The 57671-nt window shown below is 49.3% G+C and carries 39 protein-coding genes, 2 tRNA genes and 1 other RNA gene (1 of these 42 running past the window's edge); 22 read left to right on the plus strand and 20 right to left on the minus strand.

The window, feature by feature from the left end:
* Nucleotides 1–934 (minus strand): hypothetical protein (locus tag HZA49_04170; GenBank protein ID MBI5778636.1); only part of this gene is annotated, 934 nt, incomplete at its 3' end.
* Between the two features lie 219 nt (nucleotides 935–1153).
* A complete protein-coding gene (locus HZA49_04175; GenBank protein MBI5778637.1) occupies nucleotides 1154–2629 on the minus strand; it encodes a hypothetical protein in 1476 nt (491 codons plus the stop codon).
* Between the two features lie 202 nt (nucleotides 2630–2831).
* Here HZA49_04175 and HZA49_04180 point away from each other — a divergent pair, with 202 nt between their 5' ends.
* The 12 genes from HZA49_04180 to HZA49_04235 all read left to right on the plus strand — a co-directional run bounded on the left by HZA49_04180 (nucleotide 2832) and on the right by HZA49_04235 (nucleotide 17359).
* Entirely contained in the window at nucleotides 2832–4100 is a 1269-nt protein-coding gene (locus HZA49_04180) for a GAF domain-containing protein (GenBank protein ID MBI5778638.1), read from the plus strand.
* A gap of 99 nt (nucleotides 4101–4199) precedes the next feature.
* The gene (locus HZA49_04185) at nucleotides 4200–4418 is read left to right on the plus strand and encodes a DUF167 domain-containing protein (GenBank protein MBI5778639.1); all 219 of its coding nucleotides are present in this window, start codon (nucleotides 4200–4202) and stop codon (nucleotides 4416–4418) included.
* A 17-nt stretch (nucleotides 4419–4435) separates the two neighbouring features.
* Nucleotides 4436–5764 carry a thiolase domain-containing protein gene (locus HZA49_04190; protein ID MBI5778640.1) on the plus strand — a complete coding sequence of 443 codons (1329 nt, stop codon included), beginning with the start codon at nucleotides 4436–4438 and terminating at the stop codon, nucleotides 5762–5764.
* A gap of 122 nt (nucleotides 5765–5886) precedes the next feature.
* Nucleotides 5887–6513: a Zn-ribbon domain-containing OB-fold protein gene (locus HZA49_04195; protein MBI5778641.1), complete on the plus strand. Its 627-nt coding sequence runs from the start codon at nucleotides 5887–5889 to the stop codon at nucleotides 6511–6513.
* Nucleotides 6514–6644: 131 nt separating this feature from the next.
* A complete protein-coding gene (locus HZA49_04200) occupies nucleotides 6645–7664 on the plus strand; it encodes an RHS repeat protein (protein MBI5778642.1) in 1020 nt (339 codons plus the stop codon).
* 110 nt (nucleotides 7665–7774) lie between these two features.
* Nucleotides 7775–9541, plus strand: coding sequence for a glutaconyl-CoA decarboxylase subunit alpha (locus tag HZA49_04205; protein MBI5778643.1), 1767 nt, complete (start codon nucleotides 7775–7777; stop codon nucleotides 9539–9541).
* Between the two features lie 136 nt (nucleotides 9542–9677).
* Nucleotides 9678–11057 carry an N-6 DNA methylase gene (locus HZA49_04210; protein MBI5778644.1) on the plus strand — a complete coding sequence of 460 codons (1380 nt, stop codon included), beginning with the start codon at nucleotides 9678–9680 and terminating at the stop codon, nucleotides 11055–11057.
* On the plus strand, nucleotides 11048–11734 hold the full coding sequence (locus HZA49_04215) for a hypothetical protein (protein MBI5778645.1): 687 nt from the start codon (nucleotides 11048–11050) through the stop codon (nucleotides 11732–11734). Before HZA49_04210 ends, HZA49_04215 begins: the two co-directional genes overlap by 10 nt.
* Nucleotides 11735–12732: 998 nt before the next feature.
* Nucleotides 12733–12990: a hypothetical protein gene (locus HZA49_04220; protein MBI5778646.1), complete on the plus strand. Its 258-nt coding sequence runs from the start codon at nucleotides 12733–12735 to the stop codon at nucleotides 12988–12990.
* Between the two features lie 503 nt (nucleotides 12991–13493).
* On the plus strand, nucleotides 13494–13883 hold the full coding sequence (locus tag HZA49_04225; protein MBI5778647.1) for a hypothetical protein: 390 nt from the start codon (nucleotides 13494–13496) through the stop codon (nucleotides 13881–13883).
* A gap of 453 nt (nucleotides 13884–14336) precedes the next feature.
* A complete protein-coding gene (locus tag HZA49_04230; protein MBI5778648.1) occupies nucleotides 14337–15905 on the plus strand; it encodes a radical SAM protein in 1569 nt (522 codons plus the stop codon).
* The gene (locus HZA49_04235) at nucleotides 15902–17359 is read left to right on the plus strand and encodes a hypothetical protein (GenBank protein MBI5778649.1); all 1458 of its coding nucleotides are present in this window, start codon (nucleotides 15902–15904) and stop codon (nucleotides 17357–17359) included. Before HZA49_04230 ends, HZA49_04235 begins: the two co-directional genes overlap by 4 nt.
* Before the next feature lie 86 nt (nucleotides 17360–17445).
* Here HZA49_04235 and HZA49_04240 read toward each other — a convergent pair whose 3' ends face one another.
* From HZA49_04240 to HZA49_04265, 6 genes are all read right to left on the minus strand, one after another.
* The gene (locus tag HZA49_04240) at nucleotides 17446–18171 is read right to left on the minus strand and encodes a 4Fe-4S binding protein (protein MBI5778650.1); all 726 of its coding nucleotides are present in this window, start codon (nucleotides 18169–18171) and stop codon (nucleotides 17446–17448) included.
* Between the two features lie 9 nt (nucleotides 18172–18180).
* A complete protein-coding gene (locus tag HZA49_04245) occupies nucleotides 18181–19347 on the minus strand; it encodes an acyl-CoA dehydrogenase family protein (GenBank protein MBI5778651.1) in 1167 nt (388 codons plus the stop codon).
* 152 nt (nucleotides 19348–19499) lie between these two features.
* A tRNA-Pro gene (locus HZA49_04250) sits at nucleotides 19500–19574 on the minus strand.
* A gap of 55 nt (nucleotides 19575–19629) precedes the next feature.
* Entirely contained in the window at nucleotides 19630–19896 is a 267-nt protein-coding gene (locus HZA49_04255) for a GIY-YIG nuclease family protein (GenBank protein MBI5778652.1), read from the minus strand.
* 94 nt (nucleotides 19897–19990) lie between these two features.
* Nucleotides 19991–20263: a GIY-YIG nuclease family protein gene (locus HZA49_04260; GenBank protein ID MBI5778653.1), complete on the minus strand. Its 273-nt coding sequence runs from the start codon at nucleotides 20261–20263 to the stop codon at nucleotides 19991–19993.
* 69 nt (nucleotides 20264–20332) lie between these two features.
* Nucleotides 20333–20404: transfer RNA gene (locus tag HZA49_04265), tRNA-Gly, on the minus strand.
* A gap of 227 nt (nucleotides 20405–20631) precedes the next feature.
* Here HZA49_04265 and rpsB point away from each other — a divergent pair.
* From rpsB to HZA49_04305, 8 genes are all read left to right on the plus strand, one after another.
* Complete coding sequence (gene rpsB / locus HZA49_04270; GenBank protein MBI5778654.1) at nucleotides 20632–21453, plus strand: 30S ribosomal protein S2; 822 nt, start codon at nucleotides 20632–20634, stop codon at nucleotides 21451–21453.
* 91 nt (nucleotides 21454–21544) lie between these two features.
* Nucleotides 21545–22138: a translation elongation factor Ts gene (gene tsf / locus HZA49_04275; protein MBI5778655.1), complete on the plus strand. Its 594-nt coding sequence runs from the start codon at nucleotides 21545–21547 to the stop codon at nucleotides 22136–22138.
* The gene (locus HZA49_04280) at nucleotides 22135–22845 is read left to right on the plus strand and encodes a UMP kinase (protein MBI5778656.1); all 711 of its coding nucleotides are present in this window, start codon (nucleotides 22135–22137) and stop codon (nucleotides 22843–22845) included. The genes tsf and HZA49_04280 overlap by 4 nt, the downstream gene beginning before the upstream one ends.
* A 92-nt stretch (nucleotides 22846–22937) precedes the next feature.
* Nucleotides 22938–23495 (plus strand): ribosome recycling factor, encoded by a 558-nt coding sequence (frr, locus tag HZA49_04285; GenBank protein ID MBI5778657.1) that lies wholly within the window; start codon nucleotides 22938–22940, stop codon nucleotides 23493–23495.
* Between the two features lie 19 nt (nucleotides 23496–23514).
* Nucleotides 23515–23871, plus strand: coding sequence for a GIY-YIG nuclease family protein (locus HZA49_04290; GenBank protein MBI5778658.1), 357 nt, complete (start codon nucleotides 23515–23517; stop codon nucleotides 23869–23871).
* Nucleotides 23786–25096, plus strand: a complete 1311-nt coding sequence (thiC, locus tag HZA49_04295; GenBank protein ID MBI5778659.1) for a phosphomethylpyrimidine synthase ThiC — start codon at nucleotides 23786–23788, stop codon at nucleotides 25094–25096. Before HZA49_04290 ends, thiC begins: the two co-directional genes overlap by 86 nt.
* Nucleotides 25097–25102: 6 nt before the next feature.
* On the plus strand, nucleotides 25103–26377 hold the full coding sequence (locus HZA49_04300; protein MBI5778660.1) for an adenylosuccinate synthase: 1275 nt from the start codon (nucleotides 25103–25105) through the stop codon (nucleotides 26375–26377).
* A 32-nt stretch (nucleotides 26378–26409) separates the two neighbouring features.
* Nucleotides 26410–27120, plus strand: a complete 711-nt coding sequence (locus HZA49_04305) for an isoprenyl transferase (GenBank protein MBI5778661.1) — start codon at nucleotides 26410–26412, stop codon at nucleotides 27118–27120.
* Nucleotides 27121–28020: 900 nt separating this feature from the next.
* Here the strand turns inward: HZA49_04305 and HZA49_04310 are convergent.
* The 12 genes from HZA49_04310 to HZA49_04365 all read right to left on the minus strand — a co-directional run bounded on the left by HZA49_04310 (nucleotide 28021) and on the right by HZA49_04365 (nucleotide 42157).
* The gene (locus HZA49_04310) at nucleotides 28021–29616 is read right to left on the minus strand and encodes a putative Ig domain-containing protein (GenBank protein ID MBI5778662.1); all 1596 of its coding nucleotides are present in this window, start codon (nucleotides 29614–29616) and stop codon (nucleotides 28021–28023) included.
* 236 nt (nucleotides 29617–29852) lie between these two features.
* Nucleotides 29853–31583 (minus strand): hypothetical protein, encoded by a 1731-nt coding sequence (locus HZA49_04315; protein ID MBI5778663.1) that lies wholly within the window; start codon nucleotides 31581–31583, stop codon nucleotides 29853–29855.
* A 425-nt stretch (nucleotides 31584–32008) separates the two neighbouring features.
* A complete protein-coding gene (recJ, locus tag HZA49_04320) occupies nucleotides 32009–33742 on the minus strand; it encodes a single-stranded-DNA-specific exonuclease RecJ (protein ID MBI5778664.1) in 1734 nt (577 codons plus the stop codon).
* A gap of 86 nt (nucleotides 33743–33828) precedes the next feature.
* A complete protein-coding gene (locus tag HZA49_04325; GenBank protein ID MBI5778665.1) occupies nucleotides 33829–34398 on the minus strand; it encodes a CinA family protein in 570 nt (189 codons plus the stop codon).
* A 55-nt stretch (nucleotides 34399–34453) separates the two neighbouring features.
* Nucleotides 34454–35515, minus strand: coding sequence for an argininosuccinate synthase (locus HZA49_04330; GenBank protein ID MBI5778666.1), 1062 nt, complete (start codon nucleotides 35513–35515; stop codon nucleotides 34454–34456).
* Between the two features lie 18 nt (nucleotides 35516–35533).
* Nucleotides 35534–36598 (minus strand): redox-regulated ATPase YchF, encoded by a 1065-nt coding sequence (gene ychF, locus HZA49_04335; GenBank protein MBI5778667.1) that lies wholly within the window; start codon nucleotides 36596–36598, stop codon nucleotides 35534–35536.
* Between the two features lie 2 nt (nucleotides 36599–36600).
* On the minus strand, nucleotides 36601–37341 hold the full coding sequence (tatC, locus tag HZA49_04340) for a twin-arginine translocase subunit TatC (protein ID MBI5778668.1): 741 nt from the start codon (nucleotides 37339–37341) through the stop codon (nucleotides 36601–36603).
* 92 nt (nucleotides 37342–37433) lie between these two features.
* A complete protein-coding gene (locus HZA49_04345; protein MBI5778669.1) occupies nucleotides 37434–38750 on the minus strand; it encodes a hypothetical protein in 1317 nt (438 codons plus the stop codon).
* A gap of 8 nt (nucleotides 38751–38758) precedes the next feature.
* Nucleotides 38759–39985 carry a hypothetical protein gene (locus tag HZA49_04350; protein MBI5778670.1) on the minus strand — a complete coding sequence of 409 codons (1227 nt, stop codon included), beginning with the start codon at nucleotides 39983–39985 and terminating at the stop codon, nucleotides 38759–38761.
* 167 nt (nucleotides 39986–40152) lie between these two features.
* The gene (gap, locus tag HZA49_04355) at nucleotides 40153–41157 is read right to left on the minus strand and encodes a type I glyceraldehyde-3-phosphate dehydrogenase (protein MBI5778671.1); all 1005 of its coding nucleotides are present in this window, start codon (nucleotides 41155–41157) and stop codon (nucleotides 40153–40155) included.
* Nucleotides 41158–41202: 45 nt separating this feature from the next.
* An RNA gene (gene rnpB / locus HZA49_04360) (RNase P RNA component class A) lies at nucleotides 41203–41596 on the minus strand.
* 132 nt (nucleotides 41597–41728) lie between these two features.
* Complete coding sequence (locus HZA49_04365) at nucleotides 41729–42157, minus strand: ribonuclease HI family protein (protein MBI5778672.1); 429 nt, start codon at nucleotides 42155–42157, stop codon at nucleotides 41729–41731.
* Nucleotides 42158–42234: 77 nt separating this feature from the next.
* Between HZA49_04365 and mtnA the strand changes: the two genes are divergently transcribed.
* Nucleotides 42235–43389 carry an S-methyl-5-thioribose-1-phosphate isomerase gene (gene mtnA / locus HZA49_04370; GenBank protein MBI5778673.1) on the plus strand — a complete coding sequence of 385 codons (1155 nt, stop codon included), beginning with the start codon at nucleotides 42235–42237 and terminating at the stop codon, nucleotides 43387–43389.
* Nucleotides 43390–44325: 936 nt separating this feature from the next.
* Nucleotides 44326–57671, plus strand: the 5' end (the start) of a protein-coding gene (locus HZA49_04375) for a hypothetical protein (protein MBI5778674.1). It continues 13369 nt past the right edge of the window; only the first 13346 of its 26715 coding nucleotides appear in the window; its start codon is at nucleotides 44326–44328; the stop codon falls past the right edge of the window.

Below are 57671 nucleotides of genomic sequence, written 5' to 3' on the forward strand. Positions count from 1 at the left end.
ACCTGAAACCCAGCCGTAAAGGCGATGTTCCATTTCCGCCGGCATAAGTGGATGTATAAAGCCGGATGGCTCCGAATTTATCCACATCAGCGAGCGGTATTCCAACACGCTCAGCCAGAGCTAGTTTATTAGACAATGTCTTCCCGTAGGTCGGGTCTATTGTTCCGACAGAACCCGCATTACCGTCTCCATACCAGCTAACCCATTGTTGCGCCCAGTCAGAACCCAGGCCGAAGATAGCGGTGTTTTTAATCTGGTCATAATAGTAATAGTTCCCGCCACCGCTATATACCGGGTTCCCGGTAGCGTCTGTCCACCAGGCCCAAAAGCCATAATAGTTATTCGGGTCTTCCTCTATGCTGACCGATTCTAATTTAGAGGTGTCATACAAGACGATAATATTTCCCCAGACATAGTCAGGCGCAGTAGCGTCAAGTTCAAAATATACCACGTCGCCAATATTGGCTTGGACAGAATCGCTGTTGTTAGGGCCTGTAACCTTGTAATACCAGATGGTCGGCGGCTGCGGTGTTACTACATTAACGGTAATAGACGCCTCGGTATATGGCGGGAATCCGTGCGCGCCGGCAATGCCCCTGAATCTAAACAGATAGGTATAAGAGCCAACCGGCTTATTAATCCTAAGGGTTTGATTAAGTTGAGTGCCGAAGGTAAAGCCGCTGCCTGCAATAGTGGCCCCATTTTCAGACAAAGACCACTGGTAAATTGACACATCGGTTGAGGCAATAAGAATAATATCGTAATCCGTATCGGGCAGGGCTGTAAAAGGCCCGGCGATGGTAACCGTAGAACCATATCCCGTGTTGGTCTGGGTATTGTCTTGGGCCCAGGTTAAAGAACTGAATAATAATAGGAAGATGACAAGGATTGAGGTTAATCCGATTCGGCCTATGCTATAGTTTTTTGTCTCCATCTTATTGCTCCTTTCAGGTTATGAATTATTTGATGCATTATTACATATATTATAATCGTTTTATATATTTTGTCAAGCAGAAGCTGAAAAATATTTGGTATTTTACCTCCAAATACACTGTAGCACCCTTGGGCTGGCTTCCCGTTGGGTCCAGCTTCGGCGGGATGTCGCTCCGCCCCGCATAAGTGCGGGACTCCGCTGCGGCTTCGCAGGCAAGGATTACATTACCAGTTTGAGTATCTGCCAGACGAAGAAGCCCAGGGTGGCCAGCGTGAAGATTAATATGCAGACCAGAAAGATGACCTTGAATATGTGGGTTGAGTCGCCCGGCTGGGCGTTCTTTTTAGGTTGGGGGACGCTTGAGAATGGCATGGTGGTCAGATTCGCTCTACTCACTACAGGCGGGATGACGTCGCCGTAGAGTTCCCGGCGGCGGTGGGTTTCGTCCAGTAATATTTTCGTGGTTTCCTTGGTTTTGTCTATCAGTTCGGTGTATTGGTTTACGCCGGCCTCGACCTGGCCGGTCCATTGGTCTATCTTGGCGCGTTCTTGTTTATTCTTGGCAATCAGTTCCTCCAATTGCGAAAGGTTCTGGGCTAATTCCCGGCGGTTAATCTCCGCGGCCTGGTATTCCTTCTTGAGGTAGTCCTCTTTCTTTTCCAACTCTTTTAGTTTCTGGAGTTCCAGTGGTATCTCACTGGTCAGCCGGTTGAGCGGTTCCTGTTTCTGGCTGATTTCGGCCTGGAGTTGCCTGATGCGTTCCCGGGTTTCCCTGATGCGGGCGTCTTCCTGCGGGATTCCGCTTGATTCCAGGTGTTTTATCTTGTCCAGGATGCGCTGTTTTTCCTGCTGTTTGCCCACCAGCAGGGTATCCAGCGAGACGCTTTCCTTGGGCAGCCCGTCCTGGATGGCCAGTTGTTCCTGGTAGCGGTTGGTCAGGGCCTGGAGTTCCATCTGGGTCTCTTCCAGTTTCTTGTTGACGACCGCGATTTCCTCGTTCATCCGGGTCAGGGATTCCTGGCGCTGGCGCAGTTTGGGCTGGGACGACTCCATCTGGGTCTTTATCCCGTTTAATTTCGCCTCTTCTCTGGGTATGTCATTGGACTGGAGGTTCTTTATCGTCTCCAGTGTTTTCTGCTTTTCAGCGGTCTTGGCGCGGGTGCGCTCTTCCAGGGAATTGATTTCCTCAAATACCTCTTTATAGACCGTTTCGTATTCCGGGATACTTTTTCTGAGGGTCTGGAGTTTGCCGTTCAATTCATTCAGCCGTTCGGTTTCCCCGACGGCTTCCTGGTTTATCTTGTCCAGGGCATGGAGTTTCTGGCGGAGTTTGGGCTGGAGCAGTTCCATCTGGGCCTTGAGTTCGTTCAGGCGCTCCTCCTGGCGCGGGATTTCCACGGCCTGGAGTTTTTTTATCTCCTCCAGGAGCATCTGCTTTTCCTCTTGCTTGGCGTGGATGGAGGCGTCCAGTGAATTGACGGCCTCGTTGATCTTGTCCTTGTCGTCGTTTTGGGCCATGCCCTTGACCAGCAGGGGGATTTCCCGGCCGAGTTCGTCAAGCCGTTTGTGGTGGCTGGCGACCTCCTGGCCGGCCTGGTCCACCAGGTTTCGTTGCTGGGCCAGATGGAACTGGATTTTGCCGGTTTCTTCTATTATTTTTTCCAGTCTGCCTGGGTGTATGCTTTCAGGTTCCATAGGGGTAATCTGACAAATAATTCCTGCCAGGTCAAATAATTTATGAATTATTCTGGTGATATTATTGACATTTGTATGTTGGTTTGGTATAGAGCCAATATAATATTAGATGAGTGTAGTAAGTTCTTGTAACCCTTCGCTTTGCTCAGGATAAGAGTCAGTAATTCGCTAAGCTCAAACTGACTCTAAGGAGTTTATATTTATGAAAGACACCAATGAGAATCCGGAATCGGGTGCGGTAAAAAGGGATATCCCCTGGTGGCTGCTGGGCGTGGTGGCGCTGGTGCTTTACGTGGCCAATCTGGTCGTGCTGGCCTATTTCACCATCTCGAGCCTGGATGCCAACCCGAATATGCTGATTGTTTTCCTGGTCGGCCTGGCCACCACGACACTCCTGACCGGCCTGGTTTGTTACGCCATGATATCCATGTATAAGGGCATCCAGTCCGCCAAGGGCGAGGTGGTCAAAAAGGGCGAGCAGACCACCGATGTTCAGACCTATCTCAAGATACTTTCCTCGCTCCTGAGGGTTTCCACCCTGCACAGCCAGCATATGGAGATATCAAAACTCCTGGCCAATATCGTAAAAATCGTCCGGGAGAGTTTGAATGCGGACCAGGTCTCGCTGATGCTGCTGGATGACAAGGACAGCCGTTTATACACCAAGGCGGTGGACGGTGAATACGGGCCGGAACTGGAGCATATCTGGAAATCGGCTTTGGAAACCAGCCAGGCCATTGCCGGCTGGGTGATTGGAAAGAGCGAGCCGCTCCTGCTTGATGAGCGGACCGATTTCGCGAAGTTCAAGGGGTATGTGGAAAAACTGGCCCCGATTTCATCGGCCATGTCCATTCCGCTGCACTTCGGCACCAAGATAACCGGCGTGATAAATATCAACCGCCTGAAGCCGAGCAATAAGAATAATTTCGACCAGCAGGATTTAATGCTCCTGTCCATCTTCGGAGAGGACATTGCCATGACCATAGAAAACGCCACCCTGACCCGGGAATTGAAGAAGGCCAAGACCTTCTCCGATTTGGGGCTCAAGGAAGACAACCAGATTACGGTCACCCCGGTGCCGCGGATGAGCGATACCAGAACGATGGCCGCCCTGCGCCAGTCGTCCCAGAATATCGCCACCCAGAAGATAAAGGATAATGTCATGGCTATCTCGGTCAAGGGGACCATGGATTACCTTATCGGCGAGGAATTGGAAAAGACCATCCAGGGTTTTATTGACCGCGGCGTCTACAAATTCGTGGTGGATTTGGCCGATGTGGACCGCATCAGTAGCGAAGGCATCGGCATCTTCACCAGTTTTATCAGCACCATCCAGAAAAAGCAGGGCAGTATGGTATTAATCCAGCCAAATCATCAGGTCAAGACGGCCCTGAATCTTTTCGGCCTGCAGGAATTCTTCCCCATCGCGGATGATTTGTCATCCGGGCTCAAGGCGCTGGGGAGCAGATAAAGCTATGGCCAAGGCAAGTCATTATTTATCACTATATTATTTGCTTGTTACCATTCATTTTGTAATATAAATCACAAATTTGGTATTCTAATGTGATTTATGCTGATAAATGTCAAGGCCATAACCGGCGCCCGTAAGAACGATGTCAAATCCGCTCCTGATGGCCTCAAGGTCTATGTCACCGCTCCGGCCGTGGATGGTAAGGCCAATCAGGCAATTATCAAACTATTAGCCGAGTATTTCCATGCAAGAAAATCCACTATTAATATTACAAAGGGTGAGAAATCCAGCCGAAAGATAATTGAGATTTTAACATAGAAAGAGAGGATGTTGTTATGGGGATTAAAAACACCAGGGATGTTTACTTCGTATCCGGCGGCATCAGCAAATTCGCCAAGGCCAGGCCTGACGTGACCTTCCAGCCGATGGTCAAGGAAGCGTATGATTACGCGCTAAAGGACATCGGCATGGAAAACAAGCAGGCCCAGGAGGTCTTTGACGGCAGCGTGGCTTCATATTTCTCAGACCATTTCACGCGCCAGTTGATGGCCGGTATTATGATTCAGGATTATCTGGGGCTTTGTCCTCTGCCCAGCCACCGGGCTGAAGGCGGCGGCGCCACCGGCGGCATCTGTTTCCAGGAGGCATACAAAAATATCGCCTCGGGCGTGATGGATGTTTGTGTGGCTTACGGGTTTGAAACCATGTCGCATGTCAATACCTGGAAGGGCAATGAATTCATCGCCCTGGCCTCGGATGTCAGTTTTGATTATCCGGTGGGCGGATTTTATTCCGGCTATTACGCCATGATGGTGGTGCGTCATATGAAGGAATTCGGCACTACCGTGGAACAGCTGGCCAGCGTCTCGGTTAAGAATCATAATAACGCATTCCATAATAAATACGCCCAGAAACGCCGCAAGCTGACCATCAAGGATGTCCGCAATTCAGGTATGGTGGCCTGGCCCCTGACATTACTGGATATCTGTGTGATGAGCGACGGCGCGGCCTGCGGAATCCTGGCCAGCGAAGAAGGCGTGGAGCGAATCAGGAAAGCCACCGGCAAGACCCCGAAGATGGTTAAGGTCACCGGCATCGGCCGGGGCACTGACGCCATGCGTATGGCGGACCGGCCTCACAAGGAAGTGATTCTCCTGCCGCATGAAAAGGCGTCTGATTATAAAGGCCTCAAATATCCCGGTATCCATTCATTCCGGGCCGGCCGGACCGCTTCCAAACTGGCTTACGAACACGCTGGCATTACCAATCCGTTAAAGGAAATAGATTTTGTGGAACTGCACGACGCCTATACCTCATCAGAAATCCAGACCTACGAGGATATGGGCCTGTGTAAATACGGCGAAGGCGGCAAGTTCGTGGAATCCGGCGCGCCGTTCCTGCCTAACCTGGATTACGGTTTGGGCAAGATGCCCCGGCAGGGCGAGATACCGGTTAATCCGTCCGGCGGCCTGATTGCTTGCGGACACCCGGTCGGCGCTACCGGCCTGATGCAGGCCGTTTTTGCTCTCTGGCAACTCCAGGGTTCAATGAAGAAACACCTGGGCGACGATACCATCCAGGTCAAGGATGCTAAGCGCGGCGCGATTCACAGCCACGCCGGTACCGGCACCTATGTAACTGTTTCGATATTGGAAAAAGCGTAAGAAAGAAGTCAGAAATAGTCAATGATTGTCAAGGGTAGTCAAGATGTTGTAAAACGATTCTTGACAACACCTGACGAATTTAAACAATATTTGATGCATTTAACAGTAAGGAGTAAAAAAATATGAAGACAGCATTACAAGCCCGAGGGCAGTCCCGCTTAGAGGGAAAAGAACCCAAGAAGTCACGCTTAGCGGAGCAGTCCGAAAAGGTTTACCCTGAGCAGAGCGAACGGGTCAAACTGCCGGAGACCGATGACGGGACGATTCTGTTCCGCGTGCCGTTCCCGGACGACCTGAAGGAACTCCACAATATGTCGCCTATCGTTGTCAAGCAGCCGTATCACATTGATTATATCCACAGTTACGGCCAGGACTCGCCGTTCTTCGCCGGATTGTCTAACGGCAAACTGCTGGGCACCAAATGCCCGGATTGCGGGTATGCCTATGCTACGCCCAAGGGCCATTGCGGTGAATGCGGCGCCCGGTGTGATTGGGTGGAATTACCCAAGGTCGGCCGGATTCACACCTTTACGGTTTGTCAATTTGGCAGTGAAGAGTTCTTGAAGGAAACGCCTTATATGCTGATACTGGTGGAATTTGAAAAGTTTAATACCCTGTTCCTGAGCCGGCTGATTGGGTTTGACCCGAAGAAAGCCAGTCTGGATTTGGTTGGAATGAAGGTCAGGCCGCAGTTTAAGCGGAATGCCAAATTTAAACCAACTGATGTCTATTTTGTGCCGGCGGAATAGAAAAGAGAACACGAATAGGACGAATCCGACGAATGACACGAATAGACCGCTCAAAAGGTGTCATTTCTGCTCCGCTTGTCATTCCTGCGAAAGCAGGAATCCAGTGAGGATGGATAAACGAGGAAAACAATATGAAACGGAAAATGGTAATCTGTTTAGCCCTCGTGGGTTTATTCTTCATCCTCGTCGGTCTTAAACCTGACTTTATCAAAGAGAAAAAGGAAAAGATACCCAAAGGGCTTAAGGCGAAAACTGAGATTGGGTATGAAATTGAAGAAAAATCCGGCAAAACGGCGAAAATTGAGGCTGGCAAGACGATTACTAAGTATAATGACAAGGGCAATCAGGTTGAGTTCGCTGAATATGAGAAGGGTAAGTTGGTTCGTCTTTATAAGTATGATGATAATGCCAACTGTGTTGAGGATGTTTCTTATGACGCTGATGGCAATCCTGCTCTTAAGATTGTTTACAGGTACAATGACAAGGGCAAGAAGATTGAAAGGGGCGACTATAACGTTGAGGGTAAGTTAAGAGATAAATGGATTTATAAATACGATGATAATGGCAATCAGGTCGAAGAGATTTGGTATGACGCTGATGGTAATCCTACTGCTAAGATTCTTTATAAGAACGACAACAAGGGCAATCAGGTTGAGAGTACTGAATATAACGCTAAGGGCAAGGTAGAATATAAGTATCATCATAAATATGATGATAAGGGCAATCGGATTGAGTATCTTCGTTATGATGCTAATGGCAACTTTATAGGTAAGGATCTTTTTAAGTATGACGATAAGGGCAATTTGGTTGAGTGGGCTGGCTATGGCTCTGACGATAAGTTAAGGTATAAGTATCTTCATAAGTATGATGACAAGGGTAATCAGATCGAGGATGGTTGGTATGACGCTAACGGTAAGTTATACCGTAATGATATTTACAAGTATAATGATAAGGGTAATAAGATTGAGTGGATTGGCTATGACGCTGACGGAAAGTTGTCCGGTAAGTATCTTTATAAGTATGATGATAGAGATAATCTGGCTGGGTGGGCTGGGTGGAGTCTTGTAAAGAAAACATTCAAAAGCGCGGCTACCGTACGGGACTATGAAGTCGTATTAGAATACGAATTTTATCCGGAGGAGAAAAAATAAGGGGACAGACAGGCATGGATAACACGAATAATACTTGTAATCTATTCGTGCGATTCGTGTTTAGTATTTATATTAGCGTTTTTCTTGTGAATTAGAAAGCGAGTTCAGCGATGCGCCAATATTTTGAGAAGATGCCTTCCACCTTCGGTAAAAAACTTTCCGATTCTGAAATCAAATCCGCCTCGGAAAATGTCCAGCAGATTAAGGATGAAGAAAAGAAGTTAGCCGAGGCAGTGGCTACCGTCAAGAATGCCGGCATCCCGGCTGAGGTGCTCCAGAAACGGGGCGAGAAGACGGTCCACGAGCGCATCGAATTGCTGGTTGACCCGGGCACCTTCATGCCGCTCAACACCCTTTATAACCCTGAGAATAATGAAGAAGGCACGACCGGCGTGGTCAACGGCATCGGCAGAATCAACGGCAAATACGCTTCTATCATCGCATCCGATAACAAGGTCCTGGCCGGCGCCTGGATTCCGGGCCAGGCCGAGAACATTTTTAGGGCCCAGGACATTGCCGAGCGGCTCCACATCCCGCTGGTCTGGGTCCTGAATTGCAGCGGCGTAAAACTGACCCAGCAGGAAGAGGTCTATGCCGGCCGGCGCGGACACGGTCGTCCCTTTTTCCGTCACGCCGAGCTGGAACAAAAAGGCATCCCGGTCTTAGTCACCGTCTTCGGCACCAATCCGGCTGGCGGCGGCTATCACGCTATCAGCCCGACTATGATATTCGCCCACAAGAACGCCAATATGGCCGTGGGCGGGGCGGGTATCGTCAGCGGAATGAGTCCCAAGGGCGGATTTGACCTGGCCGGCGCTGAACAGATTATCGAAGCCACCCGTGAATTCACCCAGCCCCTGCACGCAGGGGCTGGGTTCAAGGCCACGCCTCCGGGCGGAGTGGCCACCCATTTTGAGCATACCGGATTCTTCAAGAGCGTATTCGAGACCGAAGAGACGGCCGTCAATGCCCTGCGCGATGCCATGAAGATGATGCCGACCTATGACCCGCAATTCTTCCGGGTGGCCGAACCCAAGGCGCCGCTCTATCAGCCCAACGAGATTGACTATATTATGCCGTTCAATCAAAAGCGTTCCTATGACGTGGAGCAGGTCATGGCCCGAGTCTTTGATAACAGCGAACACACCGAATACAAACCCGGCTACGGGCCTGAGGTCTATTGCGGACTGGCCAAATTAGACGGGTTCCTGGTCGGCGTGATTGGCAACCGCCAGGGATTCCTGCCCAAGGGCTATCCCAAATACGCGCCGTATCCGGGCGTAGGCGGGAAACTCTACCGCGAAGGACTGATTAAGATGAACGAACTGGTCACGCTCTGCGGCCGGGACCGGATTCCCATGGTCTGGTTCCAGGACACATCCGGCATTGATGTCGGCGACATTGCCGAAAAGGCCGAACTGCTCGGCTTAGGCCAGGCGCTGATATACTCCATCCAGCAATCTGATTTACCCATGGCGACCGTGGTTCTGCGCAAAGGCACAGCCGCGGCGCACTATATCCTGGGCGGGCCACAGGCCACCAGCAACAACGCATTCACCTTAGGCACACCGACTACGGAAATCTATGTCATGCACGGCGAGACCGCGGCCGCGGCGTCGTTCTCCCGGCGGCTGGTCAAGGAAAAGGACGCCGGCAAGCCATTAGAGCCGGTGATAGAGCAGATGAACAAACTGGCCAAGCAGTATTACGACCAGTCAAGGCCGGTTTACTGCGCCCAGCGGGGCTATGTGGACGAGGTGGTCTCATTCGCGCAACTCAGGAACTACTTTAGCGTCTTTGCCGGAGCGTGCTACCAGAACCCCAAGAGCATCTGTCCGCAACACCAGATGATATTGCCGAGGACGATTAGGGGATAGGGACAGAGGCACAGAGCGGGATGGTGTAGATATAATTATCATTGACCGCTATGAGGAAATAAGATAATTGAATATTATGAAATTAAGGACGGCTAAAAAACAGATAACATACAAACTCAATCGTCACAAACCCAGAATGGTCAGGGAAGTTACATCTGCTACCATAACCGCATATCAGGCAGAAATAAACAACAATCTAAAGGATACCAAAAAGGATTATGGTATAGTTTTTACTCCAGAGCGCATCGTGGATTTAATGGTTAACCTAATTGACCCTTCACTTTTTGGCAATAACAAAAATATTAACATCCTTGAACCGGCTTGCGGCTTGGCGCAATTCTTAATCGGGATAAAACGAAATCTGCCTGGCTTGTTCAACTCCGCAAACCTTTGTGGCGTAGAAGTTAATGACGAGATTGTTAAATACCTGGCGACATTAGAGATTGGAAATAATATCAAGTTAATTAAGACCGACTATCTTATCTGGCATCAGGATATGTTCTTTGACTTGATTATCGGCAATCCGCCTTATGGCATTCCTTCTCTTTCCGAGCACTACACAATAAAGGTGGACGCGGCTACTAAGGAACAATATAGAAATGCTTTTGAAACTTGGTATGGCAAATACAATGTTTATGGCGCCTTTATTGAAAAATCCATCAAGCTGCTTAAACCTAATGGCCAATTGATATTCATTATTCCGCCCACCTTTATGATACTGGATGATTTTAAGAAACTCAGGACATTCTTATCCAAACACGGTATGACAAAGATAATCTATTTAGGCCCCGATGTATTTAAGCCGGATGCGGATGTTACATCTGTAATACTGGAATTCCACAAATCTGATGCTCATGCTGGAAACCTCAAATTATTAGAATACAACGCCGGCAAAACTGTTGCCGTAAAGATAGCCCCAAATTGGCAGGGTGAAGTAGTCAAGTTTGAAACCGAGTATACCAAGCAACTGGAAGGCGTTTGTTCACACTTGTTGAGTGATATTTATGATATAAACGTTTCACCGCGTACCCCTGAGATTAAGCATAATCCAAATATTACCACCATTGCATCATCAAACGGGCATAACTATTTACCCATCCTAAATGGCAGAAACCTCAAATGCCATAGAATAATTTATGACAATCTTACCGGTTACTGGATTAAGAAATCAGACGCCAAGAAATTACGCGGCTATTTTGAAATGCCTCATATTGTAATTGGTTTAGGGTTCAGGGAAGATGGCAGGGTCGCCGCGGCATGTGACCAGAAATGCTATCCTTGGATGGGTGATGTCTATCACCTCTTAAAAAAGGATAACTTGTTTGTTGGTGGTTTTGACCTGACCGAAGAAGAAATACTGGACTATCTTAATTCAGATTATCTCAAAAGATATGTCAAGGAAACCTATCGGGAAATCACCTACCATCTAAGTATCACCCAAATAAAGAATTTTCCTCTGCCTTCCAAGAAGGAATGGCATGAGATAAAAAGAAAGGATTTTGGCAAATGGTTATAGGAAAGTTGAATAAATTAAACTGGAAAAGATTCAGGGAATTAGTTGAGAAATTAATTGAATTTAAGTCTAAAATATCAAGGACGCCGATTCGGGCAGAAAGCTGGGAAGAAGTTATCTACGCCGTGCTTATTTATATGGAGTATAAAGTAACCTGGGATCCCACTTCTCATGCAAAAGGAGTTGACTTGGAAGTCAAAATGAATGGGGAAAACCTAATGATATCTGCCAAAGGCGGCAAAATAACTAACAATCGGGAACTTACACTTTCCTCTTATCGTCTTACCCGTTTCGGAACACTACCGAAAATGTTGGAATTCCTGAGCAAAAATGCTGAAGAACTGGATGTTTATCTCATTTGTGCCAGAGAAGAGCAACGGGAAAATTTGAAATACCATATTTTCAAGATTCTACCTGAAGCGCTCGTACCAAAACAAGCACTGGACCAGCAGAATTGGATGGAAAACAGCCAAGCATGGTCATTAAAAACTAAAGTTGGATTTGAAGCCAGCATTGTAAAGAAAATGTCCAATCAGTTGTGGTATACCATACCGTTGGATTTTCCTGGGCTTGAAAAATTAACCACAATAGAAGTATCAAGGAGAGAAATAGGTTCCACGCTGGTAGAAATCTTATCTGCATTGGACAAAAAGAAATGGCAGATTAGGGATTCATTATAGATAATAAATGATTCTCTGTAATTCCGAGAAATCCGGGGACACCCTTCGATAAATTTAGGGCAGGCCAAACTAATTAACCCATCCATCAGAGGTGAGTTCACTTCGTGGTCTTTGCGGAGTGTACCCGGTGCGCTTCGCTACGCGAATGCTGACCGACCATGCCTCCCGGTGCGTGCGCCTACGGCGTACTCCCGACCATCACTTCGTGAAGGGGCTACGCAAAGGGATGTGCAGGGCAGGCCATGCTAATTAACACATCCATCAGAGGCGAGTTCACTTCGTGGTCTTTGCGGAGTGTACCCGGTGCGTTCCAGTGGGTACTCCCGACCATTGCTACGCAAAGGGCACTTCGTGGTCTCGCAGTAGCGAGTTCACTTCGTGGTCTCGCAGTAGCGAGTTCACTTCGTGGTCTCGCAGTAGCGAGTTCACTTCGTGGTCTCGCAGTAGCGAGTTCAAGGGACGCCCGCCACGCCCGTATGGATGATTGCCACGCTCGTTGGAATGACTACAACGCCCGTATGGACGACTGCCACGCCCGTTGGAATGACTACAACGCTCGTTGGAATGATTGCAACGCTCGTTGGAACGACTACAACGCCCGTTGGAACGACTGCAACGGCCGTTTGGACGACTAAAACAACCCCCTGGACGACTCAGGGGGCTTGACAGATGACTGAGTACCCCCCCTGGATGGTTCAGGGGGACTGACGGATGACTGAGTAACCCCCCTGGATGGTTCAGGGGGGCTGACCGATGACTGAGTAATCCCCCTGGATGGCTCAGGGGGGCTGACCGATGACTGAGTAATCCCCCTGGATGGCTCAGGGGGGCTGACGGATGACTGAGTAATCCCCCTGGATGGCTCAGGGGGGCTGACCGATGACTGAGTAATCCCCCTGGATGGCTCAGGGGGGCTGACCGATGACTGGTTAGTTATTTCTGGCTGGAATACAGCAGTATTCTGCTCAAGCCGGGCAGTTAACGGCACAAGCCATGCCGTGTCCGGCGCAGGACGAGCCGTGTCTGGCGAAAGCATCGCCATGTCAGGCGAAGAAATCGCCATGTCAGGCGAAAGTATCGCCATGTCTGGCGAAAGTATCGCCATGTCAGGCGAAGAAATCGCCATGTCAGGCGAAGAAATCGCCATGTCAGGCGAAAGTATCGCCGTGTCCGGCGCAAGAATCGCCGTGTCCGACGAGTTCGGGGGACACCACCTAATTCTCCGAAATAGCATACCCGTCAGGGGGTGTGATTAAGCCATACAGGGGGTGTCCTCTAACGATGCCGGGGGTGTCATTAATAGATACCGGGGGTGCGGCTATATGATATACCGGGTGTCCTTATGTGATATACCGGGTGTCTTCAATGCTTATAGGGGGTGTCATTAATACCCATACCGGCTGTCCTTAATAGGCATATCCGGTGTCTTCTACAGGCATACCGGGTGTCCTTAATAGATACGCTGGGCGTCCCATATAGATATACCGGGTGTCCCCTACAGATATAGTGGGTGTCGCCTATAGATATAGCCGGTGTCCCGTATAGATACCGGGGGTGTCCTCTTATGATAAGGGGGGTGTCCCATACCCTTAGGGAGGTAGTGGGGACGAGTGGGGGGGTGGGGGTATAAAACGAGTTCAGGGGACGCCTTACCTAATTATTTTTCATCTGTGTATATCTGTGTTAATCTGTGGTTCTAATTTTCTTGACTCCCTGACTAAAAGATGTATTACTGATAAAAACAGTAAAGGAGAAGACTATGAAACTACTTGATTTATTGAATTACGTGATTGTGGCCGTGGTTCTGCTGGCTATCGGGTATGTGGCCAAGGTGACCGGGATATGGAGTTTCTATAACAGTGTGACCATACCTTATATCTGCTTTGCCGGCGCTACGGCATTAATGGTTGTTGCGGCCACCTGCCTGGTTTGCCAGAAACCCTTGTCCGAATTGTCCTGGACCACGATAATCATTGTTTCCGGGGCGTTTTTTATAATCTCCGGAACCGGGGTTTTTGTCTACTATTTCCAGGACTGGTTTAAAACCTGGGGTAATAATTCATTTCTGGTCAGCGTATTGGAATGGGTCGGGGCATCGGCGGTTCTGGTCCTGACCTTTGTCCTGCCGCGGTTAAAACAGAATCCATAAGCCAGCGCAGGTTAAGGGTTTTCACCATCAAAGTTAAAGCCGGATTATACGCGCAATCAGATTTTTGGAATAATCTTTTTTATTTACTTGACAAGCTATTATTAATGGTATATACGTTATCTTTCAGTAAATTTAAACGATAAGGTAAATATGTTAAACAAGTTATCAAGGCAAGTTATGAAGAAGAATATCTCGCTGACTATTATTGGCATTATTATTATGCCGGGAGGCAGTGGGATGTAGTGTCTTAATATAGACAATAAACCCGCTGCTTCCGAGTAGCGGGTTTTTTTATTGCCTGAAAGCCCGTTACTCTGTGATTGGAGTGGCGGGCTTTTTTGTTTTTAGAGCCGGTTAGGGATTCGCCGATGAATACCCGCCTGAACGGACGGGCAGGTCGGCGAAGACCGTTATTGGCTCTTATCCCGATTTACATCGGGGCAGGAGGTATTTATGGTAAATAGTAAACTTAATGTAACCCTGACAGCGCTGGCGTTCCCGCGCCGGGACCTGTCACCGGCCCTGGTCGGCTTGGTGGAATACGCCCGGCGGGAACCTTTATTAGCGGAAAATATCAACTTTGTCATCCATCAATTCCAATACGTGGATGATGTCTCGGTTCTGGCTGATAATCTGTGCCGGGAACCGGGAAACCTTTATGCTTTTTCCTGTTATGTCTGGAATTTCCATGAATGCCTGCAACTGGCGAAACTTGTCAAGGAGCGGTTGCCTCAATCGGTCGTCTTATTCGGAGGCCCTGAAGCGACTGGATTGGCCGGGCATCTGTTGGAACAATACCGGTTCATAGATTATGTCATCAAGGGCGAAGGCGAGGAGCCGTTCAAGAGGTTTCTGATGTGTATGCTGGACAAGTCCGGATTATCCAATGTGCCGTCCCTGGTTTATCGTAATGACAGCGGAGAGGTATTGGAAACCGTTCCGGCTGAGCAATCTGATATCGGTTTATTGCCATCCGTATGCGGTAGCGATTATTACGTCAACTATCTGAATCAAGCCACGGAGACCGTAACGGTTACTTTTGAAACCAGCCGGGGCTGTCCGTTCAGATGCCGTTATTGCTCGTGGGGCGGCAAGCAGGTCAGGTTCCATCCGCTGGACCGGGTGTTTGCCGGCTTGCGAAAGGTCCTGAATCACCCGTCGGTCCGGCGTATTTATATCACTGATGCCGATATCTTTCTTAATAAGCGGCGCGGCAAGGAGATACTTAATTTCCTGTTGAATAATAATCCGTTCAAGGTGCCCGTAATCTTTGAGGTGAATCCGGAGATATTGGACGACGAAACCATTGAATTAATATCCAAGTTCGGCGATGATGAATTCGCGTTCGGGTTGCAGAGTTCGTCACCGGCTGTTTTGGAAAGCATCAACCGCCGTTTTAACTCCCAGCGGTATTGCGAGAATATAACGAAGTTGAAAGCGGTTAATCCGGAAGTTAAAATCTGGTTTAGCTTGATTGTCGGACTGCCGGGTGATTCGCTGGCTACTTTTAAGCAATCGCTGGCTTTTGCGGTCAGGATGATGCCTCATTCTTTGTATATCCACGAATTTCTCTGTTTGCCCGGCTCGGAATTCTTTAAGGAGCAGGCTAAATATGGATTCCTTTGCCAGACCGAGGCGCCGCATAAATTAATCTATCATCGGACCTTTGGACAACGGGATTATTTCGCGGCAAAGGAATTGGGATTTTATGTCAGCTTGTTCCATTATTACGGATTCGTTAAAGAGCCGCTTTTTACGCTCTGGGAGAAAACCAATACGCCGGAAATAAACTTGCTTCATTGGTATGAGCGGTTTGTAGAGTTTTTGCGCCAGAGGATTGACCTGACCGGGGGTAAGGATGTTAAAGAGGTTCCTTCTTTTCTCTTTGATGAGTATTACCAGAAGGCCACTGGAGATAAGGAATTAACGGGCCGGTTGAAGTTATTGTTTGACCGGTTTTACGTGATGCTGGAGAATGAATTAGAGAACGATGTCCTGGCGTTTGAAGGAGCGGCGGTATGAAAGAATGTTTGCGATATAACATGAATGAGACAGAGTTCCGAAGAGTCCGTTCTTTAGCCCGTGAACTCATGCGGGCAAAAGGATGGGATAAGGCGGAACGGGAATTCGCCGGGTTTTTGCTGGACAATGAAGAGCATCATCTGCCGGTTTTGCACATAGATGATTTAAGCGAAATCCCGCATCTGGATGGAATCCCTGGTATAGAGTATTATCAACAGCGGGCGCGATTGCGCGCCGGCAACGGCGATTTGGTGGCTTTAACTCATCCGATGGAGGAGTCATACGAGGCCTATAACCAGGATTACCTTGGCCTTGGTTCTCCCGGCGTTGTTACGGTGGATAACTACGGTTACCATCCCATTTTTGTCACCCGCAATCTGACAAAGGATTTGTCAAAACTGTCACAGGTAGCGGCAATGGCGCGCGCCAAGGGCGGTATCGTTATACATCCATTTATGGGGTCCGCCGGAATCTGGTCGTTAGCCAAGGTATTGGAGCAACTAAAAGCCGGCAAGGTTAAGGTAATCGCGCCATTGCCTTATGTGACCAGTTATGTCAACGACAAGTCGGAGTTCGCCGGCCTGGTTGAATCTGTTTTGGGCAGTGATAATACTATGGAAACCAGAATGGCTTATAATGATGAGGAAGTGTTGCTCTACTTGAGAGAGATGCTGAATTTATACCCGACCGTGGCTGTAAAGATGAGGAATTATGCGTCCGCCATGGGTAATCTGGTTTTTGAAAGCAGTGGTTTAGGACAACTATCAGATGAAGAATTTAAACGGATGGTTAAAGGCAGGTTATGGACTCTTAATGCGAATGGCTGTTATCCTGTCAGCATTGTCCGTTGGTATAATGATGTTATAAGCTCGCCATCTTCACATCTTTGGATGCCGCCGCGCGGTCTGGGGGTTCCGAGGTTAGACGGCATCTTTGAACAATTATTGGAAGATGAAACCAAGGTTTTTGCCGGCAGCCGCCCGGCGGTATTTCCGGAAAGATTAAAGACGGAGTTAAGCGTCAAGACATTGATGCTTGGAGTCTTCCTGCAGGAATTGGGCTATGTCGGACGTTGTTCGTTTGATACCATTTTGCATGGCGCAAGTTTAGAAGACGCCCAGCTAAAATTCGTGGAGTGTAACGGCCGGTGGGGCGGAACCTCGCTGCCAATGATGCTTTACCGCCGTCTCTTTGGCAAGAATAGTCGCTTTAGTTATCTGGCTCGTGACTGTTCTGATAAACGTCTGAAGGGCATTGATTTTCAGAACCTGATGAGGATTTTTAATGATTCCCTGTTCAATAGACAGACGGGTAAGGGGCATTATATCCTGTATAATGTGGGTTGTTTGAAAACCTTTGGTAAATTTGATGTGATGGTGCTGGGTGAATCACAAGAGGAATTAAACTATAGAAGTTCTGAGGAAATTCCGAAGCTTATTGCCCAAAATATATAGGGGTTGACGCTACGTCCAGATAACCACGGCGTTGCCTGAAAGTTATACGGTGAAAAGTTCTTACTGTAAAACCGCATTAGATATTCTTATTTAAATAGCGAGTATTTTATCACCTCTTTAGCGCAGGTGTCGGCGCAGGTGCCGCAGAGGACGCATTCCGAATTTCCCATATCGTCCTTTTGGACCATGGCATTGACTTCTAAACTCATCGGGCACTTTTTGGTGCAACTCAGGCAATCGGTGCATTTTGACTTGTCAGATACCAATCTTACGGACGGCAAGTGCAGCAGGGTGGAGATTTTATGGCCGATAGTCATAAAGGGCGCCATCCAGCAGCCATAGTGGCAGAATCCCCTCCGGCCGGTGGTCAGAGACAGCGTGACAATAGTTCCGACCACAACGAAATAGATGATATAGCCGTGCAGGTCGACTACTGAGAAGCCATTGGTGGTGGCAACGAAGAAATCTATTTTTTTGTATCCTCCGGCAGAGACCGCCGCAACAACAATAATTATAATCCAGGGGACCCAGATGGCGTATTTAATCCAGTTGTGCCGGTTGCTGGCTTTCTTGTTCTGGACGGCAAAGAGCGCTTCGGATATTCCGGCCCCGGCGCAGAGCCAGCCGCACCATAATCTACCCAGGAATAATGAGCTGAGGAACATGGCGATGAAAACTATCATACTGCCGTTGACGATGCCATATCCCGAAGCCATGATAATCAGATACGGCGAGAAGTAGAAGATTGTTGCCGGGAATAAGATAAAAGACAATATAATAAGAAATAGTCTAACTCGTTGTCTTAGTTTCATATCCCTGCGCTACTTACCTTTAGCCGATTCCTTGATTAACTCCAGGGCGATAACCTCGCGCTGAATCTGGTTAGTGCCTTCGTAAATCTGGGTAATCTTGGCGTCGCGCATCATCTTTTCCACCGGGTATTCCTTCATATAGCCGTAGCCGCCGAATACCTGGACCGCGTCAGTGGTGACCTTCATGGCCGTGTCCGAGGCGTAGAGTTTGGCCATGGCCGAAATAGCGCCGACATTGGGATGCTTGTTATCCGCGGCCCGGGCGGCTTCATAGGTCAGATACCGGGCGGCCGCCACTTGCGTCGCCATATCCGCCAGCATAAACTGCAGTCCCTGGAATGAGCAGATGGCCTTGCCGAATTGTTTGCGTTCGCGGGAATATTGAACCGCCAAATCCAGCGCGCCTTGGGCAATGCCCAGTGCCTGGGAAGCCACGCCCGGCCTGGATGCGTCAAATGTTTTCATAGCCACGAAGAAGCCGTAGCCCTCCTTGCCGAGCATCTGGCTCTTGTGAACCCGGCAGTTTTCAAACACCAGCTCGCGGGTGGCTGAGGCGCGGATACCCATCTTATTTTCTTTCTTGCCGTAGGAGAATCCGGGTGTGCCGTCCTCAATGATAAAGGCCGTGGCGCCCCGGGCGCCTTTGCTCCGGTCCGTAATCGTGATGACTGAATATATCTTGGCTTCGCCGGCGTTGGTTATCCATTGTTTGGTTCCGTTGATGATATAATAATCTCCATCCTTGGTGGCCGTGGTCTGGATGCCGCTGGCGTCGCTGCCGGCATTGGCTTCGGTCAGTCCGAAGGCGGCCAGTTTACGGCCGGCGGCGATTTCGGTCAGATACTTTTTCTTTTGTTCTTCGTTGCCGTAGAGGATAATCGGGAAGGTGCCCAGGGCCGTGGCGGCCAAAGACAGCGAGATGCCGCCGCAGGTCCGGCAGAGTTCCTCGGTGATGATGCACAAATCCAGCACGCCGCCGCCGGTGCCGCCGTATTTTTCTTCAATGAAGCAGCCGAACAGCCCGGCATCAGCCAGTATCTTGACGATGGGCCAGGGGAAAGAGTTTTCTTCGTCGTACTTTGCCGCTACCGGTTTGATTTTCTCCTGGGCTATTTCCCGGGCCAGTTGCCTCATAGCCAGTTGGTCTTCGGTCAGTCCGTATGTGGTTTCAAACATATGCAAGTTCCTTTCGTTAGAGCCTGTTAGACTTCAGTCGTTACAGGCTCTACGCCCCGATGTATATCGGGGCTACATACATAGTTATAAGTAATCCCGCTAAAGCGGGATTTAAGGGACTGTAACTCACTGCGTTCTAACAGTCCCTAAAATCGGGGTGAGTGGATTCGAACCACCGACCTCCTGCTCCCAAAGCAGGCGCGCTAAGCCATCTGCGCCACACCCCGTTAGAGTTTGTTAGGGGTTGTCGGCCACGCAGGGCGGCAAACCCGTTACAAACTCTTATCCCGATGCATATCGGGATTTTCCTTTGGCTGCGACCATTTCCTCTTTCTGGTTCTTATCCAATCCTTTCAGATAACTTTCTCTTTTTAAGGCTGATGATTTATCAGGATGTTTTTCCTGATAAACAAATTTTACCGGCCGCCGAGAGGCCGTGTATTTAGAACCCTTACCTTGATTATGTCGGTTTATTCTTTGTTTAAGGTCATTGGTAATCCCGGTATAAATAGAATTATCCTTGCACCTCAAACAATAGACATACCACATATTAACGACCCGGCGCGGAGTTTACATTGAGCATCAGCGAAATGCTCATGGTCTAACTATACATAATCCCGCCTAAATGGGCGATGTGATGAGTTTACACTGAGCCCTGATTACTATCTGGGCGAAGTGAACCCACGACTATTTCTTCCTTTTTAATTCTGGTTAATCCTTTCAGGTAGCTTTCTCTTCTTGCTGCCTGCGATTTATCAGGATATTTTTCTGAATAAATCAACTTTATTGGTTGCCTGGATGCTGTATATTTGCATCCTTTACCTTGGTTGTGTCGTTTTACACGAGATTCAAGGTCAGTGGTAATTCCGGTATATATGGAATTGTCACTACACCTTAAAAAATACACATACCACATACTAGCGACCCTTCGCTGAGCTCAGGGTCTAACTCTTCGTAATTCACTTCGTTCATAACGAAGAGTAAGAGCGGGCGATGGGATTCGAACCCACGACAACCAGCTTGGGAAGCTGGTATTCTACCGCTGAACTACGCCCGCATTAATTATTGCTTACTAATACTTTTTAACCCTTATTTGTCAATTATTTTGTTGACATTGGTTGAATATTTATATAAACAAAATGGTTGCGAATTGCGCTTTATATGCAGTGAAGCGCTGTATTGCTTAAACGATGCTTAGTAAATAGGAATCCTGCCCCGATAACATCAGGACGGGATAAGATTCCCCGCCGTTGGCGGGGACTCTAAGAGGAGGAAGAACTTCAAATGGCTTTAATTTCGTTAACCGACCTGGTAGAAGGCGGCGCACATTTCGGACACCGGTCATCCAGATGGAATCCCAAGATGAAACCTTACATTATGGGCACCCGCAAAGGCAGTCATATCATTGATCTGAAAGAGACCATTAAGGGTGTTATCAAGGCAACTGAGCTGCTCAAGGCCATTGCCAAGAGGGGCGGCATGGCAATATTCGTCGGCACCAAGAAACAGCTGGCGAGTATCATTGAATCCGAAGCCAAGCGCTGCAATATGCCCTATGTCAACAACCGCTGGCTGGGCGGGACGTTGACTAATTTTGATACCATCAAGAAACAGCTGACTAAATTCCTCAAATTCGAGAAATCCGAGGCCGAAGGCACCATAGTTCACTACAATAAAAAAGAACAATCACAATTCCAGAGAGAATTAGAGCGGCTGCGCGGTAATCTCGGCGGGTTGCGCGAGATGTCGCGGGTTCCTGATGTCCTTATTGCCGTGGACCAGAGCCGTTCCAAGACTTCATTGGATGAAGCCATCCGTTCCAATATTCCTACTATCTGCCTGCTCGATACGGATGGTAATCCTTCCGATATCACGATTCCCATTCCGATAAATGACGATGCCATTAAGTCGGTCGGGCTGGTCCTGACCAAACTGGCTGATGCCATCATCGAGGGCAAGAGCGAGTTGGTGATAAAACCGTTAAAGACCGAGGCCGAACCGGAAGAGAAGGCCACCAAGAGGATTATTCATTTTAAGAAGGAAGGTATCAGGCCGCTGGATAAAGGCAAGAAAGACACCAAACCAAGGGTTCATACTAAGAAATAGTTATTGAACCCCGGCAAAAACTGCCGGGATAAGATACTGTAACGGCTGGCGTTTGAGGCGCCATCCTAACAGTATCTAAGGAGCATTTGATATGAGTGCGATTACCGCCACCCAGGTGAAGGAATTAAGAGACAAGACCTCGGCCAGTATGGCTGAGTGCAAAAAGGCTCTGGAGGAATGTGCCGGTGATGTAACCAAAGCTTCTGATGCCTTAAGGCGCCGCGGGTTAGCCTTGGCTGAGAAGAAGATGGATAAGGCCGTCTCCCAGGGACGAGTTGGTTCTTATATCCATTCCAACGGAAAGGTTGGTGTCCTGCTGGAACTGGCCTGCGAAACAGATTTCGTGGCCAAGAATGACGATTTCCAGGCGTTGCTTAAGGATATCTGCCTGCATATTACCGCCATGTCTCCGCTGGTGATTTCCCGGGAGCAGCTGGATAAGCAGTTGATTGAGCAGGAAAAAGAGTTTTACCGCAAGGAACTCAAGGACAAGCCGCCTCAAATGGTGGAAAAGATTGTGGATGGCAAGATAGATAAATTCTTCTATACCCAGAAGTGCCTATTGGACCAGCCGTTTGTCAAGGACGATAAGATAAAGGTCGGCGACCTGATAAAAAATCATATCGCCAAGTTCGGCGAGAATATCGTGGTTAAGCGATTCCAGCGATTTGAGATTGGCAAGTGAAAAACACCAAATATAAAAGGGTTGTTCTTAAACTCAGCGGTGAGAGTTTCTGTCCTGAAAAAGGGCACGGTATAGACATTCCCCAGGTAAATTTATTAGCCAAGGAATTAATTTCTGTCGTGCCGCTGGTCCAACTGGCCATAGTTGTAGGTGGCGGTAATATCGTCCGGGGCGGCGAGTTTGAAAAGCAGGGCGTCAATATCGCCACGGCTGATTATATGGGCATGGTGGCCACATTGGTCAACGCCCTGGCGCTCCAGGATACCATGGAAAAGAACGGCGTGCCGACCCGGCTCTTAACCGCCATTCCGATGCAGGCCGTGGCCGAGCCGTTTATCAGGCGCCGGGCCATCAGGCATCTGGAGAAAGGCCGGGTCATTATCCTGGCCGCTGGCACGGGCAACCCGCATTTTACTACCGACACGGCCGCAGTCCTGCGTGCTACGGAAATAAACGCCGATGCGATCTTTAAGGCCACCAAGGTTGATGGCGTGTATTCCGATGATCCATTCAAGAATCCCAAGGCAAAGAAATACGACCGTCTGAGTTATATGGAGGTCATTAAGCAGCGTCTGAAGGTGATGGATTCCACGGCCATTACGCTGTGCATGGAGCGGGGAATTCCTATTATTGTGTTTAATTTCAACAAGCGCGGCAATATAAAGCGGGCGATTCAGGGCGAACGAATCGGGACGGTGATTTCATAGCATCCGCATATCGGTATTTTTCTTGACCTTTCCATTTAGTATAGGTATATTCATTGAGTTAATATTGCATAAATTATATCGGAGGTGTTTATATGAGCCATCCTATTTGCAGCGATGCCGAACAGAAGATGCAGAAGGCCATGGAGGTAATGGCCAATGAATTTAGAGGAATCAGGACCGGCCGGGCCTCGCCGGCCCTGGTGGATAATATCAAGGTGGAATATTACGGTTCACCCACGCCCCTGAAGCAGATTGCCAACATCTCGGTACCGGAGCCGCGGATGATTATTATCAAGCCCTATGACCAATCCTCGCTCGGGGCGATAGAAAAGGCGATAATGACCTCGGATACGGGAATTAATCCCAATAATGACGGCAAACTTATCAGGTTGAACCTTCCACCCTTAAGCGAAGAGCGGCGCAAGCAGCTCAGCAAGGTGGCTCGGGATAACGCTGAAAAGACCAAAGTAGCGGTTCGTAATATCAGGCGCGATGGTATTAAACTGGTCGAGGATGAGGAAAAGAAGAAGACCATTACCGAGGATGCCAAATTCAAACTCAAGGATGAACTGCAGAAACTGACCGAGAAATTTGAGAAACAGGTTGACGAGACCGTGACCAAGAAAACCGCCGAGATAATGGAAATATGACCCCGCACACACTTTGCATATGTATTATATTTACTTGCTTTACAGCAGAAAGAGTGATAAATTTTACATCGGTTATACCTCTAATTTAAGGAAGCGACTTGAAGAACATAATACAGGTAAGTCGACAGCCACAAAATTTGGAATGCCATATGAGTTGATTTATTATGAAGCATACAGAGCCCAAAAAGACGCTAAAGAACGGGAACATAATCTAAAATATTATGGGCAATCCATTACGAGATTAAAAGAACGGATAACAGAAAGTGTCAAGAATGCAAAGTGTGTGCGGGGTGATACAGTTGAAACAAGCCCGGGCCGGGGTGGTTACCGAACAGATGAAGGCCGTGGCTCAGGCAGAAAATATCGCGCCGGCTGAGTTGTGTAACCTGATTAAGGCCGGGCGCGTGGTGCTCCTTTCCAACAAGTTGCGCTGGTCAGACCGCAAGAACCTGCCCCAGCGGGTCATCTGCGGGGTGGGCAAGCATCTGCGCACTAAGGTCAATGCCAATCTGGGCACCTCGACCGACTTTGCCGACGTCAAGGACGAAATAAAGAAACTCAAGATTGCCTCTGATGCCGGGGCCGATGCGGTGATGGATTTATCCACGGCCGGCGATATCGGCAATATCCGCCGTAAACTATTAGCCAAATCGACCATCGCTTTCGGCACCGTGCCGATTTACGAAGCTGCGTCTTATCTGCTCGGCCGGCGGGTTAAAATGAATATCCGCCAGGCTATCCAGGAACTGACTGCCGATGATATGTTCCGGGCGATTGAAAACCACTGCCAAGACGGCGTGGATTTTATCACGGTGCATTGCGGTGTCACCCGCCAGGTGGTGGCTGATTTGGAAAAAGACGGACGGGTAGGCGGCATGGTCAGTCGGGGCGGTTCTATCCTGGCTGAATGGATGAAAATCCACCAGCAGGAGAATCCGCTCTATGAGCAGTTTGATCGTTTATTGGAGATTTCCCGCGAATACGATGTGGTTCTGAGTTTAGGCGACGGCCTCAGGCCCGGCGCGATTGCCGATGCCTTTGACCGGGCTCAGGTAGGGGAGTTGATGGTGCTGGCGGAATTAGCCAAGCGCTCGCGGGCCGCCGATGTTCAGGTGATGATTGAAGGGCCGGGACACGTGCCCTTAAACCAGATTCAGGCCCAGGTGCAGCTCCAGAAATCGCTCTGCGATGGGGCGCCGTTTTATGTGCTGGGCCCGCTGGTGATTGATTCGGCGCCCGGATATGACCATATTACCTCAGCCATCGGCGCGGCCATAGCCGGTTGGGCCGGGGCTGATTTTATCTGCTATGTCACGCCCAGCGAACATCTGGGACTGCCCCAGCCAAGCGATGTCAAGGACGGCGTGATTGCGGCCCGGATTGCCGCCCAGGCCGCGGATATTGCCAAGGGTAATGCCTCTGCCTGGCAGCATAATAAGGCGTTTTCCCAATTCCGTCGGCAGTGCGACTGGGCCAAACAGGTTGCTCATTCCATTGATCCGGTGAAGTCGGCCCAATACCGGGCGCGGCGCAAGACTAAATCCAAAACCGCCTGCTCAATGTGCGGCGAGATTTGCGTGTATAGTATAAATAAGAAATAATTCAATATGATTAAATTTATTGTCGGTCTGCAATGGGGCGACGAGGGCAAGGGTAAGATTGTGGATTATCTCTCTTCGCTCTCGGATTTTGTGGTCAGGTATCAGGGCGGCGGCAATGCCGGTCATACTGTGGTCAAGGGTACCAGGAAATTTGTGCTCCATCTGGTGCCGTCCGGCATACTGCACCGCGGGGTGAAATGCGTTATCGGCAATGGCGTGGTCTTTGACCCTATTCAGTTCATTAAGGAGGTCAAGGGACTGCAGGCCAAGCGTATCAAGATAGACCGTAATATCTTTATCAGCGGCCAGGCGCATCTGGTCATGCCGTATCATAAGGTGCTGGACCAGTTATCCGAGCGCCAATTGGGGAAAAATAAGATTGGCACGACCGGACTGGGCATCGGGCCGTGCTACTCCGATAAATACGCCCGGACCGGCATCCGGGTGAATGACCTGTTTAACAAACCGTTATTTATGGAGCGGCTCAAGGAGAATCTCAATCTCAAGAACAAACTCTTTCAGGCAATGGGCATCAAGCCGCTTTCGGTCTCAAAGATATATTCCGAATATCTCGACTATGCCCGGTTTATCAAGCCGTTTGTCACGGACACGCGCAGATTGCTCCTGGATGCCATAAAGGCCAAGCGTAATATTCTTATAGAAGGCGCGCAGGGCACGATGCTGGATATTGACTTCGGCACCTATCCGTTCGTGACTTCTTCCAATTCCTCGCTGGCCGGGGTTTCGTCCGGCACCGGTATTCCGCTGGCCAATAAGCGCATTGAAACCATCGGGATTCTCAAGGCATACACCACCCGGGTGGGCGAAGGTCCGTTCCCGGCTGAGAATACCGGTACCCTGGGCGAGGTCTTGAGAACATTGGGCGGTGAATTCGGAGCCACGACCGGCCGGCCGCGCCGGTGCGGCTGGCTGGACCTGGTCGTGGCCCGCACGGCCATTGAACTTAATGCGGTCAGTTATATTGCCATGACCAAACTGGATGTCCTTTCGCATCTGGCGTTTCTCAAGGTGGTGGTCGGTTATAGATACAAGAACAAGATGCTGACCCATTTCCCGGTTGATATCTCAATACTGGAAGGGTGCCAACCGGTCTATGAGACCCTGCCGGGTTGGTCTGAGGATATATCCGGCATCAGGAAATACCGTGACCTGCCAGAGAATGCCCGGAAATACATCGGGTTTATTGAGAAGAAATTGGGCGTGCCGATAAAGATGGTCTCGGTCGGGGCTGAAGAGAAACAGATAATACATAAAAAGTAGGTAGTAGACAGTAAACAGTAGTCAGTAAGTAGATGAATTTACCTAATCACATCGCGATAATAATGGACGGGAACGGCCGCTGGGCCAAGGAGCGTGGTTTGTCGCGGGTCAAGGGCCACGAAAAGGGCGCTCAGGTGGTCAACGAGATTGTCCGCGCGGCGGCCAAGACCGGCATCAAGCGCCTGACCCTCTACGCATTCTCCAGCGAGAACTGGAAACGGCCCAGATACGAAATCTCATTCCTGATGCGGCTTCTTAACCGCTATCTTATCCAGGAAGAGCCGGAGATAATGTCCAATAATATCAGGTTTGCCGCGATTGGTCGGACTACTGACTTCCCCAAAAAGACCCAGGGCCTGATTAAGCAGATAACGGACAAGAGCCGTTCTAATACCGGGCTGACCCTGTGCCTGGCGCTGAATTACGGAAGCCGGTCTGAGATTGTTGATGCGGTAAAGAAGATATGCGAACTCAGCAGAGACCGCGACCGCGAACAGGGCGTTGACCTCAAGACCATAAACGAAGAAACTATAAAGAAATATTTCTATGACCCGGATATGGCTGACCCGGACCTGTTAATCAGGACCGGGGGCGAATACCGCCTGAGCAATTTCCTGTTATACCAGATGGCATATACGGAGTTTTATATCACGCCGACATACTGGCCGGACTTCACAGTAGAACACTTCCATAAAGCGATAGAGGAATTCAACCAGCGCGAACGCCGCTTCGGCGGGATATAATAACCATCTGGCAGGTTAAATATCGGATTAAATTCTAATAACTCTCTAATGAATATAAGGTTATATTGAAAATATCCGCCAAAACAAGGGGGGAGGGGGGAGGGTGGGGGGTAGTAGTTCCGGCCTGTATTAGGTATATTCCAGGCCCTACGGATGTGCATTCCATACTCTACAGAGGTGTATTCCAGGCCCTCCAGAGATGCATTCCATACCCTACAAAGGTGTATTCCAGACGTTATAAAGGTATATTCCAGGCGTTATAGAGGTGAGTTCCAGGCGTTATAGAGGTAAGCTCCAGGAGCTACGGAGGTAAGCTCCAGGCGCTGCGGAGGTAAGCTCCAGGCGCTACATAGGTATGCTCCAGGCGCTATGGAGTAGTGGCGTCTACTGACCCTTATAGGGGGGTATAAAATCAAGTATTTGTTGAATTTCTGAAAAAGAGAGGAATCATTAATAATTAGTGCGAAGCGAAATTCGTATGTGTCCCCGGATTACCCTTAAAAGTCAATGAAAATACTGCTGACACCCCACTGGGGGAGGGGTGGGGGACACTCCCCCTCGTTATAGGGGAAACCAGGTTTATATATAGTAGGCATACCGGCTATCTACGGAAGAAATGCAGTTCATCTAGGAAAGTAATGCAGTTTAGTAACGGAGGAAATGCAGTTTGGCAACGGCGGTAATACAGTTTGGTAACGGAAGTAGTATAGTTTAGCAACGTAAGTAATGCAGTTTGGCAGCGTAAGTAATACAGTTTAGTAACGTAAGTAATGCAGTTTAGTAACGGAAGTAATGCAGTTTAGCAACGTAAGAAATGCAGTTTACATAGGAAAAACATACAGTCGGGTGGCAGGGGATATTCCTATCGGCGTTTATTAATTAAGTAAGGCGTCTCACGAATTACCACAGATAGACGACCTTTGTAGAGTCATCAGTAATCTGCCAGCCCCAGGTACTGAGACCGGTATCCAGTATAGTAGCAGCGCCGCCGGTTATGGATACCACCTTCAAATTATAAGAAGGATAAAAACCATCCATATAGACGACCTTTGTAGAGTCAGGAGCAATCCGCAAATCCGACGTAACCCCAGTAGCCAGTGAAGTAGCAGCGCCGCCGGTGATGGATACCACCTTCAAATCACCGATTCCGCTAATAACCGGGTCGAAATTCTCGATATAGACGACTTTTGTAGAGTCAGGAGTAATCAACCAGTCATATTCCCAAACCCCGGTAGCCAGTGTAATAGCCGTGCCACCGGTTATGGATACCACCTTCACATCGCTGATTTCTTTAAACTGGTCATAATTAGCCCCATGAAACGGGTCATAATTATCCCTATAGACGACCTTTGTGGAGTCAGGAGTAATCTGCCAGCTATATCCCGTAACACCAGTAGCCAGTGTAGTAGCGGCGCCGCCGGTGATGGATACCACCTTCAAATTATAAGGAGGATAAGAACCTTCCCTATAGACAATCTTGGTAGAGTTATCGGTAATCTGCCAGTCCAATGAAATAATACCAGTAGCCAGTGTAGTAGCAACGCCGCCGGTGATGGCTACCACCTTCAAATCACCGGTGTAGGTCGCCGAGTCATAATTATCCCTATAGACGACCTTGGTGGAGTCAGGAGTAATCCGCCAATCCGACAGAGCACCAGTAGCCAGTGAAGTAGCAGCGCCGCCGGTGATGGATACCACCTTCAAATCGCCGATTCCATTAAACGAGTTATAATTATCCCTATAAACCACTTTTGTAGAGTCAGGGGTAATCCGCACATCAGACATAACACCAGTAGCCAGTGTAGTAGCAACGCCGCCGGTGATGGCTACCACCTTCAAATCACCGGTGTAGGTCGCCTGACTAAAATTATCCAGATAGACGACCTTTGTGGAGTCAGGGGTAATCCGCACCACATATGTAATACCAACAGCCAGTGTAATAGCAGCGCCGCCGGTTATGGATACCACCTTCAAATCGCCGGTGTAGGTCACCCTGGTAAAATTATCCAGATAGACGACCTTGGTGGAGTCAGGAGTAATCCGAGATACCTCTGTAATACGAGTAGCCAGCGTAGTAGCAGCTCCGCCGGTGATGGATACCACCTTCAAATCAGGAACATTATTGACTGTTATAGTGATACTTTGAGAATCCGATAACAGATTAGAAGTTGCGGTAAATGTAATCGGATAATTGTTTGCTTGAGTATAATCAGGCGTCCAGTTAAATTCCCCGGTAGTCGCATTTAAGGTCGTTCCGGTAGGTGTGCCTGCCATTGAATAGGCGATGGTATTGCTAACAGGGTCTGTGACTGATAAGGTAAATGTCAGCAACTGACCTTCGTTGACGCTTTTATTCCCGGGCGATAGCAGAGTCGGCGCCTTGTTGGCGCTGCTGCCGGAATCTTTATTAAGAAGCGAATCACATACTCCGCCGTAGCCGGTGAGCACGATTATGCACAACAGGATGAATACGGATAGTTTTATTAGGTGTTTCATATTGTCACCTCCAAATGTAATATACCTCTTATTCGGGAAATTTCAAGTGGAATCTGAAAAATATTCCATTTATCTGGGAGCCGTCATATTAAGCCACTGATATCTAACGGTATTCTATCCCTAACGGGATTCTATTTAATGAAAACCCCGTAGGGGTATTAAATTGTTGTCCCGTAAGGGAAGACACAGAAAACACTAATTTTATCCGGTAAAAACCCCTCTAAATCTTTTATGTTTTATAAAGCCACAACGCTTAATGTTGGCGCATTTGTAGACCCTGAACTCATCGTTACAGTTCCGGCAGACGTTCTCCAATATAATGTAAAGGTATTTAACCCTGCCGTTAAACCTGTTACTATAACAGAAAAACTTGAGTTTCTTGGATTATTTGCTCCGTAACCACCTACTGCAACATTTAATAATCCATCGGTAGTATTACCAACATACTTAGTCGTTGCTCCGGTAACATAAATATCAAAATAAAATATTTGCGCATCCTGACTACCATAGGCAGACCCGACAAAGCATATTAAGGCAGTTGTCTTGGTATCAAGCGTTACTGCAAACATCTTGTTCAGGTAATGTGTGCCACTTTGGCTTCCAGAAGTGCTTACTTCTGTCCCGCCGTATGTTGCTGAGAATGTAAATGCATTGGCTTCATTACCAGCCACTAAAGTTTTAACATAGTAAAGCGTACCGGCAGTCATTCCCGTTGGTAATGTTCCCCCGGTAACAGTAAAAGCATCGCCAACTGATAGCCCGTGAGTAGTTTTAGTTATTACAGCGGGGTTGGCTATGCTTACAGTACAAGTTCCCACAGATGAAACAGTCTTGATAAAAGAAGTAGATGTAGTTGAACAGTTTGCAGTACTAATTGTTTTCTTAGCACTTATATGTTCTGGAATATTACCCGCATCAAGTTTCCCATTTGCGTCCAGACCAGCATAACCGTTTGCCGCGCCTTTACTAGCAGTTTTTTCGTAGGTTTCGGTATGGTCGGCATCACCGTGTGATTGATTATGATGGTCGTTGGCTGTCTGACCTGTAGTTGCGGAATGGGTAAGTGAGACAGTAGATGATGTATGATTATGACTATCATCTACCACTGAAGGGTTGGGATATGTGCCGGATAAATCACCACCTGCCGCATCGCCGGACTTCATTGCCTGGTCATATCTAATTGCATCACTTGCGGTACTGCCAGCGGCTAAATTGGTAATCTTATGACTCTTGACATCTATGCCTGCACTGTCAATCACCATCCGCTCGGTCCCGGCCGTATCAAATCTTATTTTATCTTCGTCTAAAGATTCTTCTAACTGGATTTTAGTATCCTTATCTTTGTCTGTAATTCCTACTCCTTTCACAAGAGACAAATCGGCATAAACCTCACCACCTAAATCTAGAGGGTTCGGATTAAAATCAAACGGAACTTCTCCTAATGTTAAAATAGCACCATCTATCCTACATGTTACTGCAGTACCACTAGTTATCTCGATTCCAGCATAAAAATCTCCTCCACCACCAGTTACTGTTAAGGTTAAAAATTCAACTGACCCACTACCCGAATGATAATTAGAAAAATGATTACCACCTGCATCAGATATAACAAGCCTAACTCTATCATTATTTCCATAAAAACTAACCCATGCACCAAGAGTAACATTACGATTAGAAAAATCACTCCCCGGTGAATGTTGCTGTACAAGTACAGCCTGATAACCACTGTTATTACTTACGGCTGCACTCGCATAGCCAAATTTCCTATCGTCTGTATTCTTCTGAATAGTCCCAGCATTTGACAAAAGCCACTCCCATCCATCAGGGAGAGAACTTACTCCATTACTCCATGATTCAAAAGACCCATTTCTAATCAAGTTAGCAGGGTTAATATTCTGAGATAGGATTTCATTGCTCAAGTCCGCAGACGCCTCACCTACGATAAACTTCGCATCAGCAATAGCCATATTTTACTCCTTTTTTAGATACTCTTATGAACCAAGTGAATTAGAGTATCTTATGGCGCCAACGGCGCCACTCATTGTTAATAAGTTTATAAGTAAACCCACACGCCAATACATTGGTGTGCGGGTAAATAAGTTAATGAACGCCATAGGTTACTAATGAAATATGAACCACATACCACGCCCGCCTGTCCCAGTGGGACGGTAGGCAGGCCGCTAAAGCCATTAGGATTGGATTGGATTGGATTGGATTGGATTCCATCTTTAGCATACTATAAATATATACATTATTCCATCAAGGTCAAGTAAAATTGTATATTTTATTGGTTTTACCACGTTAGAAGCGTCCGATGTTAATGTCTTAGAGCCGTCAATAATATTATTTATTTTACCGTGTTCGCTTCTAACGGGGTTTACGCCAATGCCTGTTAACCGGATGCCTTGATATCCACAAATTCCAGTTCAATACTTTCCTGGCCCTGCCAGACGTTGAGTTTGAGGACATAGGCCAGCGAGAAGGGTTTGTTCTTGTTCTGGTCCAGGAATGAGATATAGGAGCTTTTGTTGTAGGCAATGACCCGGTAGGTCCGGTTCTTCCCTTTGACATGGAAGGTCAGGTGTTTGAGGGTGCTGCCGATGAGTTTGGGCGTGCCGGCCACCTGGAGATTGTGCGAGCAGAAGACCGGCTCTTCATTGCCCTCGCCGAACGGGGCTATCATCTTTATCTCGGACAGGAGTTTGCGGTTGATGTCGCTGAAGTCCAGAACTGTGTCTATGCTTATTGAGGGCGTCCGGTCTTCGGTCTTGAGGTGATGTTTAGCGTATTCGTTGAGTTTGGCCGTGAGTTCCGGGATGTGCCTGTGTTCTATCTGGAGTCCGGCCGCGTATTCATGCCCGCCTACGGATAGCAGCAGTTCGCGGCAGGTGCACAGGGCGTCATAGAGATGGAAGCAGGGGATGGAACGGCCCGAACCTTTGCCCACCCCGTTTTCCGTGGAAATCAGGATGGCCGGCCGGTAGAATTCCTCAGCCAGTTTGGAGGCGACAATGCCCAGCACGCCGGAATGCCATTTGTCATTGGCCAGGACGATGCAGTAATTGCTGTCCAGGTCGTAGGTCTCGCGGACAATCCGGGACGCCTCGGCCGTGATTTTGCCTTCTATCTTCTGGCGTTCCTTGTTGTTGAGTTCCAGTTTGGCGACCAGTTGTTCTATCTCTTCTGAGGAATAAGAGGTCAGGAGTTTGAAACTGCTCAGTGAATCGCCCATCCGGCCGGCCGCATTGAGTCGCGGCCCTAAGCGGAATGAGATGTCTTCGGCGCGGATAGTTCCTTTGGTCAGGCCGGTCTGCTTAATCAGCGCCCGGACGCCTTCTATCTTGGTGTGCTGGAGCGCCTCCAGCCCGTAGGAGCAGAGGACCCGGTTCTCGCCGGTCATCGGCACGACGTCGGCCACGGTGCCCATGGCCACCAGCGCCATGGTGTCCATTACGAATTCGTGGAACAGCCGGCTGTCCTTTTTGGCCTGCGAAAAGGTGTCCATCAGGGACCAGACCACCTTAAATGCTACGCCTACGCCGGACAGGAAATAGGAGTCGGGATTTTTGGGGTCTAACTTGGGGTTGACAATGATGCAGTCGGGGAGTTTATCGGGTATTTCGTGATGGTCGGTGACAATCACGTCCATTCCGAGTTGTTTGGCGTAGGCGATTTCTTCGACATTGGAGATGCCGCAGTCAACCGTGATAATCAGATTGACCTTTTTCCATGCGATTTCGTCAAGGGCTTCCTTGGAGATGCCGTAGCCCTCAATCAGCCGGTGTGGGATATAAAAATCCACCTCCCGGCCCAGGAGCCGGAAGAAGCGCTTGAAGAGCGCGACTGAGGTGACGCCATCCACGTCATAGTCGCCGTAGATGAGGATATTTTCATTATTACGCAGGGCCTGCTCGATACGCTTATGGGCGGCGGACAAACCGGGTATCAAATTAGGCGGGCGGAGATTATTTATATTGGGATTCAGGAATAGTTTTGCCTGGGCGACGTCAATGATATTGCGCTGGGCCAGGATCCGGGCGATGGTCTCGGAGATATTGAGCGAGCCGGCCAGGTAGCGGATGGAGTCGGCCTCGGGCGTTTCCTTGATGAGCCATTTCTTTTGCATATACTAACAGGTCTTCCCATTACTGTCATTCCCGTGAAAACGGTCCCGCTTCGGCGGGATGGATTCCTGCCTGCGCTGGAATGACATTAAGAGAGAATATTTTTCTCTAATAGTTGCAGGGCCGTCCTGGCGGCCTTTTCCTGGATATTCTTTCTGCTCCCCATGAAATTATATTTATGGACGGTTATTTTGCCTTTGATATTGACGCCGATATAAACCAGGCCAACGGGCTGGGCTGGAGTTCCGCCTTCAGGGCACCGATATTCATCGGGACTCCGCTTTGCTGGGCCGGCAATGCCGGTAACAGATATTCCCAAATCGGACTTTTCTGATTTAGTAACGTTTTGTGCCATCAGCCGGCAGACCTCGGGGCTGACCGCACCGTATTTTTCTATGATGCCTGGTTTGACGCCGAGACGCTTTATTTTAGATGTATTACTATAACAGATGATTCCTTCTTTGAATACCTCAGAGACGCAGGGAATGGCCGTGAGTTTGTGGCAAATCAGCCCGCCGGTGCAGGATTCAGCTATTGCCAGGGTTAAGCCCTTTTTACTCAATAACGAGACGAGTCGGTGTGGAGTCACCCCATTAGAGAGGGTGCCGCCTTGGGCGCCACCTAAGCGGGGTTTTCTATTTCGTTGCGACGATAGCATAACAAATGTTTTTCCATCAGGCGAGGTATTCCTGGTTGTATTTCTCTAACTGGGTCTACGATTTTCTCTCAACGATGGTCAGGTTGCCTTTATAGATTCTCAGTTTGACCGAGCCGGTGATTCTGAGGGCGAGTTCCTGGAAATATTTATCCAGCGCCTTTTTCAGGGGTGAGGAGCAAGAACCGTTATAGATTAATTCCGCATACTTGGTTGAGACGGTGGACTGGAACTGGAGGACTTCCTTGGGCAGAATCAGCCCGCATAGGGCGGAATAAGCGGCGTAGAGAATCGTCGCGGCCGGCGCCTCGTAGATTTCCCGTATCTTCTCGCCGGAAATCTTGTTTTCTATCATATCAATCCGGCCGACGGCATTGCGCCCGCCGATGTTGTTGAGCAGCTCAACCATTTCCAGTAAATCCATCTTCTTGCCATCCAAAGCAATCGGAGTTCCCTGGTCAAACCTTATTTCGATGTTGGCGGCCTTGTCCACGGTTTCCAACATTGGAGTGGTGATAATAAAAGTATCACGCTGCGGCTCGGACCACTGGCGTCCGACCGGGCCCAATTGGATATTCACGCCCCAAAGGTTTGATTCTATATTGTACGGGAACTGTTTGGCGGTATCTATTTGAAGCCCGTGTTTCTTGATATACTTGAGGTCATCCTTGGTTGTTTTTAGCTCCAGTTCAATCAGCGGAGAGATGATTTTTAGTTTGGGATTGAGGGCATTGATGCAATTATTAAATCTGGCGTGGTCATTACCGATACCCCGGGCGCCATGCGCCACATATTTGCAGTTCTCCTCCTCAGCAATATTCACCAGTTCCTCGGCGATTAACGGGCGCGAGAGCGCCGCGGCCAGCAGATAGCCGTTGTCATAAACCGCCAGGGCGTGCAAGGCCGGGAGGATGAAATCGTGGATGAATTTCCGGCGCAGGTCGGCGATATTGGCGACCGTGGCGCCCAGGTTGACCGCCTTTTCGCCCAGCGGCTCCAGGTAATTGATTTGGCCCAGTTGCGCCAGGAAGGTGATGACATCAAAGCCCTTGCTCTGGAGGTAGTGGATGCAGATGAGGTTATCCACGCCGCCGGAATAAGCAAAGACGACTTTTTCCATATTTATGCTTATATATTATTACACGTTAAATTTCAAGTTAATGATATCCCCGTCTTTAACGATATATTCCTTGCCCTCGGCGCGGACCCGGCCGTGCTCCCGGGCGGTTTTCATTGAGCCCTTTGAGGCCAGCCAGTCCGCGTAGGAAATCACCTCGGCCGAGATAAATCCGCGCGCCATATCGGTATGAATCTTGCCGGCCGCAATCAGAGCCGTGTCTCCTTTTCGGATAGTCCAGGCCCTGACCTCGTCCGAGCCCACGGTAAAGAATGGTTGCAAGCCCAGGGTCTGGTAGCACAGTTTAGCCACCTCAGGCGTTTGGAGCGATTTCAGGCCGTAATCGGACAGGAAACCATTTTGTTCCTCAGGCGGCAGTGACGATATCTCGTATTCCAGTTTCAGGGACGGGGCAAGGCAGTGCGGGTATTTATTCAGGGTTTCGGCATACTTGTCAGCGGAAGATAAGTCAAGTTCGGATATATTGGTAATGATAATGAACGGCTTGCGGCTGAGCAGTCCATAATTGACCCAGAGTTTTTCGGTCAGGGGGGTCAGGTGAATTTCTTTCATATTCTTGCCGGCTTCAATATATTCCTTGACCGTGGCCAGGAACTTTTCCTCCTCGTGGATTTCCTCTGATGATGATGAGCCGCGACCTTTGTTGGCCTTGAGTTTCTCTATTCGCCGTTCCACGATATCCAAATCAGCCAGCAGGAATTCGGATTTGAGCGAATCAATTTCCCTGGCTATCCAGGCGGTTTCCTCACGCTTCTGGTAGGCTGGGATAACGCAGATGATGCCGTCCGCCTCGCGAACGGTGCCCAGGATGGCGTTATTTGCCTTGCGCTCCTCAGGTCCTAAAATAGGTTCGGTGTCAATTATGTCCAGCGTGGCTTCAACGGTTTTCTTGGGCTGGTAGAAATCGGTCAGCACCTTCAGCCGCTCATCCGGCACCTTGATAGTGGTGTAATGGAATTTCCGTTCATACTGGAATTTGAGCGAGGTGTCGTAATCAATTCCGGAGAGCAGGGCCAGCAGAGTGGTCTTGCCGGCCGAGGGTTTGCCGATGATGCCTAATTTCATAATCAAGTTACTTCTTTGGGTTTGTTAATTCTCAAGTACATCCAGGATAGCAGTATTCCGATCAGATACAACACTAATAACGGAGCGGCAATCAGGGTCTGGTTAATCGGGTCGCCGCTGGGCGTGATTATGGCGGAGATGATGAAGGCCAGCAGGATGCTGATTTTTATCTTGCCCCAGTATATTTGGGGCGTAAGAATTTTAATCTGGACCAGGAACAGCATCAAGAGCGGCAGCTGGAATACCAGGCCCATAATAACCGTAAACATAATAAACAGGTCAAAATAGCAGGTCAGGTTATAGATGTTCTCGATGAGGAGCGGGTTGGGATAGACGATGAGGAATTTCAGCATCATCGGAATCAGGATGAAGTAACTGAAAATGACGCCGCCGGCAAAGAGCAGTAACGAAAACGGCAGGTAGAAGAAAACATATCCTTTTTCGTGTGAATAGAGTCCGGCGCTGATGAATTTCCAGAGTTGGTAGATAATAAAAGGTCCGCTGACCACAAAAGCGGCAATCAAGCTTGCCTTGAAATAAATAAAGAACCCTTCAGGGTAGGTCAGCGTGCTTAAGGCTTTTCCGTTTGAGGCTTTAAGATGCGGCGCAATGATTATTTTCAGTATCTGGTCCTGGAATATGAAACAAATAGCGAGGGCAACGGCAAATGCGACAGCCGACCATATCAGGCGAACCCGCAGTTCTTCCAGGTGCCCGCCTAAGGATAATCTTTTTTCTTCCATATCATCCCATCCTTCGTGGTGCGATTTGCGCCACTACGGAATGGGTATTCCGAAGCCCGGCGAGGCGAAGGATACCTTGCAAGTCGAAACAATTATTCTTTCCACTCGATGCGTAGCAGGTCGTACAACTCTTTTTCCCTCAGGACCACGGCGCCGAGATAGATTGCTTTCTTGTAATTATCGTCGTTTTCGAAATCCTTACCGACGACCACATAAGTGATATTATCGCTCGAGGTTGATAAAACCTCGCCGCCGAATTCCTGTATCTTTTTCTTGAGGTCATCTAACAGGTATTTACCCATCGGCGTGCCGGCGAAGATAAAGGTTTTTGTCCTCTGCCGGTTGTAGATGTCGCTGTTTATCAGGTCTTCGGTAGTGATGGGTTCTTCGCTTTTCATCGTATCCGGGATTATCGCCGCCTGGCAATAATCATCAAACACCTTAATGATTTTTACCCTGCCTTTTCCTTTTTTTAGTCCACCTTTAATAATGGTAAAGACATCAAAATCCATTCCTTTAACGATAGCATCCTGGGCGCCCAAATCGATGCAAACAGAATTATTGCCGATGTCGGCCAGGACGACTTTACCGTCAATCTCAATGCCTTCACTGGCCAATTCCATCCGGTTCCGGAGTTTCTCCAGCCGCTCCTCGAATTCCTTCTTTTTCTTGGTTAATTCGGTGATGGCCGCCTCGCCTTCTTTTGTCTTCTCGGTGATGGTGGTGTCAATCTGCTTGATGCCTTCCTGGAGAACCGAGACATCAAGCTCTCCCTGGGTAATAATCCGCTGTGTTTCTTTTTCCAGTGAGACTATTTCTTCTCTCACTTTGATGATTTCCTCGGTTTTCTGGTCTATATTTTTATACAACTCGCCTCTTTCATCCTTAGTGCCGACTATTTTAACAATCTGGTCCCAGGATTTATTGCGGGAAATTATCAGCTCGCCGTTCTTATCAACATTTTGCTTGGTCAGGCGTTCCAGGACATCTATCAAAATCTGCAGATTAAGCGGCTTTTTGGGCGTGTCCTTTTCGGTTTCGGGCCAGGGTTCGTACTCTGTTATCTGGTAATTGGCGGACAGGTATTCCACCATCCGGTTTAAAAACGCCTTGAGATTTTCGTAATTATTCCAGATATCGCCGGTCGTGATGGCCCGTTCATCCCGTGATAACCAGCCCACCCGGCTGGAAATGCTGGTCGCTTTTTCTATACCGCTTTCCAGGTCGCGTTGTTTTGACTGGGTGGCCTGCTTGGCTTTTTCCAGTTCCTGGACCTTTTCATTGTATTCGCCGACGGTAAGATAAGAACTGAGTATTGAAATCAGGAGCAGAATGCCTGATATTATCAATATAACGGATGCCGAGGTGTCCTCGGAACGCTTCTTAATAATAGTCTTCTTTTTTGCCATAAGTGGTTCTAATCTCCGAGATAATACTGCAAGCTCTTTTTCGCCTCGTCGCTTTCCACCCGGGGGATATTCAATCTTCTGACCCAGGTGAAATTTTCTTTATCCATGTCTCTCTCTTCGGGGTCGTCGCCGATGAGGGCGAAATCGGTTTTAAGCGTAACCTTTTTTTCCACGGTTGCACCCATATCAATAAGCCGCTGCTCTATTTCCTCGCGGTCATATTTGAACGGACCCCGCCTGAATTTGCCGATTAGCACAACGGTCCGGCTGTGCTTGGGATGGTAAAAGATATTGGTGATGTAATCGCCATCGGTAATCGGTTCGTCTTCTTTTTCCATCCTGGTGATAGAGGCCAGGCTGTAGATGTCGAAAACCCTTTTGACTTCTATTTGCCCCTTCCATTTTCTGATGAATCCCTGTTGCTGGCGGTAGGCCATAAATTTTGACCCAACGCGTACGCCGTCTTTGCTGCCTATGGTGATAAAGGCGAGCCTGTTTTTCATGTCCGGATTAAAGATTTTACCGTATACTTCGATGATGTCGCGGTTGTAGGCCTCTTTGGACGCCAAATCTTCCAGGGCATATTTGGCGATGGATACCTCGTTTTCCAGCCGGATGGTGTCCTTTTTGAATTTATCCGTGATGCCGGGTAATTTTTCCTCCTTGATTTTCTTGTCGTTATTTAACTGGTCTTTGAGTAACAGGTATTTTTCGTTTTCCTTCGACTTCTTGTTTAACATTTCCTCCTTTTTCTGCCTTAGTTCAGCCAGATAGGCGTTTTTGCTCCGCACGATTTCCTCCTGGAACTCCTTTAGCTGAGCCTCTTCTTTTTCCGAGGTTTTCTTCTCGTAGTCGCTTCTGGTAATTTTATGACCTGAGGTGAATAGCTTTTCCATCGACTCGTAGACGATGTTTTCGATCATCGGTTCCCGGCCCATCAGGGTATAGGACTTCTTCTTTTCATCCAGGTATTTTGAGACCGCCTCAACAGTTATTTTATAGTTTGTTTCTCCTGTCATTATTAGCGGAGAAACCTTGAGGAGAAAATACTCAACATCTCTTTGTTTGTCTTCTATTTTTTTTACCGCCTTATTCTCTTTTGATATTTTCTCTTCAACGGTCTGGAGCATGCCGCTGGTCAGAATCATCGAAGCCAGTCCGATAAATGATAGGGCGACCACGATGATGACGATGACATGGGATACGCCCCGGATTGAATGGTCTTTTAGGTTCATAAAGCGCTATCAATATAATGCAAGACCCGTATAAAAGTAGTCCCGCGCCATATGGCGCAGGACGTTCATATAATATTCTAACTTTGTTAACTGCTTCCCCGGGTTCGAGTTCTAATAATCGCCAAGCTTATACAATATACCTCTAACGGGTCAAGAAAAACAATACCTTATTTTAATCCGGCCGCATAACTGACGATATCGACGATCCGATGGGAATAACCCCACTCGTTGTCATACCAGCCGAAGACCTTGGCCTGGGTTTTGTCCAGGACCATGGTGGACAAGGCGTCAAAGACGCACGAAGCCGGGTTGGCTATGATATCGCTGGAAACAATCGGGTCTTCGGTATATTCCAGGAAACCTTTCAGCTTGCCCTGGGAAGCGGATTTGAAGGCGGTATTGATTGCTTCAACCGTAGCTTCTTTCTTCAGGTCAACCACCAGGTCAACCAGCGAGCCGGTCGGGACCGGAACCCGGACCGCCACGCCGTTGAGTTTGCCGGCTACTTCCGGAATGACCTCGCCGATGGCCTTGGCCGCGCCGGTCGAGGTCGGGATAATATTAATGGCCGCGGCCCGGGCCCGCCTGAGGTCTTTATGTATCAGGTCCAGGATAGATTGGTCGTTGGTATAGGCGTGGATAGTGGTCATCAGTCCGCGGACGATGCCGAAGTTATCATTGAGGACTTTGACTAATGGCGCCAGGGCATTGGTGGTGCAGGATGCGTTGGAGATGATATTGTGCTCCTTTTTCAGTTTCTCTTCATTGACTCCCATGACAATCACCGCGTCGACCGGTTCCTTGGCCGGAGCGGTCAGGACCACTTTCTTGGCGCCGGATTGGAGATGGCCTTCCAGGGCCGAGCGTTTGGTATGGACCCCGGTTGATTCCACCACCCAGTCGACATTGTGCTGGCCCCAGGGCAGTTTGGTCACGTCCTTTTCAGCCACCACCTTTATCTTCTTGCCGTTGATGACGAAGTCGTTACCGTCCACGCTGACCGTGCCCGGGAATCTGCCGTAGACCGAATCGTATTTCAGCAGGTGGGCCAGGGTCTTGGCGTCGGACAGGTCATTTATGACCACCACCTCGAAATTAGGGTTTTTGGACATGGCCTTAAAAACATTGCGGCCGATTCTGCCAAAGCCGTTGATTGCTATTTTGATTGCCATATACACACTCTCTTTCTAATATAAAAATAAATACTATAACATGTTAAAGAACAGCAGGCTATAAGCCGGGTTTTGTCATGGCGCCTATGGTGCCACGGTAACCATTTATCTTGGCCCTGCATTACTGCAGGAATCAAACGACCTACCTGGGACTTAATGACCGGACCGGTCTACCCTGTTTGGTCTTGCTCCGGGTGAGGTTTTCCGTGCCCTCCCGATTACTCGGGAAGCGGTGCGCTCTTACCGCACCATTTCACCATTGCCTTTCCGACCTTTAGGGTCAGAATCAGGCTGTATATTTTCTGTGGCACTATCTCGCTCCCCGGCATAACGCCGGGGAGGGCGGTCGTTAGCCGTCACCCTGTCCTCTGGAGCCCGGACTTTCCTCCCTACCCCCCGACGTAACGTCGGGAGACAGAGCGATTACCCACCTGCTGTTTCTTAATATGACGCGCAACGCGATGCTTACACCGCGGCGCGTTATAACTCGTCTACCTCCGTTTCTTAGAACCAGTTTGAGCCTAGCGAATTACTGGCTCTTATCCCGACAGTTTTTGTCGGGATAATGCTTTTACTCATCAAATGATGCTTCTGTATTCAGCGCTTTATTAGCCAGTTTATCGGCGATTTTATTGTGTTCACGAGTAATTAGGTTTAATTTAATCTCGCCATGGGCTTTCATTAATTTCCTGGCCTCTATGGCCAAGGGGATAAGATGCTCGCTTTTAATCCGATAATCTCCGTTCATTTGGTTTACTAATAGTTCGCTGTCCGAATATATGTTAATATCAGCCGGTTTTTGCTTAAGCAACTTATTTAAATGCTTAAGCATCCTGATTAATGCCGTATATTCAGCCACGTTATTAGTGGTCTGGCCGATAAATTCACCCCTGCGGAGGATATCCTCACCTGAACTTTCCCTGATAAAAATACCCACGGCTGAAGGGCCCGGATTACCCCTTGAGGCCCCGTCAATATAGGCATCTATCTTAAGTTTCATTTTTCAATGTTATAATAAACATTTTTATCTGTCAAGAATTCTTGACAGTTGCTCGTAGTAAATAAATAAATACGTATATGCGCAAGATGATTTCTACCCTTGACTGGGTTGGCAATGAAGACGGCTATCTTAAACTGATAGACCAAACCAAACTGCCGCATAAACTTACCTACCTGAAATGCACGACTATGGAGCAGGTGGCAGATGCCATAAAGAGATTAGCGGTCCGGGGCGCGCCGGCCATCGGCGTGGCCGCGGCGTTTGGGGCGTATCTGGGCATAAGAGGTTACAATAAGTTACATAAGGTTACAGGGGGTTACAAGAGGTTACAGGAGGAATCCAATAAGGTTTATCAAATCTTGCTTTCCACTCGGCCAACTGCAGTCAACCTACGCTGGGCATTAGATAGAATAGACAACATGATTAAACAGGATTCAGCGGACAATCAGTTCAATCAGCTAAATCCTGTTGTTAAAATAATTAAAGGCGTTTATAATGAGTCCCTGAAGATTCTGAAAGAAGACCGAGAGACCTGTTATAGGATAGGACTGAATGGCGCTAAACTAATCAAGAATGGTTACCATATCCTGACCCATTGTAATGCCGGCCTGTTGGCCACAGCCGGAATCGGGACTGCGCTTGCCCCGATGTATATCGCCAAGAAGCAGGGTAGAAAATTCTCGGTTTATTCGTCAGAAACCCGGCCGGTTCTTCAAGGCGCCCGGCTGACGGTCTGGGAACTCCAGAGAAATCATATACCGGTGACCCTGATTTGTGATAATATGGTCGGGTCGTTGATGAAACAAGGTAAGATTGACCCCATTAGAACTAACGGTCGCCTACGGCGACCTACTTCTAACGGGGTAAATATAGTCATAGTTGGGGCAGACCGGATAGCCCGGAACGGCGATACGGCCAACAAGATTGGCACCTATCAGGTGGCGCTCCTGGCACATCATCATAAGATACCGTTTTATATTGCCGCGCCTATGTCCACCTTTGATAGGAACATCAGAATAGGGAAAGACATACCTATAGAATATCGTTCGCCTGAAGAAGTTACGCAGGTAAAGATGACAGATGAGAGAGGAAAGATGAGAGAAGTGCAAATAGCTCCACGCCATACCAGGGTCTACAATCCCGCGTTCGATGTGACTCCAGCGAAATACATATCTGGTTACATTACAGAAAGAGGAATCATTACAGCCAGACAGATACCCCGGCATTTCTAGAGCCAGTTGGGAACGAAGTGACTTACTGGCTCTTATCCAGCACCCCGAAAGCTTTCGGGGTGCTGGGGATGTAACTCCTGCCAAGTATATCACTGGATTCATTACAGAAACAGGCATTATTCATCGTCCATAAATTTCAGGACAAATCTATCTGACCAGAAAACATCTTCTGGGATACCTCCCCAGGTACTACATAGGGGAATGGTATATACCACCCAAGTATATGGGATATACTCCACAGGTATATGGGATATACTCCACAGGTATATGGGATATACCCCACAGGTATATAGGATATACCCCTTAGGTATATGGGATATACCCCTTAGGTATATGGGATATACCCCTCAGGTATATGGGATATGCCCCCCAGGTATATGGGATATACTCCACGGGTATATGGGATATACTCCACGGGTATATGGGATATGCCCCCCAGGTATATGGGATATACTCCACGGGTATATGGGATATGCCCCCTAGGTATATGGGATATACATCCTAAGTATATGGGATATACCCCACAGGTATATGGGATATAGCGGGGTGGTATATGGGGAGATACCCCTTATCTTTCCTATGAGAATCAATGGTTTTAGGGCAATATCCGTATAAATCCGGATAATCGGTGAAATCAGGGGTTATTTGGGGTTCGGATAAATACGGATTACCAAAAGGTAACAGGAATTACCAAAAGGTAACAGAAAAAGCGTAGAGCGTAGGGCGTAGAGCGTAGAGCGAATCAGGAAATACAAAATACTCATCCGCCACATATCTCATACAACATAATGTTAAATAAAGAGTTGTGGCATTAAAGCCACTGTCTACTGTCTACTATTTACTGTTTACCTGGCTCTTTTAGCGCCATCTGGCACGTGACTTGCATATATAAGATATAGTAGAAACAGTAAAAACGCTTAAATTAGGAGATTTGTTATGAAATTCAAGCCAGAAAAGGGAGGAGGATGGGGTAGTGGCAATCCCGCATCGCATATCCCGAATCCCGAATCCCGTCAGAGCCAGACTCTCACTCATGCCCTCATCTCCATCGTGATGCTCTTTGTTACGGCCCTGATGGTTTATGCGGTAATCTTCACCTGGGATTTGGACCCGGCTACCCAGGGCGGATATTCGGTATCTGATTCCACGGTTATTACAGTTACGGCTTCATCCGGCGGCATAGCGGAACTGATTCAACAGGGACCTGAGCGCCGGGCCTATGACAATACAACGATCGAATATAATGCCGGGACATATCAGGCGCCGGTGCGTCTGGCGTCCTATTCCGATATAGTGGCCGGCCGGACCTATGTTAAGTTACAGTCCCAGCCCAATGGCGGCTACTACAGCACCGGAGAATTCCAGTCGCGTAAGATGGGCGATGCCACGGTGGCTTACTCCTGGCAGTCGTTGGCCTGGAATGACAAGCGGGCGGCAGTTAGCGCGGCTGAGACCGGTCTGGGCGCTCTCTGGCGGATGGATAACGACGTCTGGGCGGATTCAACACCAGGTCCTAAAACCGGTCCGCTATCACCTTTTAATGCCCCGGTCTTCAGCGGATATACCCCTGAGTCAGCCAACGGCGAGGGTTGTTTCAACCAGGCCGGGCTGCTTAACGGCACCACTCAGTATTTGACCCGCGCCACTGACCCGGACATAGAATTCGGCCGGGGGAGTTTTACCGTGGAGTTATGGATAAAGACCGCTGATGCCGACGCGGTGATTATTCATAAGAGGAGCACGCCGATAGCCAGCTCGTGCGGTTGGGAAATCGGCATTGCCGGGACTAATCCTTATTTCAGCATCGTGATGGATGATTACGATGCCGATTTGCTGGCCCGGGCCCATTATCTCCAGATACTGCCGGCTGGCGTGAATGTGGCCGACAATAAATGGCACCAGATTGTGGCCTACCGCAAGGCCGGGAGTTTCGGGATATATGTGGATGGTTCGTTATACAACAGCGGGGTGCTGAATAACCCGGCCCGGAATGTGGATTATAATGGCGTGGTCGTAGCCGCGGCGCCCGGACTGGTCATCGGCCGCGATGCCGAGGCCACGGCCGGCAGTTACTATGCCGGTAAGATAGACGAGGTAGCGCTTTATAAAGATCGGGTGCTTACCGCGGATGAAGTCAGCCAGCGCTATCAGAATGGATTGGGCATCAAATATCAACTCCGCGCCTCGGACGACCCTAATTTTGTTGCTGTGAATTTTACCGGCCCGACAGGCATAGGCGATTATTATATCTCCTCTCAGTTACCACCGTCGTATGATTTTGTTGACCGTCCGGGCAAGTATTTTCAATACAAGGCAGTGTATGAAACAAGTAATACTGCAACTACGCCGATGTTGGCCGATGTGACGGTGACAGCCACTTGGGTTGGTAATAAGGTTGATGATACTCCGGATGAATTTGATGCCGAGCGGACCAATACCACCGGAGCTTCTCTTACCAAAGGATTTCATAATCAAACAGCATATCATAATGATTATATCAGAGCCAAGCCGCGGCTTGACCTGGCCGTGGAACGTAACGGCACTGGCGCAGATGCCGAGGACGGGATTGTGGCCCTGTATGAACTGGACAGTAACAGCGGGCCGGTTAATGCGGTTGATAAGGTGGCCGGTGATAATACCGGCGCCCTGATGAACGGGGCGGCTATTGTAGCCACGCCAAAGTTTGGCGATAGTTCAGTTCAGTTGGACGGGACCAACGATTATATTGAGATTCCGCACGCCACTAATATTGCCTTTAAGTATGACCACACGATGGAGGCCTGGATCAGGCCGACGGCTCTTTTTAACTCCAGTTCAGCATCCTCTATGTGTGTCTTTGATAAGGGCGGTTATAAACTCTGGCTGGATAACAGCACCGGCAAACTGGTTTATGAATTGGAGGATTCCAGCGGCCAGGGGCAATGGACCAAGGACCTGGCGGCCCGGTATGTGGTCGCAGACTTGGGCGGCGGCGTTGACCCGTTCAATGTTTATGAGGGAATTTATCCGCTGGCTGTTTTTCAGGGTAAACTCTATGCCGCGATGTACGGAACAGCAGATAATGACGGTGATATCTTTTCTTATGACGGGACTAAATGGGAATTGGCCTGGAACCGGACAGATACAGATGCTGCGACTACAGAACTCCCAACCTCTGCCGTGGTATTCCAGAATAAACTCTATATCGGTTGGGCCAGTAATCTTACGCATAGTGGCGGCACCGCTGGAGCTGCCTGGCTTACGGTCTATGATGGAACTACCTGGACGGATATTCCTGATTATGCGGCGGCTGGTAATTCCTGGGGCGGGGCGGTCTTAGGTGCTGCGACTTATGAAGGCATCTATGCCCTGGCTGTTTATAATAATAAACTTTATATTGGCCCGGGCGCAAGTAACAACGATGATGACCTCTATGAATACAGCGGCGGCGCCTGGCCGGCCACGCTTCGGCACGCCAACGTGGATGGCGGGGCTGGCGCAAATTCAATAGTGTCACTCGCTGTATTCAGAGAACCGACTATTGGCGCAGATAGGTTATATATCGGGACCGGCAGTAATACAGCAGATGAAGCCGAAATACGCCGGACCGATGGAACTACGCTTAGCGGGGCCCTTTGGATACCGGATGCTTTTTATGGGTATAGAAGTATTAAGTCAATGTATGTTTGGAATAATAAACTATACTGTGGTTTGGGTAATGCATCTCCAGATGCCGATTATGTTATTTATGATGGTTTAGGCGATGTCGTGTCAACACCAGGATTAGTAACTGATAACTGGAAGTTATATGGGTCAGGTAGCACCAATTATGGCGGTGTTACTGGCTATACAGCCAACCGGTTCGGTGGTTTAAACCGATTTGATTGGATTAAGCAGTTCTTTGCCTATCAAGGGCGGCTTTATGCGGTGCTGGGTTATGGCACAGGCGACGCCCAATTATGGTATTCAACCGATGGTTTAAACTGGACGAGAGATGAGGCACTCTTTACACAAACCGGTTTACAGTATGAGGAGTTTAGGGCCTGTATTTACGGCGGCAAGATATTCCTGGGTTTCGGCACCACGACCGGCGACCACGATGTTTTTGTTTATACTCCAGGGACGCTGCTTTATTCCCAGAAGAATAGTTGGACGGCCGGGACCTGGTATCACGTCCAGGGGGTCTATGACCGGACCGTGGAGCGCAAGGCGTATCTGGTGGTGGACAATAACATAGAAGCCAGCGCAGCTACCAATATGATTGTCAATGCCCCGAGCCGGCCGTTATATATCGGCGCGGATGCGGTCTATGGCAGATATTTTAACGGGCTGATTGATGAAGTAGCGCTTTTTAATAAGGCGTATATTGGGTTTCATCCGTCTTATAATGACGGTACACCTTTGGTTTATACCTCACCGGTGATAAACGGACCGGGCGGGACCAAGGTGAATTGGGATAAAATAGAATGGGGCGAGGACGAACGATATGGTGATGAATTGTCCCCTAATCTTACCGGTGGATTGAAGGGTTTGTGGCACCTGAATAATAACTGTAACGATGATTCCGGCAGCGGGCTAAACGGCGCGGGATTAACCACATTCAGCAGCGATTATAAATTTGCCTCGGCCGGAGTTGCCAGCGGCAGTTTTGCCGGCAGTTTTAACGGCACCAGCGATAAAATTGTTGTCCCCAATAATGCCGTTTTTACCGGCTTAAACCAGTTGACAGTGGAAGCGTGGATAAAGAACAGCACGCTTTTACCGCAATCCCTTATTGCTAAGGGCGTTAACCCGACACTGGATTTTAACCTGAAGATAAGCGCGGATGGCCGGCCGTCTTTCTGGGTATCAGACGGCGGCGCGGCGACTTCAGTTTTGGCTTACGGGCCCGATGCCAAGACGGTTACTGACGGTAGGTGGCATCATATTGCCGGCGTGTATGACGGGACCAATTTGATGGTCTATGTGGATGGTGAAAGCGGGGCCGGCGTGTATTACGGGGTGGCGCCTATAGCCAATAGCGCCTCGGCCCTCTGGATTGGCTCGGACCAGGATAGCGAGTGGTATTATACCGGCATCATAGACGAGGTGTCCTTATACAACCGGGCATTGTCAGTGGCAGAGGTATTATCACATTATAAGAAAGGCGTGGGCCAGGAAAAATACGGCGCCCTGAAGTTCCAGGTGGATACCGGGGTCGGGTTCCGCGGCCCGGACGGCACATCTGCTACCTATTATACATATTCAGGCCAGTCCATTACCAATACCCCGGGTTCTGAGACCATCCAATACAAGGTTTATTTTGATTCCTCCAATCCGCTCTACGTCCCGCGGATGGAATATGCGTGTGTTACCGGCAAATATTATTCGGCAGCCGTTCCGAACGTCAAGAATAATATCAGCCAGACCTATACGGCCCAGATTGCCGCGGTGACCCAACAGACCAAGACAAATTCCTGGGGCGACCCGACCACCGGACAGGTCAGATACCAGTTCTCGCCTGATAACGGCGCAACCTGGTATTATTATAATGGTAGTTGGGTTAATTGCCCCGGTCCGGTCTATACCGATGGCACCAATTTATTGAGTGATTTGAACCGGACTATCTGGGGCACTTTCCCGACCAGTCCGGGCGAGTTTAAGTGGAAGGCCTATTTGGTCTCGGACGGGCTTCAGGCCGTGGCCCTGGACAGCGTCTATTTTACGGATATCTATTTTGAGGTAAAGGAGCCGAACGGCTCAGAGACCCTGCAGGCCGGCGGCTCGTATGATATCAAATGGGATTATTCAGGCGCGGCCGGCGCTACGGTTAATCTGGAGTATAGCGTCAATGGAAGCGGCGGACCATGGTATGTGATTAGTCCGACCGCCATGCCCAGGCCGATTGCCGATAAATTATTTACCTGGAATCCGGTAACCACGGTCGATTCCACCACCTGCCGCATCCGGGCCACGACTGATTTGGGCCTGACCGATATGTCGGATAATAACTTCAGTATCAAGCCGACTGTTTCTTCGACTATTGATTCGGTCACCTCGCCTGCCAACGGGCAGATATATGAAGCCGGGACGACTATGCCCATTACCTGGACATATTCGCCAACTACAGGGCAATTTCCGACGGTTAAGATAGAGTATTTTGATAATGCGGTCAAGCGGCTGGATATTACCACCTCAACCGAGAACGACGGATATTATGATTGGCCGATTCCGTCTACTATTACTATCACCAATAAGGGCAGTGTTAAGGTTTCGCTGACCGATAACTCTTCGTCAAGGTTTTCGGACGGTAATTTTATCATCAAACAGCGGATAAACGTAACCGGTAAATTCAGCGGCACCGGCGCGGGCGCGCCCTATGCTTTTGTGGTTGGGTCAACAGCCGATAACATCACCTGGACCATAGACGGCGTCCAGGCGGACGGTACGCCTGGCGCTGAGGTGGTGATTGATTACAGCCGGGATGATTTCACCTCTTTCATCTATCCCATTACCAGCACGGTTATAACCGGCACGAATTTCTATAACTGGCAGATACCGTCTGATGTCGGGCCTAATTATAATGTCAAGGTCCGGGTCAAGGCGAAATGGGCCACCTATCCGTTTGACGCCAAGGACATCAGCGATGCCGCCTTCAAGATAAAGGGCGAGATTTCATCAGTGGGCAAGCCCGGGGCCGGCGATATCCTTAAGGTGAGCGATGGTGATGTTAACACGGTCGGCGATGCCGAGACCATTACCTTTACCAAGAAGGGTAATATATTAATTTATAAAGCAGAGATATCAACCGCCGGGCTGGGCGGCCCGTATTATAGTTTACCCATCAGTCCCAGCGCCGGGGTGGATATGGGTTCTTATATTTCCACCACCTTTGAGGTGCCGGTTACCACTTCCGCGCAGTGTGTCATCAGGATATCTGATATCGCCGATTCCACGGATGTCAGCGGGACCTCGTCGGCCTCGTTCTTTACCATCAGGAACCGGCTGATTCTGGATAAGACATTTATCAATGACAAGACCTTTATTGTCGGAAGCGCGACATACGGGGTTGGTAACGTCCCGATTACCTGGACCAACCGGGGCGCTATCCCGGCCGTGGAGGTGCATTATTCCAAGTTGGGCGACTTCAGCGATGCGGTGCTCCTGCAGACCACAGACCCGAATAATAACCATAATGACCAGAACGGCTGGCTATGGACGATTGAAGACTCCCGCGATACCTTCCCGAATAAAACCGGTAAAATCAGGGTCCGGCAGGTCTCGGACACCAATGTTTATGATATCAATGATGCCCCGTTCAAGATTCGGGGACAGATTTCCGTCATTACCCCGACCAACGGAGATATCTGGGTGGTGGGCGAGGATAGATATGTGACCTGGACCTGTCAGGGTAAGATTAACCAAGTGGAGATAAGATATACATTGGATAACGAAGGCGACGGATATCCGGTGACTCAGTCAATCGGGACTGCGCCGATTGCTTCAAGCAATGGCACGCAATATTATGGCCCCTGGACAGTACCGAACAAGATTTATAACCAGATAAAGGTCAAGGTGTTTGATTATAACGATAATGCAGTGGAAGGCATATCCACCGGGCTGTTTACCATCAGGGGCAAGTTGGAGATAACCGAGCCGCTTTCCAACACCAAGTGGTCAGTGGGTTCTCCCGGTATTATCAACTGGAACCCGACCGGCTCCATCGGCAGTATCCAGGTGCAGTATCTGCAGAAGAATACCGATCCCTTGGTTGACGGTAACTGGACTACGATTACCACGACTGATGCATCGGCCGGCGGCTATACCTGGGGTTCGGTAGCAGATGTGATTACGCCTTCAGCCCTGGTTCGCTTAAAACCGGCCACGCCCTGGAGGTCTAATACGGTGGTTTCAGAGCCGTTCACTATTAATTCCAAGGTTCAGGTAGGCAAGCCGGTTTTGTCTGACCCATACTTTGTATATAATACGCCGACCCAGAATAATACCTATAAAATCACCGGTACATATACCGGAACGGTCTCCAATGTAAAGATACAATATAATGTAAACGACGGCGCCTGGCAGGATATCGGGGTTATCTCAACCACGGGAGCAAACACCTTCGGTTATGACTGGCAGGTCAGGGACAATATTTCCGGCAACGTAAATATCCAGGTCTTGGACGCGGATACCGGACATCCGTCTTCGGAGAGTCCGGAATCATCGCAGTTTTCCATCAAAGGGTATTTGAAGGTGATGACGCCGACGGCCGGCGCGCTCTGGACCGCCCAGGAAACCAGGAGCATAGTTTGGGCCGCAGCCGGAACGCCTTTAGCCGGGCTGTTTGATAAGGTGTTGATTGACTACACCTCCAATGCCTCTTCAGGCACGCCGACCTGGACACCGATTGTTACCTTGCCGGGTATTAATAATATCTCCTCAACCGGTAATACCTATCCGATTTCAGTGACTGATGTGGTTTCTGATGATTGCCGGATAAGGGTGGTGGGAGTTGATGCTCTGCATAGCGATGTGATAGCCGAAAGCGGGATATTCACCATCCGGGGTTATGTGCAGGTGGTCTCGCCGACCGCGCTGGATGCGTTTACCGTGGCCCAGACACCGGTCAAGATACGGTGGAACAAGTCCAATGCGGTTAATAAAGTAGCCATATATTACCGGGCAGACGGCGGCGGTTGGCAGCCGATTGATACGGCTTATAGCGGCGGCGGCGGCTCAAACGCCTATGAATATGACTGGACCGTTCCGGACGCCATCTCCGGCGATGTTGAGGTCCGGGTGGTTGATATGACCGATGCGACTATGGCCTCAGGCGACCGCTCAGAGTCGCTTTCCGGCTCGTTTGATATCAGGGGCAAGATAGAGGCGATTGCCGCTCCGGTCACAGACGATGCCTGGATTGTTGACAAGCAGAAAACCATCTCCTGGACCGTGACCGGCTCGGTGGCCAAGGTGATGATATATTATTCGACCGATAACTTCGCCACGGTCACCAAGACCGTGACAACGGTGGCGGTTAATGCTACGGATGTTGGCACGCCTTATGCGCATCCGACGGCCGGTTCCGGAAAAGGCACGTATCTCTGGACATTGCCGGACGATATCCAGAAGGATGTCTGGATAAAGGTCCTGCCGACCGACCCGGTGGCAACGGGATTCTGCACTCCAAAGACGTCAGGCAAGTTTAAGATTAGGGGCGAACTTAAAGTCACCCGGCCGAACTCATCTACATATTGGATATGCAACACCCAGGAACCGATTCAGTGGGAGGTGGTCGGTTCGGCCATCACCCGTCTGAATATCGCCTATATTGAATACAATCCTGATGACAGCGTGGCCGAGACGACCGTATTTGATACGAACGTGGTGGCGACCGATACGGTGATTGCTTTACCGAAATACGGTCGGACCTATACCTGGACTGTGGCGTCTGACCTGTCTCCTTACGACCCGAATACCAGGGTCAAGATACGCATCAGCGATGCCGGCGGCAATGCCGATGATGACGTATCTGATGCCTATTTTGAAATCAGGCCGCAGATAGTCATCAGCGCGCCCCAGACAAGCGATATCTGGTTAATATCAGATACCAAGTCCATCAGTTGGACCTGGAAAGGCCCGGCCACCACGCCGATAAAGGTGGAGTTGCAGAAAGACGGCGGTGTCTGGGAAGACCTTACGGCAGCGGTCGCTCCGGCTAATCCTCAGGCGTCTGTAGGCATAGTTAGCTGGTTGGTGCAGGACAAGATTTCTCCCAATATCAAGATTAGGGTAAGCAATGCCAATAACCCGACCAATGTCCAGAGCACCTCAGGGCAATTCACCATCCGCGGCGCGGTTAATAGTATTTCAGCGCCGGCAATTAACGAAAAGTGGGTGGTGAATGATAGTAAGAATATTGACTGGAATCAGTCAGGGACATTCCGGGTTTATATCCAGCATAGCAAGGATGATTTTGCGTCCGACATCAAGAACCTGACCGAGCTAACCGGAACGCCGGGCGCTAATTCATATTTCTGGGGTCCGATACCCAACCAGATAGATTATTACGGCCTGGGCAAGATTAGGGTTATTGATAAGAATAATTCAACGGTTTCTAAGACAATGGATAGCAATTTTAAGGTGCTGGGCGCCCTGCGGCTGGACCAGCCCAATGGCGGGACAACTTACGAGGTGGACCAGGATATTGCGGTCGGCTGGACCACGGTTTCAGGCAGCGGCACGACCATACCGAATATTGACCTGCATTATTCCATCAATGACGGCGGGGCTTATCCGGACCCGGCCCAGAAGATTGCCACCTATGCCAACCCGGGTGTTGATACCAAGACCTGGCGGGTACCGGACAAGATAGGCCAGACCGTTCGGGTGCGAGTCAGGGACAGCGCCTATCCGGCCGATGTGCTCGACCCGTCTGATGCCTCATTCAGAATCAAGGGCAAGATAACCAGCGTGGTTTCCCCGACCGCCGGCGCAGAAATAACAGTCGGCAGCCCGTTGACCGTTACCTGGAACTGCGTCGGGACATTCCCGGATGTCCAGTTCCAGTATTCCAGAAACAACGGAGTCAGTTGGACCGATATCACCAGTATCAGCACCAATGTCAGCGGGACCAATACCTTTGTCTGGAATATCCCGGCCGGCGAGTTGATTGATTCATCCGAGTGTTATATTAAGGTCAAGACCCTGGATACAGACTGGCAGGGCTTATCAAAAGATTCCGGCAAATTCACCATCAAGGGTAATGTGACAATTGCCACGCCGGTTGGGTCATCGGACTTCACCGTGGCCCAGACCAACCGGACTATCAGCGGCACCAAGTCAGCCGGTATCAGCAAGATAAAACTCCAGTGGCGCAAGGATGGAGGTTCATGGAATGACATTACCGAATTGACCGGCCTGGAGGGTTCAACTACCTGGAGTTATAATACCTGGACCATACCCGATGCCATTTCCGATAATGTGCAGGTCAAGGCCACAGATACCACAGATTTAGCGATAGGCAGCGCATCAGCCCCGGAAAGCGCCGGGTTCAAGGTCAGGGGCAAGATAGAGGCGGTGACCAATATCGCATCCGGCGAGTCATTAGCAGTTGGTTCTGCCAAGACGATTTCCTGGACATTTACCGGAACGGTTACACAGGCAAAACTGTATTATTCCACAGACAACTTTGCCACGATAACCAAGACCATAGCCACGGTTGATATGAGCGCGCCCAAGCAGGCTTACAGCCATCCGACCGCGGCCTCGGGTATACACGACTATCTCTGGACCGTGCCGGATGATATTTCATCTACCGTAAAGGTCAAGGTGGCGCCGACCCTGCCGGTATCGGAGGGATTCTCCGCCCCGGCGCTGTCCAACGAGTTTAAGATAGTCGGGCAATTCACCTCGGTCCAGTGGCCTCAGGCTGGTTTGACCTATGAAGTAGGCGATACCAGCAAGACAATCAGATGGCGCGTAATAGGCGGCTCTATGAAAAACGTCAAGATTACCTATAAGAAGACGCCCGCATCATCTGAAGTGACCATAGTTAACTCCACGCCGGCAACAGATACACCCTATTCCGGGAATGAATATAACGGTAAATATGACTGGACCCAGGGTGTGGCTGATGCGATTTCCGGTAATGTCCAAATCTTTATTTATGATGCGGATAACCTTGCGGTGTCTATACCATCGCCGTCATTTAAAATCCGCGGTAAACTGGCCGTGACCTATCCCAATACCGGGACAGAAAGATGGGAGGTCGGCCAGAATTATCCCATTACCTGGACATCAGTCGGTAGCGTGGAATTCGTCAAGATAGAGTATTCAGCGGATAACGGCAGTCTCTGGAATACCATTGACCCGGTATATGCCAATATCAGCGGGACGAATGTCTATAGTTCACCCTGGACGATTCCTAGCACGATTACTTCCCAGGCGCTGATTAAGGTAACGGACAGTTCGGCCTATACCAGCGACACGGATTTGATTTGTTCTGACCCGTCGGACAATAATTTCAAGGTGGTGGGTAAGCTGAGTTTCACCTCTGCCAACGCCAATTATGACGTGGGCGAGCAGATTAATTTCCAGTGGAACGCCACCGGGAGGATTAATTCGGTTAATATCTACTACTCAACCGATAACTTTGCCTCGGTGACCAATACCGTGGCTACCGGAATTACTTCTACCGCCGGTTCGAATAGCTATCTCTGGACTATTCCCAATAACTTCCCGGCCGGAGACCTGAATAAGGACCTGAGGTTCCGCGTGTTTGACGCCAACGTTGACCCGACGGTCCGGGTCTATACCGATACGGCGGCCACCTCCAGGATACACGGCAAGTTTACCGTGGATTATCCCAATCCCGGAGCTCCGGGCGGGGAAAGCTGGGTAGTGGGCGAAAACCGGCCGGTTACCTGGACCACGGTTGGGCTGGTTACCTCGGTTAATGTTCTTTATACCATAGACGGCTCCAATTACCTGACCTTTACCGGCGGGGCCGGCGTGGTCAATACTCCTAACGGCACCACCGGCATAAGCACTATCGTGCCTGATGCCATCAGCAATATCTTTAAGGTCCGGGTGGTGGCGGCCAATGATTCCTATGCCAAAGATGATTCCGATAGCGAATTCTACCTTAAGGGCAAGATAGATGTCCTGACCCCGACCGCCTCGACCAGATGGCAGGTGTCTGATAGCCAGGACATCATCTGGCGCGTCACCGGCAGTATCCCGAATGTCAAGATTACGTATGACACCAATAGCGGGGACGATGGCTACCTGAATGTGATATCCGCCTCAGCGCCGGCTACCTATACCCAGATAAGTACTTATCTCTGGGAAGGCAAATGCACCTGGAATATCCCCGATATCGCCGGTATTATCGGAGACAAGCTTAGGATAAAAATAAGCACCATTGATGGCAACTGGCAGAATCTGGCTTCAAACACGCTGGACTTCAAGGTCCGGGGCAAGATAGAGGTGGTGGCGCCGAACGGCGGCGAGACCTATCTGGTCTATAACAGCCCGAGACAGACCACACTCTATCCGATACAGTGGCGGGTCACCGGCACAGGTGTCACCAGCGTCCGGATTGGGGTGTCAGCTACCGGAACATATAATACCATATTAATTACCTCGACCAGCGGGACCGGGTTATATACCTATAACTGGCCGGTCTCGGATACCGTAACCACCGCGGGATTGGTTAAGATATGGGACAATAATTATCCGGGCGATACGCCGGAGCCGGTCAATGATTTGTCCAATGCCATATTCAATATCAAGAGCAAGCTGGAACTGACAGCGCCTATCACCACGACGGTCTGGGAGGTCGGGCAGCCGGGCCAGTTCACCTGGGAAAGCGCCGGTTCCATCGGCGATGTGGTCCTGGAATACAAAAAGGCGGACGGCAACTGGGAGAGTATCGTCACCACCACCAGCAATGCCCCGGGTTCATACAGTTATAGCTGGCCGTCCGTGGCCAATGTGATTACCACCACGGCTAAGGTCAGAATCAGGCCGGTCAATACGGTTTACGCGGACATCCAGGAATCCCCGGCATTCAGCATCAAGACGCGGCTGGCCGTGGACAAGCCGGACGGCAGTGTGGATTATCTGGTGTGTAATCCTCCGTATCAGGCGTCGACCTATCCCATCAGCTGGACCTACAGTGGGACAGTCAATCAGGTGCAGTTACAGTATAAATCCGGTGCCGGCGCCTGGACGCCGATTACCACCACCTCAGCCGGCTCCGCAGGTAAGGGTATCTATGACTGGCAGGTGCCGAATGCCATCAACGGCAGTGTCTACATCAAGGTGATAGATATGGACAGCGGGCATCCGGCGTCAGTGTCACCGGATTCATCAGAGTTCAAGATAAAGGGCAAGCTGATAGTCGATGCGCCGGCCACCGGGAATGAATGGACCTATCAGGAAAACCGGACCATTACCTGGACGGCCGTGGGTTCAACCGGCAATGTCAAGGTGGAGTATTCATTGACTGATGGAGCGACATGGGAGGCAACAACCATAAATGATTCCGCGGCCACGGTGTCAGGCACTAATAATACCACCTCATGGAGCATACCTGATGTGGTTTCATCCACCTGCCGGGTCAGGGTTTCAACCACCGACGGCTGGCAGAATGTATCGGCCATGAGCGGGAAATTCACGATAAAGGGCAAGCTGCAGCTGGTTTCGCACACCGGCAGCGAGGTACTCAAGGTGGGGGATTATCTGGTGGTAACCGGCACCAAATCGTTAGCGGTTAAGAAGATAAAAGTAGAGTTTGGCAATGACAGTGATGATTATCC

It is taken from the genome of Planctomycetota bacterium (assembly GCA_016235865.1).
Lineage (GTDB): Bacteria > Planctomycetota > MHYJ01 > JACQXL01 > JACQXL01 > JACRIK01.

Excerpts from the sequence above, each read along its gene's own strand:
- HZA49_04175 (MBI5778637.1), bottom strand. The coding sequence starts at position 2,629 with ATGGAACCTGAAAGCATACACCCAGGCAGACTGGAAAAAATAATAGAA.
- HZA49_04180 (MBI5778638.1), top strand. The coding sequence starts at position 2,832 with ATGAAAGACACCAATGAGAATCCGGAATCGGGTGCGGTAAAAAGGGAT.
- HZA49_04185 (MBI5778639.1), top strand. The coding sequence starts at position 4,200 with ATGCTGATAAATGTCAAGGCCATAACCGGCGCCCGTAAGAACGATGTC.
- HZA49_04190 (MBI5778640.1), top strand. The coding sequence starts at position 4,436 with ATGGGGATTAAAAACACCAGGGATGTTTACTTCGTATCCGGCGGCATC.
- HZA49_04195 (MBI5778641.1), top strand. The coding sequence starts at position 5,887 with ATGAAGACAGCATTACAAGCCCGAGGGCAGTCCCGCTTAGAGGGAAAA.
- HZA49_04200 (MBI5778642.1), top strand. The coding sequence starts at position 6,645 with ATGAAACGGAAAATGGTAATCTGTTTAGCCCTCGTGGGTTTATTCTTC.
- HZA49_04205 (MBI5778643.1), top strand. The coding sequence starts at position 7,775 with ATGCGCCAATATTTTGAGAAGATGCCTTCCACCTTCGGTAAAAAACTT.
- HZA49_04210 (MBI5778644.1), top strand. The coding sequence starts at position 9,678 with ATGGTCAGGGAAGTTACATCTGCTACCATAACCGCATATCAGGCAGAA.
- HZA49_04215 (MBI5778645.1), top strand. The coding sequence starts at position 11,048 with ATGGTTATAGGAAAGTTGAATAAATTAAACTGGAAAAGATTCAGGGAA.
- HZA49_04225 (MBI5778647.1), top strand. The coding sequence starts at position 13,494 with ATGAAACTACTTGATTTATTGAATTACGTGATTGTGGCCGTGGTTCTG.
- HZA49_04230 (MBI5778648.1), top strand. The coding sequence starts at position 14,337 with ATGGTAAATAGTAAACTTAATGTAACCCTGACAGCGCTGGCGTTCCCG.
- HZA49_04235 (MBI5778649.1), top strand. The coding sequence starts at position 15,902 with ATGAAAGAATGTTTGCGATATAACATGAATGAGACAGAGTTCCGAAGA.
- HZA49_04240 (MBI5778650.1), bottom strand. The coding sequence starts at position 18,171 with ATGAAACTAAGACAACGAGTTAGACTATTTCTTATTATATTGTCTTTT.
- HZA49_04245 (MBI5778651.1), bottom strand. The coding sequence starts at position 19,347 with ATGTTTGAAACCACATACGGACTGACCGAAGACCAACTGGCTATGAGG.
- HZA49_04255 (MBI5778652.1), bottom strand. The coding sequence starts at position 19,896 with ATGTGGTATGTCTATTGTTTGAGGTGCAAGGATAATTCTATTTATACC.
- HZA49_04260 (MBI5778653.1), bottom strand. The coding sequence starts at position 20,263 with ATGTGGTATGTGTATTTTTTAAGGTGTAGTGACAATTCCATATATACC.
- rpsB (MBI5778654.1), top strand. The coding sequence starts at position 20,632 with ATGGCTTTAATTTCGTTAACCGACCTGGTAGAAGGCGGCGCACATTTC.
- tsf (MBI5778655.1), top strand. The coding sequence starts at position 21,545 with ATGAGTGCGATTACCGCCACCCAGGTGAAGGAATTAAGAGACAAGACC.
- frr (MBI5778657.1), top strand. The coding sequence starts at position 22,938 with ATGAGCCATCCTATTTGCAGCGATGCCGAACAGAAGATGCAGAAGGCC.
- HZA49_04290 (MBI5778658.1), top strand. The coding sequence starts at position 23,515 with ATGTATTATATTTACTTGCTTTACAGCAGAAAGAGTGATAAATTTTAC.
- HZA49_04300 (MBI5778660.1), top strand. The coding sequence starts at position 25,103 with ATGATTAAATTTATTGTCGGTCTGCAATGGGGCGACGAGGGCAAGGGT.
- HZA49_04305 (MBI5778661.1), top strand. The coding sequence starts at position 26,410 with ATGAATTTACCTAATCACATCGCGATAATAATGGACGGGAACGGCCGC.
- HZA49_04310 (MBI5778662.1), bottom strand. The coding sequence starts at position 29,616 with ATGAAACACCTAATAAAACTATCCGTATTCATCCTGTTGTGCATAATC.
- HZA49_04315 (MBI5778663.1), bottom strand. The coding sequence starts at position 31,583 with ATGGCTATTGCTGATGCGAAGTTTATCGTAGGTGAGGCGTCTGCGGAC.
- recJ (MBI5778664.1), bottom strand. The coding sequence starts at position 33,742 with ATGCAAAAGAAATGGCTCATCAAGGAAACGCCCGAGGCCGACTCCATC.
- HZA49_04325 (MBI5778665.1), bottom strand. The coding sequence starts at position 34,398 with ATGCTATCGTCGCAACGAAATAGAAAACCCCGCTTAGGTGGCGCCCAA.
- HZA49_04330 (MBI5778666.1), bottom strand. The coding sequence starts at position 35,515 with ATGGAAAAAGTCGTCTTTGCTTATTCCGGCGGCGTGGATAACCTCATC.
- ychF (MBI5778667.1), bottom strand. The coding sequence starts at position 36,598 with ATGAAATTAGGCATCATCGGCAAACCCTCGGCCGGCAAGACCACTCTG.
- tatC (MBI5778668.1), bottom strand. The coding sequence starts at position 37,341 with ATGGAAGAAAAAAGATTATCCTTAGGCGGGCACCTGGAAGAACTGCGG.
- HZA49_04345 (MBI5778669.1), bottom strand. The coding sequence starts at position 38,750 with ATGGCAAAAAAGAAGACTATTATTAAGAAGCGTTCCGAGGACACCTCG.
- HZA49_04350 (MBI5778670.1), bottom strand. The coding sequence starts at position 39,985 with ATGAACCTAAAAGACCATTCAATCCGGGGCGTATCCCATGTCATCGTC.
- gap (MBI5778671.1), bottom strand. The coding sequence starts at position 41,157 with ATGGCAATCAAAATAGCAATCAACGGCTTTGGCAGAATCGGCCGCAAT.
- HZA49_04365 (MBI5778672.1), bottom strand. The coding sequence starts at position 42,157 with ATGAAACTTAAGATAGATGCCTATATTGACGGGGCCTCAAGGGGTAAT.
- mtnA (MBI5778673.1), top strand. The coding sequence starts at position 42,235 with ATGCGCAAGATGATTTCTACCCTTGACTGGGTTGGCAATGAAGACGGC.